Below are 40452 nucleotides of genomic sequence, written 5' to 3'. Positions count from 1 at the left end.
TGCCGGATGTGACGAAGGCGCGTGAGGTGTTGGGTTATGAGGCCACCACGAGCCTCGACACCATGCTCGACGAGGTGATCCCATGGGTGACCCAGGCAGTCAAGGACGGGCGGCTCTGACCATCGCGCCGGCCCGCTTCCTGCGGGCCGGCGCGGCGTCCGGCGGTGGAGCCGACGTCAGGCCCTAGGCGCGGAAGAGGCCACTGTCGCAGTACTCCGTCGTGGTGCCCTTGATCCGGCACCCCACGATGTACACGGGCATCCCTTCTGGGAGATTTCCACTGTTCCACGACGTGCAATACGAGGCCGCGTGCCCCTGGGTGGTTACGGTGCGAAGCAGCACCCCGTACTCGTCGTACACCCAGCCCTTGATGCCCCAGCCGTCACTCATGTAGTCGCAGGCGCGGACCGAGTCGCCGGGCCCCTCTTCGTCCGGATCTTCGTTCCATAGGACGTCGCCGAAGTAGCAGCAATCGGCGCCGCCGTAGAAGCCGATCTGGACCTTGTCGGCCGCGAAGGCCGGACTGCCGCCGAGGCCCAGCACGAGGATGGTCGCGGCGATGGACGCCGCCAGGATCTTCCAGAGTCGTCGCATGCCGACAGCGTCAGCGCGGGACGGTGGCTGGGCAACGCGGTCGCCCGATTCTTGAGGAACACTTGAGTCCGATATGGACCGTGTCGCGGTGTTGGGATCGGGCGCGAGCCCCCAGCGGCCGCCGCGAGGCCCTCAAGCGGCCGAATAAGGGCGTTCGCATCGAGCCGCCGTGCGGCCAGCGGCGGCCGCGATCAAGGGCGTTCGCATCGATCAAGGGCGAATACACGCCGAACAGAGATCCAACCGCGTGCGTTTGCCCTTGATCGGCGGGGAGAGGTGCTGGGGAGGGCGTCGGGATTACGGTGGTAAGGAGCGCGAGTGAGCGGGTGATTCATCATCCACTCCATTGCATGGTCTTGCGGAAACTGATACCGTCTTCTGCATAGACATGCGGAGGTGGACATGGGCATCCGGGTCGCGGTGGCCGGGGCTAGCGGCTATGCGGGCGGTGAGTTGTTGCGCCTGATCGCTGGGCACCCCGAGCTTGACCTCGTGGCCGCCACCGCTCACAGTCAGGCCGGCGTGCCGCTGTCGACAGTACATCCGCAGCTCACGGGCCTTGACCTCATGTTGAGCGCGACCGACCCGGCGGCGCTGGCTGACGCTGATCTTGTCTTTCTGGCCCTGCCGCACGGGCAGTCGGCGGCGCTTGCGGCGCAGTTGCCTGCCGGGGTCAAGGTTGTGGATCTTGGGGCCGACCATCGGTTGAATGATGCGGACGCCTGGGTGCGGTATTACGGCGGGGAGCACGCCGGCGCGTGGACGTACGGGCTGCCGGAGTTGCCGGGGCAGCGCGGCGCGATCGCCATCGCCAACAAGGTCGCGGCCACCGGGTGTTATGCGGTGAGCACCATTCTCGCGCTCGCCCCCCTGATCGCGGCGGGCGCGGTGTCGCCCGATGACGTCGTGGTGGTCGCCGCCTCGGGCACGTCGGGCGCGGGCAAGGCGCCCAAGGTGCACCTGCTGGGCAGCGAGGTGATGGGCGACCTCTCGCCGTACAAGGTGGGCGCGCACCAGCACGTGCCCGAGATCAAGCAGGCGACCGGGGCGCGGAGCATGTCGTTCACGCCGGTGCTGGCGCCGATGCCGCGCGGCATCCTGGCGACGGTGACCGCTCGGCCGGCCGGAAATGTTGACCCGCGGCAGGTGCTCGCGGAGGCGTACGCGGACGCGCCGTTCGTGCACGTCCTGCCCCAGGGGGCGTGGCCGCACACGGCTGCCACGCTCGGTTCGAACGCGTGCCATCTTCAGGCCACAGTGGACATCGACTCAGGTCGGGTGATCGTGACCAGCGCCATCGACAATCTGGGCAAGGGCGCCGCCGGCCAGGCCGTGCAGTGCGCCAACCTCATGCTCGGCCTGCCGGAGACAGCGGGCCTATCGACGTTCGGGATGGCGCCGTGAGCATTACGCACCCTAAGGGTTTCAAGGCGAGCGGTGTCGCCGCCGGCCTCAAGCAGAACGGGCTCGACGTCGCGCTGGTGCTCAACGACGGGCCGGACGCGACGGTCGCCGGTGTCTTCACGGCCAACCGGGTCAAGGCGGCGCCGGTCGTGTGGAGCCAGCAGGTCGTGCGCGGCGGCGTGGTGCGCGCGGTCGTGCTGAACTCGGGCGGCGCCAACGCGTGCACGGGCCACCAGGGCTTCCAGGACACCCACGCCACCGCAGAACACGTGGCATCTGTCCTCGGTGGACTCGGAGCTGGTGATGTGGCGGTCTGCTCGACCGGCCTGATCGGCGAGCTGCTGCCGATGGACAAGCTGATTCCGGGCGTGACCGCCGCGGCCAAAGCGCTCGACAAAGACGGTGGCCTGGCGGCGGCCGAGGCCATCATGACCACCGACACGCGGCCGAAGACCGCCGTGGCGGCGGGCGCGGGCTGGAGCGTCGGCGGCATGGCCAAGGGCGCCGGCATGCTGGCACCCGGCCTCGCCACGATGCTGTCGGTACTGACCACCGACGCGGTCGCCGACTCGGTGGCGCTCGACGCGGCGCTGCGCGAAGCCTGCCGGGTCACCTTCGATCGGGTCGACTCCGACGGCTGCATGTCCACAAACGACACCGTGCTCCTGTTGGCCAATGGGGCGTCCGGCATCGCGCCGAGCCAGGAGGAGCTGACCGCCGCGGTCACCGCCGCCTGCCACGAGCTGGCGCAGCAACTGATCAGCGACGCGGAAGGCGCCACGAAGCAGGTCGCCATCGAGGTGGTCGGTGCGGCCAGCGACGGCGACGCGGTGGAGGTCGGGCGGTCGGTGGCGCGCAACAACCTCGTCAAGACCGCCCTGTTCGGCAACGACCCGAACTGGGGGCGCATCCTCGCCGCCGTCGGCACCACCGCGGCCGCGTTCGAGCCGGACGCGCTCGACGTCGCGGTCAACGGGGTGTGGGTGTGCAAGGGCGGTGCGGCGGCGGCTGATCGTTCCACAGTAGACCTGGCTGGGCGGGACGTGACGATCCGGATCGACCTGCACGCCGGCTCGGCGGAGGCGACGATCTGGACCAACGACCTGTCGCACGCGTACGTGCACGAGAACTCGGCGTACTCGACATGACCCTCTCGATCGCGCACGAGCGGGCGCAACACAAGGCCGAGACGCTCATCGAGGCGCTGCCGTGGCTGGCGCAGTTCCACGGCGCGACCGTGGTCGTCAAGTACGGCGGCAACGCGATGATCGACCCGGAGCTGCAGCGGGCGTTCGCGGCCGACATGGTGTTCATGCGGTACGCGGGCCTCAAGCCGGTCGTGGTGCACGGCGGCGGTCCGCAGATCTCGGCCATGCTCAAGCGACTCGGCATCGCCAGCGAGTTCCGCGGCGGGCTGCGGGTGACGACACCCGAGGCCATGGACGTGGTGCGGATGGTGCTCGTCGGCCAGGTCGGTCGCGAGCTGGTCGGGCTCATCAACGAGCACGGGCCGTTCGCGGTGGGACTGTCCGGAGAGGACGCCAAGCTGTTCACGGCGGTGCGGCGGCACGCGTACGTGGACGGGGAAGCGGTCGACGTCGGGCTCGTCGGCGACGTGGAGCACGTCAACGTCGGTGCGGTCGCTGACCTGATCGCCGCCGGCCGGATACCGGTCATCTCCACGGTCGCGCCGGACGGCGACGGGGTACTGCACAACCTCAACGCCGACACCGCCGCGTCCGCCCTGGCGATCGCGTTGGAGGCACGCAAGCTGGTGGTCCTGACCGACGTGCCGGGGCTCTACACCGACTGGCCCGACACCACCAGCCTGGTTTCCCGGATCGACACGGACGCGCTGGCCGAGCTGCTGCCGCGGCTGGAGTCGGGCATGGTGCCCAAGATGGAGGCGTGCCTGCGCGCGGTACGCGGTGGGGTGCCCGCCGCGCACGTGGTCGACGGCCGGGTCGCGCATTCGACGCTGTTGGAAGTGTTTACCTCTGAAGGTTTCGGGACGATGGTGGTGAACCCGTGAGCGGTCTGATCGACCGGTGGTCGCAGTCCATGATGGACAACTATGGCACCCCGGCGCTGGCGCTGGTGCGCGGCGAGGGTGCGGTGGTGACCGACGAGTCCGGCAAGGAGTACGTCGACCTGCTCGGCGGCATCGCGGTCAACGCGCTCGGGCACGCCCACCCGGCCGTGGTCAGCGCGGTGTCCAAGCAGGTCTCGACGCTCGGCCATGTGTCCAACCTGTTCGTCGCCGAGCCGCCCGTGGCGCTCGCCGAACTGCTGCTGGCGCTCGCCGGCCGGCAGGGGCGCGTGTACTTCGCGAACTCCGGCGCCGAGGCGAACGAGGCCGCGTTCAAGCTGTCGCGGCGCCTGGGCCGGACGCACGTGGTGTCCACTGTGGGCGGTTTCCACGGCCGCACCATGGGCAGCCTCGCGCTCACCGGCCAGCCCGCCAAGGCCGACCCGTTCCGCCCGCTGCCCGGCGACGTGAGCTTCGTTCCGTACGGTGACGTGGCCGCCCTCGAAGCGGCCGTCACCAGCGAGACCGCGATGGTGATCCTGGAGCCCATCCAGGGTGAAAGCGGCGTGATCGTCCCACCGGCTGGCTACCTCGCCGCGGCCCGCGAGGTCACCGCGGCTCGGGGCGCGCTGCTCGTGCTCGACGAGGTGCAGACCGGCATCGGCCGCACCGGGCACTGGTTCGCCCACCAGGCCGAAGGCGTCGAACCCGACGTCATCACGCTCGCCAAGGGCCTCGGCGGTGGGCTGCCGATCGGTGCCTGCGTGGCGTTCGGCGCGGCTGCCGACCTGTTCGGCCCCGGCAGCCACGGCAGCACGTTCGGCGGCAACCCGATCAGCTGCGCGGCCGGACTTGCGGTCATCTCCACCATCGCCAACGAGGGCCTGCTCGACCACGTCAAGCGGACCGGCGAGCGCATCCGCCGCGGCATCGAGGCGCTCGGCCACCCGCGGATCAGCGAGGTGCGCGGCGCCGGGCTGTTGCTGGGCATCGCGCTGACCGAGCCGGTATCGGTGCAAGCGGCGGCCGCGTTGCGCGAGGCCGGGTTCCTGGTCAACCCGATCCAGCCCGACGTGATCCGGCTCGCCCCTCCGCTGATCATCAACGCCGAGCAGGTCGACGCGTTCATCGCCGCGCTGGATGGTGCCCTGTGAGTGTCCGGCACTTCCTCCGCGACGACGATCTCACCCCGGCCGAGCAGTCCGCCGTGCTCGACCTCGCGGCGGCGATGAAGGCCGACCGGTACGGGCACAAGCCGCTGGCCGGTCCGCGTTCGGTCGCGGTGCTGTTCGACAAGCAGAGCCTGCGAACCCGGTTCTCCTTCGACGTTGGCATCGCCGAGTTGGGGGGTAACCCGGTCGTCGTGGACTCCCAGGGCACCCACTTCGGGCGGGGCGAGTCGCTCGGCGACGCGGCAGCGGTGCTGTCCCGGTACGCCAGCGCGATCGTCATGCGCACCCACGGCGACCAGCGGCTCGCCGAGGTGGCCGCCGGGGCGACGGTGCCGGTGGTCAACGCGCTCACCGACGGCTTCCACCCGTGCCAGCTCCTCGCCGACCTGCTGACGGTCCGCGAGCACCTGGGCGGCACGTCCGGGCGCATCCTGGCCTACGTCGGTGACGCCGCCAACAACATGGCCCACTCGTACCTGCTCGCGGGCGCCGCCGCCGGGATGCACGTGCGGGTCTCGGGGCCGTCCGGGTTCGACCCGTCGCCGACCGTGGTGTCGCGGGCCGAGGAGATCGCCGCGTGGACCGGCGGTTCCGCCGACGTCCTGCGCGACCCGTACGAGGCGGTGGACGGCGCGCACGTGGTGGCCACCGACACGTGGACGTCGATGGGGCAGGAAGGGGACGGCCGGGATCGGCTGGGGCCCTTCTGGCCGTACCAGGTCAACAAGGACCTTCTCGCGGCGGCCGCGCCGGGCGCGATCGTGCTGCACTGCCTGCCCGCGCACCGCGGCGAGGAAATCACCGACGACGTCCTGGACGGCGCGCAGAGCGCCGTCTTCGACCAGGCCGAAAACCGCCTGCACGCACAAAAAGCACTACTGACGTGGTTGTTGCGCGCGTCGGGGGAGGGGTCCGCGTGACCGGGCCTTCTACGCGTACGGCGCGGCATGCGCGCATCGTGGAGCTGATCCGCGAGAAGGGCGTGCGTTCGCAGACCGAGCTTGCCGACCTGTTGGGCTCCGATGGCGTACAGGTCACCCAGGCAACGCTGTCGCGCGACCTGGAGGAGCTTGGCGCGTACAAGGTGCGCGGTTCCGACGGCGGCCCGGCGGTGTACGTGATCCCGGAGGACGGCGAGCCCCGCCCTCGCCTTTCCGAGCAGGCACCCGCGCGCCTGCTGCGGCTGCTGCGCGAGCTGCTCACCGACACCGACGCCAGCGGCAACCTGGCCGTGCTGCGTACCCCGCCCGGCGCCGCGCAGTTCCTCGCAAGCGCCATGGACCGCGCCGGCCTGCCCGACGTGGTCGGCACGATCGCCGGCGACGACACGATTCTCGTGGTGGCCCGCGAGCCGCTCAGCGGCCGCGCGCTCGCCGACAAGCTCAGCGCCTGGGCCGGCCGCTCCGAAGACGAGGGGAAGCTGCCATGAGCGAGGGAGTTGGCGCGGCGGCGCCTGGACTGAGCGACGCGCCGACGCAGTCGCGCGCGGCGCGAGGGAAGGCGTCGCCTTCAGCGCCGCACGACCGAGCGAATCAGAAGGCACAGCGCGAGCGGGTTGTTCTCGCGTACTCGGGCGGGCTGGACACCTCGGTCGCCATCCCGTTCCTGGCCGACCACATGGGCGCCGAGGTGATCGCCGTCTCCGTCGACCTCGGGCAGGGCGGCGAGGACATCGACGCCATCCGCCAGCGCGCCCTGGACTGCGGCGCGGTCGAGGCGGAGGTGGTCGACGCGCGCGAGGAGTTCGCCGCCGAGTACTGCCTGCCGGCCGTCAGGGCCAACGCCTTCTACATGGACCGGTACCCGCTGGTGTGCGCGCTGAGCCGGCCGTTGATCGTCAAGCACCTGGTCGCGGCGGCCCGGAAGTACCGCGGCACCGTGGTCTCGCACGGCTGCACGGGCAAGGGGAACGACCAGGTGCGCTTCGAGGTCGGCATCGGCGCGCTCGCGCCCGACCTGAAGATCGTCGCGCCGGCCCGGGACTTCGCGTGGACCCGCGACAAGGCGATCGTCCTCGCCGAGGAGCGCGGCCTGCCGATCGACGTGTCGCACCGCTCGCCGTACTCGATCGACCAGAACCTGTGGGGCCGCGCCGTCGAGACCGGCTTCCTCGAGGACATCTGGAACGCCCCGATCGAAGAGCTCTACAGCTACACCGCCAACCCGGCCGAGCCGCGCGATCCCGACGAGATCGTCATCACGTTCGACGCGGGCGTGCCGGTGGCGATCGACGGCGAGACGGTCACCCCGTACCAGGCGATCCTGGAGCTGAACCGGCGCGCCGGCGCGCAGGGCGTCGGCCGGATCGACATGGTCGAAGACCGCCTGGTCGGCATCAAGAGCCGCGAGATCTACGAGGCGCCCGGCGCGATCGCGCTGATCACCGCCCACCAGGAGCTCGAAGGCGTCACCGTCGAGCGCGACACCGCCCGCTTCAAGCGGAGCGTCGACCAGCGGTGGGCGGAGCTGGTGTACGACGGATTGTGGTACTCGCCACTCAAGCGCGCGCTCGACGTGTTCATCGACGAGACCCAGCGCCACGTCACCGGAGAGGTGCGGATGACGTTGCACGGCGGCCGCGCGGTCGTCACCGGCCGCCGCTCCGAGGCCAGCCTGTACGACTTCAACCTGGCCACCTACGACACCGGTGACACGTTCGATCAGTCGCTGGCGAAGGGCTTCGTCGAGCTCTTCGGGCTGCCGAGCAGGATGGCCGCCGCGCGCGACGCGCGGCTGGGTCAGTAACGTAGGCGCTCGTGTCGCGTACCAGTTTGTGGGGAGGCCGGTTCACCGGCGGTCCCGCCGAGGCTCTGGCCCGGCTTTCGGTCAGCGTTCAGTTCGACTGGCGGCTGGCGCCGTACGACCTTGCCGGGTCGCGGGCGCATGCCCGGGTACTGGCCGGCGCCGGCCTGCTGGACTCCGACGAGCTCGGCCAGATGCTCGCCGCGCTCGACGACCTGGAGGCCGCCTGCGCCTCGGGCGCGTTCCGGCCGACGGTCGAAGACGAAGACGTGCACACCGCGCTGGAACGCGGCCTGCTGGAGCGGCTGGGCACGCTCGGCGGCAAGCTGCGCGCCGGCCGGTCCCGCAACGATCAGGTCGCCACCGACCTGCGCCTGTACCTGCGCGACCACGCCCGGGGCGTCGCCGTCCAGCTGGTCGGGCTCGCCGACGCGCTGGTCGAGCAGGCCGAGCGGCACATCGACACGCCCGCGCCGGGCATGACGCATGTGCAGCACGCGCAGCCGGTGACGTTCGGGCACTGGTTGCTCGCACACGTACAGCCGCTGCTGCGTGACCTCGAACGCCTGCGCGACTGGGACACCCGCGCCGCGATCAGCCCGCTCGGCGCCGGTGCGCTGGCCGGCTCGTCGTTGCCGCTCGACCCGACCCAGGTCGCCAAGGAGCTGGGCTTCACGGCCCCCGCCGCGAACTCGATGGACGCCGTCGCCGACCGCGACTTCGTGGCCGAGTTCCTGTTCGTGACCGCCCTGGTCGGCGTGCACCTGTCGCGCCTGGGCGAAGAGGTCGTGCTGTGGACCTCGCAGGAGTTCGGCTGGGTGGAGCTCGACGACGGCTTCGCCACCGGCTCGTCGATCATGCCGCAGAAGAAGAACGCGGACATCGCCGAGCTGGCGCGCGGCAAGGCCGGCCGGCTCATCGGCGGCCTCGTCACCGTGCTGACCATGCTCAAGGGCCTGCCGCTGACGTACGACCGCGACATGCAGGAAGACAAGGAGCCGGTCTTCGACGCCGTCGACACCCTCGAACTCGTGCTGCCCGCGCTCGCCGGCATGATCTCCACGATGACGGTGCGCGTCGACCGGCTGGCCGCCGCCGCACCGGTCGGGTACACGCTGGCCACCGAGGTCGCCGACTGGCTGGTCCGCAAGGGCGTGCCGTTCCGCGACGCTCACGAGATCACCGGCCAGCTCGTCGCCCTGTGCGTGGCGCGCGAATGCGCCCTCGACGAGGTCAGCGACGACGACCTGTCGCGGATCAGCCCGCACCTGGACGCCGGCGTGCGCGACGTGCTGTCGGTCCGCTCGGCGCTGGCCGCGCGCATCACGCCCGGCTCGACGGGACCGGGCCCGGTCGCCGACCAGCTCGCGACCGCTGCCGACAAGCTCGAAGGGTGGCGTGAATGGGCCGGAGCGCAGGTGGTACCGCGCTGATCGACCTGCTCGCCGGGCCGGTGCTGCCGGCGGCGCGCGGCCTGCTCGGCTGCCTGCTGTCCGCCGGCGACGTCACGGTCCGCTTGACGGAGGTCGAGGCGTACGCCGGCACGGCGGGCGACCCGGCCTCGCACGCCCACCGCGGCCGCACCCCGCGCAACGCCGTCATGTTCGGCCCGCCCGGGTACGCGTACGTCTACTTCACCTACGGCATGCACTGGTGCATGAACGTGGTCACCGGTCCCGAGGGTGAGGCTTCGGCGGTGCTCCTGCGCGCCGGCGCGGTCGTGTCCGGCATCGAGCTGGCCCGGTCACGGCGCCGTTCTACTGTGGACCGTGACCTGGCGCGCGGGCCGGCGCGATTGTGTTCGGCGCTCGGCATCGACCGCACGGTGTACGGCACGTACCTGCTGGGCGACGGCCCGGTCCGGTTGTCGCCGCCCGCGTCACCGGTGCCGCCGTCCACTGTGGAGTCCGGTCCTCGTGTGGGCGTGAATGGCGCGCATGACCGGCCGTGGCGCTTCTGGATAGCCGGCGACCCGACCGTGAGCCCCTACCGCCGCCACACCCCCCGCCGCCCCACCCCGTGATCAGGGCGTCCCTCAAGTCGTTAGAGCGACATGAGGGACGCCCTGATCACGTTAGGTCAGGTCTAGGGCGAGGGTCGCGGGAGATGTCGCCGTGTTGCGGACGCAGGCGTTGAAGTACTCGTTGTCGGCCGGGGTCAGCAGCTGGTCCAGTGACGTGCTCGTGCCCAGGTCCACTGTGCGCAGGAAGTCGCCGTCGCCGTTTTCGACGTCGACCGTCCACCGCACCGGCACGCTCGACGTGCCGAGGATCCGGGCCGAGCTCGACGTGCTTGGGCCGCAGAAGTAGCCGCCGGAGCCGAGCGTGGCGGTGTACGGCCCGATGCCAGCGGCCGCATCGGCGGAAGGCTGGGCGAAGTGGTGCCAGCGGCCGGCGGCGCTCGCCGGTTGGGTTTGCGTGACGCAGAGGCGGTAGTAGAAGGTGCCGGGCCAGCTCGTGTACGTGGTGCTCGGCTCGGCGCTGGTCAGTTGGAGGATGGGCGAGTCGGTGCCATCGGCGGTGCTTCCGGCCCGTACCGTCCACAGTGCACTCGCGCTGCGGACGAAGCCGTAGAACGCGGTCCCCCTGTCGGAGCGGATCTTGTCGGTGCAGATGACGGATCCGGGTGGCAGGTTGCTGGTGGTGACGGCCTGAGCCGCGATGGCGCCGCTGAGTGCGAGCGCCGTGATCGGGGTGAGCTGGATCTGGACGGTGGTGGCGAGCGGACCGGTGACGGTCACGCAGCCGCGGAAGTGGTACGTGCCGGGCACCGGTGGGGTGACGTGGGTCGGTGGCAGGCGGAAGGTGACAGGGCCGGTCGGGGTGCGCAGTACCTCGGTCTCCACCCCGCCGGGGGTACTCGCGACGGTCACCTTCCACAGGGCGCCGCTGGTGTTTCGGGTGACGCTGCCGCTGAGGGTCACCCCCGCGCCGGCGCTTATCTGGCTGGTGCACACGGTCGTGCCGGGTGGCACGGTGGGAGCGGCGGCCGCGGCGGCCCCGCTGAGGCCGAGCACGGCCACGACGCCCAGGCAGAGGCCGCCGGCGGCCAGGCGCAGTACGCTCTTGCGTCTCATCTCGCGTCCTTTCCGAGCGCGGAAACACTCCGCACAGCGTGACGCGCGCCTGTCAAGGACCGGTCAAACTCCGGATGAGGCGCCCCCAACCGCCTCGACGTAGATGGTTTCGTCGTTGCGCAGGACGCGGTCGAGAGCGGCGACGTCCTGCCGGGCTCCCTGGCGGAAGCCACACGCCGTCACGACCGCGAAGCCGGCCTGCCCCAACGCGTGCCGCAGCTCCTCGAAGTCGTAGATCCAGCGGTGGCCGTACAGGTAGAAGAGCTGGTTGAACATGAACGCGGGCCGCTCCGGCATCGGTGGCCCCACGCCCGCCGCGCGCAGCCGCCGCCGGTGCCGCGCGAAGAAACCATCTTCGTTGAGGTAGCTCTCGACGTACCGCCGCAGGTCCGGTGTGGTCAGTCGCAGCACGCCGCCGGGCACGAGCACGCGCCGCACCTCGCGGAGCCAGTCGATGGCCGCGTCCGGCGGTATGTGCTCGATGAGGTGCTCGGCGTACACCCAGTCGACGGCGCCCGCCTCGAACGGCAGCGGTTGGCAGGCGTCGAGCATCGCGAAGTGCCGTTCACCGTCCACACGGTACAGCCGGCCCGGCTCGGTGACGGTGTCGCCGGCGCGCAGCGGCACCAGGTCGCTGCCGAGGCCACCGGGATGGTCGGTCTTCCACGCCGCGAACTCGATCCCGGTCACACCCAGGCTCCGCAGCGACTCGCGATCGTACGGCGGCTTGACGGTCAACGGCTCCAGCTTGTCGCAGCGCGCCATGCTCTCCGTGAACTGATCCATCAGTTCACCGAGCTGGTCAGGACGCTCCCAGTTCCAGTCGGGCATCCGCACCTCCTTCAAAGCCTTCGGACTCCACAGGCGACAGCCGGCACTGGCAGGAGTACCGCAGCACCGGGTCGTAGTCGGCGACGAGCATCGGTCTGGCCGGACCGGCCGCGAGTACCCCCGCCAGCTCCCACCACGGCCCGGTGTAGGGATGGCCGGCCGGCGCGACGCGCGCCGGCCGTCCGACAGGAGGGGCGATGCCGTTTCCCAGGACCAGCGTCGTCGCGTCCGGCAGCGTCGCGGGTGGCGCTCCACTGTGTACGCCCACCGAGTCGACGGCGATCGACCCTGAGCCGTCGAACAGCAGCGCGACCCCGGTGTGCGCCGCGGGCAGGGCCACCGGCGCGATCGGGTCGTAGTGGAGGGTGGCCTGCTCGACGACGATGAGCAGCGCCCGCCGGCACTCGCCGCCGCGGGTGTACTCCCGGATGAGCCGCAGCCCGGTGAACGCGGCGGCCGCGCCCTGGTCGCACACCGCGAACGCCAGCGGCCGGCCGGGGCAGACGTGGCTGAGATAGGCGGCGGTGGCGCGCCCGGGCCGGATGTCCGGCACGGCGAACGCCAGCACCAGCAGGTCGACGTCTTCACCGGCGCGTACTGTCTCGGCGATCAGCGCCTCGGCCATCTCCCCGTAGGAGTGGCCGCCGGGCGCGGGCCGCAGCGCGAGCCCGTATGGCCGGACGAGGTCGGCCAGGTACGCGTCGAGGTGAGCCTGGTGCGCCGGGTCGGCGGCGATGCGGGCCGGCTCGGGAAACCGGCGCCGCGTGACCCGGCTGATCCGCAGCGGCGCGTCGCCGTCCGGTGGGTACACCGCCTCACTCCGCCGGCAGCAGGTGGCCGGCGACGAACTCGGCGAGCGTGCCGACGGTGGCGAAGTCGTCTTGGTCGATGTCTTCCACGTCGATCTGGATGTCGAGCCGCTCCTCCAGCTCGAGCATCAGCTCCAGCGTGGTCGACGAGCTGAGGCCCAGGTCCTCCATGAGCTTGGTGTCTTCGCCGGCGGCCGGTACGTCGCGGCGCAGCACCCGAGGCAGGAGGACGCGGATGCTATCTACAACAGTTCCCTTGTGGATGGTGGGAGTTGGCTCCATCGTGGTGGGTTCCTTAATGCTCGAAGACCATGGCCGAGAATGTCGCGCCCCGCCCGGCGCCGGCCGCGGCGACGACGTACCGGTCGCCGGGGCGCAGCAGCCCGCGCTCGCGGGCGGTCTGGTAGTTGAGGAATGCGTCCGCGCAGAAGACGTGGCCGGCGACCGGCACGTTGTCGAGCAGTACCTGACCGATCGGGTAACCGATGCGGCGGCACAGCCGTTGCCAGGCCACCACGTTGACGTTGTGGGGGAGGATCAGCCGGACGTCGCCGAGGTCGGTGCGGGCCTTGCCGGCGGCCGCGAGGATGACGTCGGCCAGCGACGAGTGGTACTCGCGCTGGTAGGCGGCCGGGTCGTCGGACAGTTCGTCGTCGAACTCGCCGCGCACGTGTGCCGCGTAGGCGAGCAGCCGGTCGCGCGGGCCGGCGTTCCGCACGAGGCAGGCCGAGGCGCCCTCGCCGAACACGGAGGTCTCCGGCACGAGTTGGGCGTCGCGGGTGAACGTCTTCTCGCCGGCCAGTACCAGGGCGAGACCGTCGCCGTCGTGGGCGAGCAGCCGCCCGGCGAGGTCCAGCGCCAGCAGCCCGGTCGCGCAGGCGTGGTGGGTGACCGCGAACGCCACCGCGTGGTCGAGCCCGAGGATGCGGCACAGCGCGTGCACGGGGTTGACCGGGTACGGCACGACGACCGGGAAGGTGCGGGCGTGCAGCACGTACCGGATCTCGTGCTCGCGGCCGCGCAGCCCGTCGAGGTTGGCGACGGCGGCGAGCAGGAGGTCGAGCAGGGTGCCGTCGGGCTCCCGCCGGACCTCGGCCAGCCGGTGGTACCGGCGGAAGAGCTTGACCTGCATGGGTGTCAGCTCCAGCTGGCCGGCGAGGTCTTCGATCGGCACCCGCCCCGATGGCAGGTACGTGGCGACCGACTCCAGCGCCGTCACCGGCCACCGCCCAGCTCGACAGCGGCTTCGACGGCTACCGTCTCCATCTCCCGCACGCAGGCCTCCATATCGGACGGTGAGATGTGGTGGGTGTCGCCCTGTACGGTGATCGCGGCGGTGTCGGCGACGTTTTCGATGTGGACGAACAGCCGTTCCCACGGATCGTCCTGCCGCAGCGTCCAGCCGAACGTGGTGCGCGGCAGTGCGGCGCGGATCTGCTCGGCGGTGGGCACCGGTCCGTCGGGCGGGTCGGTGCCGATGACGCGGCGGTCGTTGAAGTAGCAGGCGATGTCGACCTCCTCGCCGCGTTCCCGGCTGACCCGCTCGACGAGCGCGTCGACCTGGTACGGGTCGTAGTAGGCGTACTTGAAGGCGCCGAGGGCGCGTTGTGCGGTGCGTATGACCGCCTGCTCGAACGTGGTGCCGGCGAGGTCGACCACGCACAGGCCGGTCTGGTTGACGGGGCTGACCGTGTCGCCGAGGCCGGGGCGGAAGCGGTTGCTGACCACCACCTGGACGGCGACCGGGTTGGCGCCGGTCACGCGCGCGAAGGCGATCGCGAAGACGGCGAGGAAGAGCGGGGACGCGGCGACCTTCGTGTGCGCGGCGATGGCGCGCAGCGCCAGGTGGGTGGCGGGGGAGTTGAACTCGCCGTGCCAGTGCCGCGGCGACTGGGGCTGCTCGGAACCCTGCTGGCCGGCCCCGGGACCGGGGAAGCGGCGGGCGGGGATGGCGCGCAGCAGCGCCTCCCAGTGCCGCAGCGCCGCTTCGCACTGCCTGCGCCCGGCCGGCGAGCGCTGCCACCGGATCTGCTCCAGCGGGTGCGGCGCGGTGGCCGGTGAGGGTGGGCGGGTGGTCAGCTCGTCCATCATCACGACCGCGCCGAGCCCGTCGGTGACCAGGTGGCAGAGGACGACGACCTGGTGGGTGAGCGTGCCGCGGTGGCGGATGACGGCCATGCGTACCGGCCATTCGTCGACGAAGTCGTAGTCGGTGTGCCAGTACCGCAGCCTTGTCTCCTCGGCGACCTTGGCCGGGTCGTCGTGGTCGTCGGCGTCGACGATCTCCAGGGTCACCTCGCCGGTGGCGTGCACCACCTGGCGGGTGTGGCCGTCGGGGTCGTGGCGCAGGCGGGTGCGCATGGTCTGGTAGCGGGCCATCCAGTACTGCAAGCCGTCGACCACGGTGTCCACTGTGGTGCCCGCTGGCAGCGGCTGGGCGTACCCGATGGGCAGCCACCAGTTCTGCCGGCGCATGGCCGACCAGATCTCGCGCTGCCCCCAGGACAGCTCGTCGACGCCGGCGCCCTCGCCGGCGAACGGCACGGTGATCCGCTCGATCATTGTTCGGCCTCCAGAGCGGCCTCGACCGCGACCGCTTCCATCTCGCGGGCGATCGCCTCCATGCCGGCCGGCGACACGTAGTGCGTGTCGGCGAAGATCGTGATGTCCACAGTGTCCGGTACATCGTTGATGTTGACGAAGAGGCGCTCGCTCGGCTTGTCGATGGGGTCACCCCAGCGCAGCGTGCTGCGGCCGAGCGCGGCCCGGATCTGGTCGGGCGTCGGTGGTGGCCCGTCCGGCAGGTCGCGGGTCACGAGGCGCCGGTCGTTGAAGAAGCACGACAGGTCGACGTGCTCGCCCCGTTCACGGCAGACCCTCTCGACGACCTCGTCGAGCGCCGCGGAGTCGTAGTACGCGTGCTTGTAGGCGACGAACGCGCGGCGTGCGGTGCGTGCCAGCGCCTGGTCGAAGGTGAGCCCGGCGACGTCGATGACGCACAGGCCGGTCTGGGTGAGCGGGCTGACCGCGTCGCCGAGCCCGCGGCGGAACCGGTTGCTGGCCACCACGCGGGTGACGACCGGGTTGGCGCCGGTCACCCGGGCGGTGGCCATCACGAAGATGGTGAGCAGGATCGGTGAGGCGTCCACATTGGTGCGTGCCGCGATGGCCCGTACCGCGAGGTGGCTGGCCGGGGAGTCGAGCCCGACCTGCCAGTGGCGGGGCGTGCGCGGGTCGTCGGAGTCGGGGAAGCGCCGCGCCGGCACCGATCGGACGACGTCCTCCCAGTGGCGCAGCACGGTCGACAGGTGCCGGCGGCCGGCGGGAGACCGTTGCCAGCGGGCCTGCTCCAGCGGCTCGGTGGCGGTCACCGGATCGGTGTTGCGGGAGGCGAGGTCGCGCAGCATGATGAGGCCGCCGAAGCCGTCGGTGACCAGGTGGCAGAGGACGACGACCTGGTGGGTGAGCGTGCCGCGGTGGCGGATGACGGCCATGCGTACCGGCCATTCGTCGACGAAGTCGTAGTCGGACTCCCAGTACCGCAGCCGCACCTCCTCGGCCAGCTTCGCCGGGTCGGTGTCGTCGTCGGCGTCGACGACCTCCAGGGTCACCTCGCCGGAGGCGTGCACCACTTGGCGGGTGCGGCCGTCGGGGTCGTGGCGCAGGCGGGTGCGCATGGTCTGGTAGCGGCCCATCCAGTACCGCAGGCCGTCGACCACCGTGTCGAGCGTGGTGCCCGGCGGCAGCGGCTCGGCGTACCCGATCGGCATGAACGTCTGCTGGCGCTGCATGGCACGCCACAGCTCGGACTGGCCCCAGGCCAGTTCCTCGACGCCGCTGCCGTAGCCCTCAAAGGGGACGGCGACCCTTTCCCAAGTCATCGGCAGGAGTTTATGTCTGCTGCCCTCGACTCCCGGTCGAGTCGCGTCAGGAACCCGGCTCGATGTCCGGTCAAGGCGCTTGTTGACGCCGTTGTCGGCGGCCTAGCCTGCTGCCGTGAAACTCGCCCGCGACACCTGGTTGGTGTACCAGCAGCAGATGCGGCTGATGCTGCGCAGCCGCACGTGGCTCCTGTTTGGACTGGCGCAGCCGCTGACCTACCTGCTGCTGTTCGCCCCGATGCTCAAGCCGGCGCTGGCGTCGATGGGTGCGAACAGCTACGCCGACGCGTACCGCATCTACGTGCCCGGCCTGCTCGTCGTGATGGCCCTCTACGGTGGCCTGTTCACCGGCTTCGGGCTGCTGGCCGAGATCCGGGCTGGTGTCATCGAGCGGGCCCGCGTCACCCCGGTCAGCCGGGCGGCGCTGCTGCTAGGACGTGCCCTGCGCGACGTGACCTCGCTGCTGGTGCAGGCGATCATCGTGACGGTGCTCGCGATCCCCTTCGGACTGTCGGTGGGCGTGCTGGACGTCGTGCTCGCCTTCGTGCTGCTGGCGCTGATCGCGTTGATGACGACGGCGATCTCGTACGACGCGACGCTCCTGGTGCGCAACGAGGCGTCGCTCGGCCCGGTCATCAACACGGTGGCGCAACCGGTCGCGCTGCTCGCCGGGGTGCTGCTGCCCGTGGCGCTGGCGCCGATGTGGATCCAGCGGGTCTCGGACTGGAATCCCTTCTACTGGGCCACGAACGGGATGCGCGCGCTGTTCGCCGGTGACATCGGCGACCCGTCGGTGTGGCGGAGCATGCTCATCGTCGCCGCGCTCGCCGTCGCCACCGTGCTGTGGTCCGCCCGCCTGTTCGCCCGCACCGTCCGCTAGAGATCCCGCACCGTCCGCTAGAGCCACGACAGGAGTGCACCCGTGACCGCCAAGAATCTTCGTGCCGCGCTGGCCGCCGACCCCGAGCTGGGCGCCGGCAACGTCCTGCTGAAGCTGCGCGAGCACGGCGCGGCGCCGGACGGCCCGGGTATCACGTTCGACACCGCCGTCGACGGCCGTCCACCGTGGACCGCGCTGACGTTGGGAGTACTCGACGAGCGTGTCGCGGCGCGCGCGGCCTGGCTGCACGAGCGCGGTGTCCAGCCGCGCGACCCGGTGGCGGTCTTCGTCACGTCGGCGGCCGACTGCTTCCTGAACTTCCTCGCGCTCGCCCGGCTCGGCGCGATCCCCGCACTGATGAACGGCAACATGCCCGGCGAGTACGCGGTGCCGTTCGTGCGCCGCCTCCGCGCGGTCGGCGTCATCACCGACTCGGCACACCGGGCGCTGCTGGGTGACGAGGATCTGGAGCTGGGCGGCCTCGGGCATGTCGACGCGGCCGAGACCGGCGGCGGCGACCCGGCGAAGGCGCCCGCGCACTACCGGCACCATGCCGACGACCCGGTCGCCATCACGCACTCGTCGGGCACCACCCGGGTACCGGCGGCGGTGGTGCACTCGCACGCGAGCCTTTTCGCGGCTGTGCGCCGCATCCGCCTGACCGAGCCGCGCCCGTCGGGTGTGGTGCGTGAGCTGTCCGTGCTGCCCGCCGCGCACGCGGCCGGCATCATCACCGTCAACCAGGCGCTGTGCAACCGGTACGAGTTGCTCTACATGTCGGCGCAGGGTGGCGAGTTCGTCCACAGTGGTGCCGCGGTGCTGGACGCGATCGAGCGGTGGCGCCCGACGGGGGTGTTCGGGTTCGCTGTCACATGGGCGGAGCTGGCCCGATACGACCTGACCGAGCGTGACCTGAGCTCGGTGCGGGTGTGGTTCAACACCGGTGACTCCGCGCACGAGGCGCACATCCGCCGGCTGGTGGCGGCCGGCAGCCACCCGGAGTACACACCGGAGGGTCCGGTCGACGTTCCGGGCTCGCGGTTCATCGACGGCATCGGCTCGACCGAGATGGGCCATTCGGCGTTTCACATCACCCACCGGCCCGGAAGCGACCGCTACGGGCGGTGCGTGGGCAAACCGTACCCGTTCGCGGAGGTGGCGCTGCTCGACCTCGCCACGGGCGAGGAGGTGCCGGTCGGCGCGGTCGGGCACGTGGCGCTGAAGTCGCCGACGCTGGCGCCCGGGTACTGGAACGACTCGGTCACCACCTACCGGACCCGGTTCCGCGGCTGGTACCTGACCGGCGACCTCATGTACCGCGACGCCGACGGCTGGTACTACCACGTGGACCGGGCCGTCGACGCCGTGGATCTGGGCGGCGGCCGCTGGCTGTACACGGCGATGTCGGAGGAACGCATCCTGGTCGGCTGCCCGGACGTGCGCGACTGCACGGTCGTCGCCGGCCGCGAAGCTGACCAGGTCGTGACAGACGTGCTGCTGATGCTGGCCGCCGGCGCCGACCCCGATGTCGACCGCGCCCCGGCGGTGCGCGAGGCGCTGGGCGAGCCGGCCGCGGCCACGCTGCGCCGCATCGTGGTCGTGCCGGAGGGCGAGATCGTGGTCGGGCCGACCGGCAAGGTGCGCAAGTTCCTGATGCGGCAGCGCCATCTCGCCGTTACCGGCGCATAGCGGCGCCTGTCCCAAAATCCCGACAGAGTCGGAAGACCTCCGTTATTCACCTGATGCGCCGGGTAACGCACTACTTCCTCGATCAGCCAAAGAACATCGCCCATCTGTCGAGATGAATGGGTCGCTTCTCTGGCAGAACCCTGCCGAGTTTCCGGTAGATTCTTGATCGTGACCGTGCGATCCACGGCGCTCCCGCACGTGAATGCACTTGTTCCATGGAGGTCCCCGTCAATGTCTAATCCTTCGGGTGATGGCCTGGAAATTCGGATTCTTGGGCCATTGACCCTCATGCGCGGCGACGCATCCGCGACGCCCACCGCCCCCAAGCCGCGCTCGGTACTCGCCCTGCTGCTCCTGCAGGCCAACCAGACGGTGCCGGTCACGGCACTCATCCAGGAGCTGTGGGGTCACGAGCCGCCGGCCAGCGCGCTCACGACCCTGCAGACGTACGTGCTGCACCTACGCAAGCTCTTCGGCGCGGCGCTTTCGGTCGCCACCTCGGTGGTCGCCAAGAGCGTCCTGGTCACCGTGCCTGGCGGATACGCCTTCCTTGGTGCCACCGACGACTTCGACCTGCACCGCTACCAGCAGTTGGCGGCCGAGGGCCGGCAGGCTCTCGCCGCCGGCCAGAACGCGGCCGCCGCCGAGCTGCTGCTCAAGGCGCAGTACCTGTGGCGCGGGCCGGCGCTCAGCGACGTGCGGGCCGGGCCGCTGCTCCAGCCACAGATCAAACGGTTGGAAGAATCCCGGCTCACCACGATCGAGCAGGGCATCGAGGCGCAATTGCGGCTCGGCCGGCACCAGGAGGTGCTCTCCGATCTTGCCGGCATGATGGCCGAGCACCGGCTGCACGAAAACCTGCACGCGCAGTTCATGGTGGCGCTGCACCGTAGCGGCCGGCGGCAGGAGGCGCTGCGGGTATTCCAGCAACTGCGGCACACGATGACCGAGGAGCTCGGTCTGGAGCCGTCCAAGCGGCTGCACCTGCTGCAACAGGCGATCCTCGCCGACGATCCGGTGCTCGAGGTCGCTCCGCGCACAGACGGGCTGGTGCAACTTCTCGATCAGCTAGGCGTCCGCTAGAAATGGAGTTGATCTGCCCTAGTAATTGATTAACAAACGCCTCGTAAATGGTTGGCCGGCCATTGCTAGCGAGGAATTGCGCTGTTAGCGTTCCATCCAGTTGCCGTATTACCACGACAATTCTCTGGGTGGACCCGTGCGCATTGGCAAGCCGTCTGATATTACTGTCGACCCGTTTGACGGGGAGTGGGTCGACGGTTACCTGCTCACCGGGCTGGATGGCGACGTGTGGCTGCGCCGCCGCGAGCCGGTGACGGTCGGCGCGCTGCGGAGGCTGGCCGCCGAGCGCGCTCGCGAGTTCCGTGAGGTCGGCCTGCGCCCGGGCGGCGCGGTCGGCCTGCGGATGTCGCCCGGCCTCGAGTACGTGGTCAACCTGCTCGCCGCCTGGCGGGTCGGTGCCCAGGTGTCGCTGCTGGACCACCGGCTCACCGAGCACGAGGTGAGCCAGGCGCTGGCTCGGATCGCGCCGCAGTTCATCGCCAGCGACGGCGGGAGCATCGCCGCCTACCCGGGCGAGCCGGCGCGCACCGAGCACGCCCTGTTGCAGCTGAGTTCCGGCTCGACGGGACCGTCCAAGGTGGTCGGCCGCACCGCCGCCGCGCTGGTGACCGAGGTGGAGACCTACCAGCTGATCGACGGTACGCCGCAACCGGGCGAGCGGATCGTGCTGCTCGCGTCGATGGTGCACGTGCTCGGTCTGGTCGGTGGCCTGCTGTACGGGCTGCGGACCGGCGTGCAGATCGTGCTGCCAGGTGCCCTGACCACCGACGCGATCCTGGGCGCGGTGGCGTCGGGCCCAGAGCCGGCCACGGTGCTCGGCGTTCCCACCCACCTGCCGTTCCTGACCGCCGGGTCAGCCCGCCCGCTGCCGCAGCTCAAGCGCATGACGGTCGGCGGCGAGCTGGTTCGGCAAGCGGCGCGGCAGGCGTTCACCGACCGGTACGGGGTGCCCCTGGGCAACATGTACGGGATGACCGAGGTCGGGGTCATCGCCACCGACCTGTTCGCCGAGCACCGGCCGGCGCTGCGGCCGATCCCCGGCATGGCGGTCCGCGAGGAGGCCGGGCAGCTCCTCGTGGCCACCGCCGAGAGCCCGTACGTCGGGCTCACCGAGCCTGGCCGGTGGGTGGACGGCTGGCTCTACACGAAGGACGCCGGCACGGTCGACCCCACGACCGGTCTGGTGACCGTGCGCGGGCGGCTGGACTCCCAGGTGTCGGTGGGCGGGCTGAAGGTCGACCTGACCGAGGTGGAGCAGGCGCTCACCGGACTGCCCGGCGTCGTCGAGGCCGTGGTGGCCTGGGACGGCGCGATCGAGGCGTTCCTCGTGCTGGAGGACCCCGCCGGCGTGCCGGCGCTGAAGGAGGCGCTGGCCGGCAGGCTCGCCGCTTACAAGCGGCCCCGCCGGTTGACCGTCGTGACCCGGCTGCCGCGCACGTCGAGCGGGAAGCTCATCCGCGCGGTTCCCGCCCTGCGGGCCGCTGTTTCTTCATAGGAAAGGTGACACCAATGTCCGATGTGGTGGCTTTCACCATCGAGGCGCTGCGCCAGATGAACTTCGACGTGGACGACGCCGACTCCGGCACCGTCTTCGGCCCCGCGGGCGTCGACCTGGACTCCCTCGCCGTCGCCGAGCTGGCGCTGCGCGTGGAGGACGCGTACGGCGTCAAGTTCGGCGAGGAGGACATGGAGCGCCTCACCGTCATGACGCTCGGCGAGTTCGCCGCGGAGGTCGACGCGCGGCTGGGGCTCGTGGACGGTGCCGCTCGGCCACCCGCCCACCCGGCGCCGGCGTGAGACGTACGGCCCGCGACGGCGCCAGCGTCACCGGTATCGGCCTGGTGACGCCGCTCGGCGACGCCGCCGGGTTCCTCGCCGGCGCATGGGAGGGCCGGTCGGGGGTACGCCGCCCGCCGGACGGCCATCCGGTGGCGGGCCTGCTCGACGCGGCGGGTATCGCGCCGGACATCGATCCGTCCACTGTGCTGCCGAAGACCGAGGCGCGCCGCGTCGACCGGTTCGTGGTGCTGGCCATGGCGGCCGCCGACGCCGCCCTGGGTGACGCGGGGATCGCCATCGGGCGGGACGCCGACCCGGCACGCACCGCCGTGGTGCTGGCCAACAGCTTCGGCGGGCTCACGATGTTCGAGGGCGAGGCGGTCGCCCGGCACCGGCAGGGCCGCACCGCGGTCACCCCGTACCTGCTGGCCGGCATGCTGCCCAACATGGCGACCGCCCGGATCGCCATCCGGCACGGCGTGCGCGGGTTCACCTCCACCATCTCTACCGCGTGCGCGTCCGGCGGGTACGCGGTCGCGGAGGCGCTGCGGCTGATCCGCGACGGCGTGGCCGACGTGGTGGTGTGCGGCGGTGCCGACGCGCCGCTGCTGCCGACGGTCGCGACCACGTTCACCAACGCGCGGGCGCTGGCCTCCGGCTGGGCCGACCCGGCCGAGGCGAGCCGCCCCTTCGACCGGCGGCGCAACGGGTTCGTGCTCGGCGAGGGCGCCGGGGTGCTGGTGGTCGAGCGCCGGGCGCACGCCGCCGCGCGCGGGCGGCCCGGGTACGCCGACGTCATCGGCTGGGGCGTGGCCACCGACGCGTACCACCCGACGGCGCCCCTGCCGGACGGCGCCGGCGCGGCCGAGTCGATGCGGCGCGCGCTGGCCGACGCCGGCGTGGCACCAGCCGATGTGGACTATGTCAACGCGCACGCCACCGGCACCAAGCTCGGCGACGTGGCCGAGGCGCGGGCGCTGCGGGCGGTGTTCGGCGGCCACGAGCCCGCGGTCAGCTCGATCAAGGGTGCCACGGGACACCTGCTGGCGGCCGCCGGCGCGGTGGAGGCGGCGGCGACCGCGCTGGCCCTGCGGCACGGGCTGCTCCCGCCGACACACAACCTCGACGACCCCGACCCCGAGTGCGACCTGGACCACGTGCGGAAGGCGGCCCGGCCGGCGGCCGCCCGCACGGCACTGTCCACATCGTTCGCGTTCGGCGGGCACAACGCAAGCCTCGTACTCGCGACCCACTCCGGAGGTCCATGATGGACATCAGTACCGTCGACCACGTCGAGTTCCAGGTCGGCGACGTCGAAGCGACCGTGGACCTGCTGCGCGCCAGCTACGGCTTCGAGCCCTTGCGAGAGGGCTTTGCCGAGCAGTGGCGATCGGTGCCGCTCGGCCAGGGTGGCATCCGCGTGCTGGTGACAGCGGGGTCGGCCGCGTACGTGCGGCAGCACGGTGACGCCGTGGCGACCATAGCCCTGCGCACCAGCGACGCCACCGCCGCGTACGCCGAAGCGGTGTCCCGAGGGGCCAACCCGATGGCGCCACCGACCGCCTGGCGGCGCGACGACGCGGTGGTGGTCACCGCGACCGTGAGCGGCCCGGGATCGCTGTCGCACCGGTTCGTCGAGCGCCGCGGCGCCAGCACAGAGGACGGCCAGCCGCCGGCCGGCCCGCTGCTCGACATCGACCACGCCGCGCTGTGCGTACCGGACGGCGACCTCGAACCCACCGTCCGGTACTACGAGGAGGTCTTCGGGTTCAAGCAGATCTTCTCCGAGCGCGTCGAGATCGGCGGCTCGGCCATGGACTCGATGGTGGTGCAGAGCCCGTCCGGCGCGGTCACGTTTACCATCGTCGCGCCCGATCCGGTGCGCCGCTCCGGACAGCTCGACGACTTCCTGCGCGCGGGCGGCGGCGCGGGCGTGCAGCACCTGGCGCTCAGCACCGCCGACATCACCGGTGCCGTCAAGGAGCTGGCGGATCGCGGCGTCCGATTCCTGTCCACACCAGACAGTTACTACGAGGGCATCGGCGTGCGCCTCGGCGCGATCGGGCGCCCGGTCGACGCGCTGCGGGCCGCTGGCGTACTGGTCGACCGCGACCACTGGGGCGAGATGTTCCAGATATTCACCGAGTCGCCGTTCGAGCGGCGCACGTTCTTCTTCGAGCTCATCGAGCGGCACGGGGCGCTCACCTTCGGCAGCAACAACATCCGAGCCCTGTACGAGGCGAAAGAGCGCTCGCGCGCTTCCGCCTGAACGGAAGGAACACAATGGTCACCGCCATCGAGCTGGAAGAGGCGCTGCTCCCCTCCGACGAGGATGTGCGCTGGTACGCCGAGCACGGCTGGTACCTGTCCAAGAAGCTGTTCACCGACCACGAGGTCGACACGCTCGTCGAGGCCAGCGAGGCGTTCTACGCCGGGGCGCGCAGCCGCCACCTGCCGCACCGCCCACCGACGCTCGCGTACTGGGAGCCGTCGGCCGGCCAGGTGCAGCGGCACAACGACTACGTGCACTACGAGAGCGACCCGATCGCCGCGATACTGCGCAAGCCCATCCTCGCCGCCGTCGCGGCCCGGCTCGCCGAGGCCGACGAGATCCGGCTGTTCCAGTCCACGCTGATCTACAAGCCGCCGGTCGCCGCTGAACCGACCAACCTGGTGCCCTGGCACTTCGACCGGCACTACTGGCAGACCTGTACCTCCGACCGGATGCTGACCGCCTTCATCCCGTTTCACGACTGCGACGAGTCGATGGGCACCATCACGATGGTCGACGGCAGCCACCTGTGGCGCGAGGTCGGTGCCGACGACAGCACCACGCGGCACTTCGCCCACCGCGACCCCGCGCAGCTCGAGCAGCTCCTGCACGACAACGCCCGCCACAACGGTCAACGGGTCCGCAAGATCCCGATGATCATCCCCAAGGGACACGTGAGCTTCCACCACTGCCGTACCTACCACGGCAGCGGCCCGAACCGCTCCGACCGGCCGCGCCGGGCGATCTCGCTGCACCTGCAGGACGGTGACAACCAGTACCGCCGCCGGGTGCTCAACGACGGGTCGCTGGTCCGCTACAACCACGACCACCTCGTACGCCGGGACGCCGGCGGCGACCCCGACTACTCCGACCCCGAGTTCTGCCCCGTCCTCTGGCGCACATCGATGAAGTGAGGCTCGCAATGTCCCGGTACGACTGGGGTCAGACCCACCCCGGAATCACCCGCCTGGAGAAGGCGGTCGACGAGGCGCGGGTGCGCGTCGTCACGCATCCGCTGTACGCCAGCCTCAACAGCCACGAGGCCATCGTCACGTTCATGGAGCACCACGTCTTCGCCGTGTGGGACTTCATGTCGTTGCTGAAGTCGTTGCAGCGCAACCTCACCTGCGTACGCGTGCCGTGGGTGCCCACCGGTCCGGCCGCCAGCCGCCGGCTCATCAACGACATCGTGCTGGTGGAGGAGAGCGACGAGCTGCGCGGCGGCTTCATCAGCCACTTTGAACTCTATGTGGACGGCATGGCCGAGGCTGGCGCCGACACGTCGGTGGTGAACGGGTTCGTCGACCTGGTCCGTTCCGGTGTGCACCCGCTGCCGGCGCTGGCCCGCGTCGCGGTGCCCGAGGCGGCCGCCGACTTCGTGCGCACCACGTGGCGGTTCATCGAGGGCGCGCCGGTGCACTGCCAGGCGGCGGCGTTCGCGTTCGGCCGCGAAGACCTCATCCCCGACATGTTCACGCAGGTGATCGCGGTCAAGGAGCAGGGCGCCAAGCTCGACACGTTCGTGGACTACCTGGCCCGGCACATCGAGGTCGACGGCGAGGAGCACACCCCGATGGCGATGCAGATGCTCGCCGACCTGTGTGGCGACGACGATGCCAAGTGGCAGCAGTGCGCCGACACCGTCAACGTGGCGCTGGCCGCCCGGTACCGCTTCTGGGACGGCATCCTCGAAGCGGTGAAGGCGACACCGTGAACGCGGCCCGGCTGTACAGGACGATGCGGCTGATCCGCCGCTTCGAGGAGCGCGCCATCGAGCTGGTGCGCTCCGGCGACATCGCCAGCGGCATCCATCCGTGCATCGGCCAGGAGGCGGTCGCCGCCGGCGTGTGCGCCGCGCTGCGCCCGGACGACATCGTGCTCAGCAACCACCGCGGCCACGGCCACCTGCTCGCCAAGGGCAGCGACCCGGGCCGGTTCCTGGCCGAGCTGGCGGCCAAGGACACCGGCATCGACCGGGGCCGGGCGGGCTCGTTCCACCCGTCCGACTTCAGCGTCGGCGTGTACGGCGCCAGCGGCACAGTCGGGCACGGCGCCGCCATCGCCGCCGGTGTCGCCTGGGCCGTCGGTCAGGACAGCGACCGGGTGGTGGTCTCCTTCTTCGGTGACGGCGCGGTGAGCCAGGGTGCGCTGCTGGAGTCGTTCAACCTGGCCGCGCTGTGGCAGGTACCGGTCGTGTTCGTGTGCGAGAACAACTACTACGCCACCACCCTGCCCGCCGACACGGCGATCGCCGGCACGGTCACCGGCCGGGCCGAGGCCTTCGGCATCCCGGCGTACACAGTGGACGGTCAGGATGCAGACGTCGTGCTCGAAGCCGCGGCGGGCGCCGTGGGCAGGGCCCGCGCGGGCGGCGGGCCATCGCTTCTGGAGTTCAGCACGTACCGGTACGAGGGGCACCACACGTTCGAGCGGACGATGCGGCTGCGGTACCGTGACGAGGCGGAAGTGGCCCGATGGCGGGCGCGCGATCCCCTTGCCCTGCAAGCCTCACGCGTGGCTCCTGGCGAACGGGAGCGGATCGACGCGGAGATCGAGACGCTGCTCGACGAGGCCGTCCGGTACGCGGTCGAGAGCCCGCAACCCGATCCGCTGGACGCCTTCGACCACCTGTACGCCGGCGGGATGCGGGTCCGCGCGGGGGTGTCGCATGCCTAAACTGTCGTACGCGAAAGCGCTGAACCGCGCCCTCAGCGACGAGATGGCGCGCGACCCGTCGGTGTTCGTGATGGGTGAGGACATCCATCTCGCGCTGACCCAGACGACCACCGGGCTGCTCGACAGGTTCGGCCCCCAGCGGGTGGTGCAGACGCCGCTGTCCGAGCAGGGCTTCACGAACTTCGCCACCGGTGCCGCCATGGCTGGCCGGCGACCCGTCGTGGAGTACCAGATCCCGTTCCTGCTGTTGCTTGTCATCGAGCAGATCGCCAACCAGGCCAACAAGTTCGCGTTGATGAGCGGCGGGCAGACCCGGGTGCCGGTGACGTATCTGTTGCCCGGCACCGGATGGCGGCCCGGGTGGGGCGCGCAGCACTCCGACCAGCCGTACAGCGTCTTCGCGCACCTGGGCGTCAAGACCGTCATACCGGCCACCCCCACCGACGCGTACGGGCTGCTGACCACCGCGATCCGCGACGACGACCCGGTGATGGTGTTCGCGCCGATGCCCGCGCTCGGCATCCGCGAAGACGTCGACTACGCCGACCTGGCACCGATACCGCTCGGGGTCGGGCTGGTGCGGCGGGCCGGCACCGACGTGACCGTGGTGGCGGTCGGTCACCTGGTGCACGACGCGCTGGCCGTGGCCGAGGAGCTGGCCGGCGAGGTGTCGGTGGAGGTGTTCGACCCGCGTTCGCTGTACCCGTTCGACTGGGCGGGCCTCGCGGCGTCGCTGGAGCGCACGGGGCGCCTGGTGGTCTTCGACGACAGCAACCGCTCGTGCGGGCTGGCCGGGGAGATCCTGGCCACCGCGGCGGAGGAGATGCGCCTCGACGCCGCACCCAAGCGCGTGACCCGACCGGATGGCGCCGTCGTCATCGGCTGCGCGCCCGGGCTCGACCTGGCTGTCCAGCCCAGCCGCGCCCAGCTGACGAACGCGATCCGGGCCGTCCTCAAGTCCTGATCACGATGTGGCTAGACGCTCCAGGTGTATCGCCGCGGCCGCCGCACCGCCGGCCGCGGCGAACGACTCGGCCACGCGGGCGGCCGCCGCGCGGTAGGGCGGGGAATCCAGGACCTCGGTCAGCGCCGCGCGCAGCTCGGCAGGGCGGGAGCGGCCGAAGCGGACCCGCACGCCGGCCCCCGCCGCCACCACCTGGGCGGCGGTCACCGGCTGGTCGTGCTTGATGGGCGCCATCACCAGCGGTATCCCGTACGCCAGCGCCTCGCACACCGTGTTCAGACCGGCGTGGCAGATCACCGCGCCGACCCGCGGCAGCAGTTCCAGTACCGGCGCGCGCGGCACCACCAGCACGTGCGGGGGAGGATCGGGCACGGTGTGCGGCGCGGCGGCGATGACCGCCTGCACCCGGTCGCCCAGCGGGGCGAGCGCCGCCACCAGCCGGGGGTAGAAGTCGCGGGCCACGTCTTCGGCGAGCGTGCCCATCGTCACCAACACCAGCCGTCGGCGGGGATCGAGCGCCGCCCACGGGAAGTCGGGCTCGTCTGGGCGGTCATGGTCGAGCGCGGGGCCGACGAGCGCGTAGTGCGGCGGGAACGGCGCCGGCCCGGTGAGCGCGGGTGTGGTGAACCCGAGCACCAGGTGCGGGGAGAAACGCGGGTCGACGTACTCCTCCGCGGGAAGCCCGGCCTCGCACCACATGGCGGCGAGGTTGGCGCGGATCCACGCGTCGACGCGGGGCAGGGCGCGCAGCGGCTCGGTCAGCTCCATCGACTGTGGAGCGAGGCTCGCCCACGGCAGGCCCGCGGCGGTGGCCACGAGCGCGCCGGCGAGAGCGTGCTGATCGACGGCGACGACGTCCGGCCGGTACGCCGCGACGGCGCGCGCCACCGCCGGCCGCGTGAACCGCGCGAACGGCAGCACAAACCCTTCCCACAGCGATCGCAGTGCTCGGGCGCCCCGATCGCGCTGGCCACCGTAGGGGCGCATGCCGGTCGGGTACACGGTGACGCCGTCACCGAGCAGGCGCCGCAGCGCCGACTCGGGGCCGACCCATGCCACGTCGTGACCGCGCGCGAGCAGCGCCCGTGCCACGGCGCCGGCCGCATTGACGTGCCCGGCGAGCGGAGGCACGACGAAGAGGAATCGGCTCACCGGCTCACCAGCGCCGCGACGTCGCCGACGGTCAGCGTGATGATCTGGTCCAGGTCGAGCCCGGCCACGTGCCCGACCACGTCGACGCCGTACCGGGCGCGCACCGCCTCACCCCACGCGGCCAACTCGCCGCTCTCCAACCCGAGATCGTCTTCGAGCCGGCTGGCCGCGGTGATGGCGGCGGCCCACCCCTCGTCTTCGCCGGTGGCCGCGCGCAGCAGCCCGGCCAGCTCCCGCACCAATACGCTGTCCATAGTGGCTACACGGTAACCCGCGAACGGATTGCGTTGTGGCGCCTCGAATCCGTTCCAAGGGATCCTCGACCGGAGAGCGAGAGCGGCCGCCGCAAACCCTTGTACGGTATGGCAATGATCGCGACCAAGGGACTGCGCAAGTCGTTTCGCACCGGCAGGCGGCGGGCGGCCACGGTCGTGGAGGCTGTGCGCGGGGTCGACCTCGACGTCGCCGAAGGCGAGATCTTCGGCTTCCTCGGGCCCAACGGCGCGGGCAAGACGACCACGCTGCAGATGCTGGCCACGCTCATCACCCCGGACGGCGGTGACGCCACGATCGCCGGTGCGGACCTGCGCAACGACCCGGGCGAGGTGCGCCGGCGGGTGGGATACGTGGCGCAGGGCGGCAGCACGTGGGGAGAATCCACGGCGCGCGAGGAGCTGGTGCTGCACGCGCGCATGTACGGAATCAGCAAGGCCGAGGCACAGCGCCGCGCCGAGCTCGCGCTTTCGGCGTTCCAGCTGACCGAGTACGCCGACCGGCAGTGCAAAACCTACTCTGGCGGCCAGCGGCGCCGGGTCGACATCGCGCTGGGCGTCATCCACCAGCCGAAGGTCGTGTTTCTGGACGAGCCGACGACCGGCCTGGATCCGCAGAGCCGCACCCATCTGTGGGACGAGGTGCGGCGGCTGCGCAACGAGGGAATGACCATCTTCCTGACCACCCACTACCTCGACGAGGCCGACGCGCTCTGCGACCGGATCGCCATCATCGACCACGGCGAGATCGTCACCGAGGGCTCGCCCGAGCAGCTCAAGCGGGAGATCACCGGCGACGTGCTCGTGGTCGGGCTCAACGGTGCCACGCCGCGGGCCGCCGAGCTGCTGGATGGCGAGGCGTACGTGCGCAAGCTGGAGGCCGGCGAGGACGGCCTACGGCTGTACGTCGACGACGGCGCGACCGCGATCCCGCTGGTGCTGCGCACCCTCGACGGCGCCCGGGTGGAGCTGGGCTCGATCCAGTTGCACCGGCCCAGCCTCGACGACGTCTTCCTGGCCAAAACCGGCCGCACGTTACGCGACTCCTGACCGGCTCTCACCACGATCCGTCGCTCCGCTCCGCGCCACACAACGCCGCGCCAGCCGCGGCCGGCCCGGCCGATCAAGGGCAAATGCATGTGGTTCGATCACATTTCCGCGTGCAGTCGCCCTTGATCCACGCACATGGCCTTGATCGACAACGCTTTGGAGTGCAAGTTCAGAACCAAGACCGGGATCTGAGCTACCGCGATGTCCGCGCGCGGCGGGCATCGCGGTAGCTCAAAATCTCCATGGCTCGCCAAGCTTCAGCTGGTCCAGAACCTGTCGTTGCACGAACCGTGGCTGACGTATGAAGACTCCTTTGTCAGGTGGTGAGTTCTCGGGACAATCCGCGGTCGACCAGGTTGCCGCTGTTGTAGCGGGCTCCGCGGACGTACGCGGTCCTGTTCTCGGGAAAGTTCTTGTTGCACAGACCCCAGGTGCCGCCGCCCAACTTGCTGACGCACGAGCCGGACCTGATGCTGGGGTCGGGTTCGGTCTCGACCATCCACTCGGCCACCGCGGCGTGGTCGTCTTTCTTCAGGTCGGCGACGTAGATTTTGTCGCCGTACGGCATGACGCAGACGATGACGTATGTGTGGCTGGCGCAGAAGTAGTCGACGCCATCGGCGCCCGTCGGCGCGCTGGTCGCGACGGCGTAGTTGGTTTCGCTGCCGTAGTAGGCGGCCTGGGCGGCGGCCGGTGTCAGCAGGCTCGCGACGAGGCCAGCCAGCGCGGCCAGCACGAGCAACGTCCGACGAGGTTTGCGCATGCGTGGAATCTTCTCGGCGCGCCGGGAGATGTCGAGGCGACGCCGACCTATCTTGAGTCAATCTTGAACCACCGCCGGCTGACCGAGAACTCACTGGCAACTCGACCGGACAAAGCGGGATGAACGGTATGGGACTTGCCAAACTTCCTAGATGTTGATCTGTCTTGTCCAGCACATCGTGCGGGTCTTTATAGAATTTGTTGTCAGGGATACCTGAAGTAGTTCAGCATTGGCTCATGACGACGATGCAATGGAGTGAAGCTCAGCGGCGCCCGAAGGAGGTAGCCGCCGCTGTCGAGGAAGCAGGCGAGGTCTGGCTGGAGCGCCGCGGTGAGAGCCCGCTGCTGCTCGTCAGCAAGGCGCGAGTGGAACAGACCCGGGACGGTCTTGACGCCTTGGCCCGCCTTCTCAGCGCGATCGGCGGCGACGCCGGCGCCGAGGTCCTCCGCCGCGCCGTCGCCATCGCCATGCCGTGGTCGAACTTCTTGCCGGAGAAGGACCAGGTCGAGTTCGCCCGTGAGTTGACCTGGACAGTCCGCGCGTGTAGCGACCTCGGCGTGTGGGCGCCGCTGGGTCGAATGCTCCACGAGTGGAAGCAGACCGCGGCCATCCATGCCGATCCTGGTCTTGCCAAGGAACTGTCGCGTGCTCTGGATGCCGACCTCGGACCCGTACTGATGCCGACCAGGGGAGACGACGGTGGCGCCGAAGAGGGGTGACCGCGTGGCCCCACCGCCACCACCCGGCGGCTGGGAGTTGAAGTACGCGGACAAAACCGCGGTCGACGGTTGGGAAGAGTTGCGTCAACAGGTACCGAACGCCCTGTTCAAGGCGTGGGAGGTGCTTTCGACGCGGCCGACGGACCCTGAAAATCGTGAACGCCAGCATCCGCTGCGCGGCGAGTTGGGCACTCGATTGGTCAACGGAGGTACCTTCGAGCAGTGGCAGTATGAGATCACCGGCGGTGGTCGGATCTGGTACTGCCCTGACCCGGACAAGCGGGTTGTCTGGTTGACACGGGCCGGCACGGGGCATCCAAGGTCCACCCAGTAGGGCTCGATAAAAACCGGAACCAGCCCTGGCTAACCGAGAAGTCCTCGGAACCTCCGGCGGCGACCGCGGCTCGGAAATTCTCGGGTGCCGGCAGATCCCGCCAGCGGTAGGGGTGGCCGTTCTGGCAGACGACATCCGCTCCATCATGGACATTGAGTGCGAGGCCGGGCACGAGGCGGCCGCCGGCTGCCTTTACGCACGCCTCCTTGCGCGCCCACAGCTCGGCGAAGCGCGATGCCGGCTCCGCGGCGGCCACGTACCGCGCTTCAGCGGCCGGGAAGTAGCGCGCCGCCATCCGGGGCGCGTCGAGGTGCGGCAGCAGCCGCTGCACGTCCACGCCGACGGGGCGCCGCGAGGTGACGGCGAGCACGGCCAGATCGCCGGAGTGCGAGAGGTTGACGCGCAGGCCGGCCACCTCCGGCTTGCCGTGCGGGCCACGCGCGAAGGAAACCGAGCCGGGCGGCACGTCCAGGTACCGTCCGATGAGGACACGCGCGGCGGCATGCGCGGCGACGTACCGGATCCGCCGACGCAAGAGGACCAGCGCGTCGGCGCGGCGGCGCTCGTGCCCGTCGAGCATCGCCGCCAGCTCCGCGACCCGGTCGGGTGGCACCTCGGTCGGGATCAGCCATACGTCCACGCCGTCGATGCCCTGACCGTACCGAGCCGCTCTCGGGGCCGCCTCGAAGCGTGCTCGACACCCGGTGCGGCGACCCGAAACGCGTGGCACGATGGGCGCGTGGACGGTGCCCCGCTGCTGTGCTTGGCCGACTTCGAGGCGGCCGCCGGCCGGCGACTCCCGCCCGACGTGTGGGACTACATCCGGGGCGGCAGCGGTGAAGAGCTGACGCTCGCCGGCAACCGCAGCGCCTTCGCGCGGCTCCCACTGCGCCCGCGTTTCCTGGTCGACGTCGAAACCTGCGACCTCACCACCAACCTGCTCGGCGCTTCGCTGAGCGCGCCTATCGGGGTGGCGCCGACGGCGTTTCACCGCTTGGCGCACCCGGACGGCGAGGTCGCCACCGCGCGCGGCGCCGGCGACGCCGGGCAGCTGATGGTGGTCAGCATCCTGGCGAGCCGCTCACTGAAGGACATCGCCGCCGTAGCGAGCGGTCCACTGTGGCTCCAGCTGTACTGGTTGCGGCGGCGGGACCTGCTGGCCGAGGTGGTCCGCCAAGGTGAGGCGCTGGGCTACCGGGCGCTGGTGCTGACCGTCGACACGCCACGGGTGGGCCGACGGCTGCGCGACCGGCGCAACGGGTTCGCCGTGCCGCCGGACATCACAGCGGTCAACCTCGACGACGCCATGATGGCCACCACCCACGACGCGCACACCGGCACGTCCGCGCTCGAACGGCACGCCCGCGAGCAGTTCGACCCGACGCTGACCTGGGCCGACCTGGCGTGGCTGCGCGGGCTGACCGGGTTGCCGGTCCTGCTCAAGGGCGTGCTGACCGCCGAAGACGCCCGGCTGGCCGTGGAGCATGGGGTGGCCGGGATCGTGGTGTCCAACCACGGCGGCCGGCAGCTCGACGCCGCCCCTGCCGCCATCGACGCGCTGCCCGAGGTGCTCGACGCCGTCGCCGGCCACTGTCCGGTACTGCTCGACGGCGGCGTGCGCACCGGCACCGACGCGCTGAAGGCGCTCGCGTTGGGTGCCAGCGCCGTCCTGGTCGGGCGGCCGGTGCTGTGGGGATTGGCGTGCGGCGGTGCGAGCGGGGTGCGCGACGTGCTGGGCGTGCTGGCGGCCGAGCTCGAAGACGCGATGGCGCTGTCCGGCCGGCCGCGCCTGCGCGACGTGGACGCGACCCTGCTCACCCGACCGAGCGGATGAAGTCAGCCAATCGGGCCACGCCCAGTGAGATCTGCTCGGGCGTCAGGTAGCTGCACGACAGGCGGATCTGCCGCTCGCCGCCACCGTCCACATAGAAGTAGCTCATCGGCGTCCACAGCACGCCGTGCTCGCGGGCACAGCGCGTCAGCGCCGCCTCGCCGGCCGCGAACGGCACGCTCAGCACGAGGAAGTAGCCGCCGGCGGGCACGTTCCAGGTGACGCCGCTGCCCGGCGGGAAGTGCCGTGCCAGCGCGCCGAGGAGCGTGTCGAGGCGTTCCCGGTACCGCTGGACGCGCTCGGCGTTCGCGGACCGCAACCGGCACCCGTACGTCACCAGCATGCCCCCGATGACGGCCTGCGCGAGCGGCGACGTGTTCACCGTGGTCATGCTCTTGATCTTCGACAGCTGGTCGGCGAGCAGGCTGGTCGACCCGTCCGGCCCGACGACCAGCTGATCGGCCAGCACGTATCCGACGCGGGCGCCCGGGAAGCAGGTCTTGGCGAACGAGCCGAGGTAGACGACCCGCCGGTGCCGGTCGAGCGCCTTGAGCGTGGGCGGGCGGTCGCCTGAGCGGGTAAACAGCCCGTACGGGTTGTCCTCCAGCAGGTACAGGTCTTCCTCGGCGGCGACCGCGAGCAGTTCCTCCCGCGCGGCGTGCGGCATCGACGTGCCTGACGGGTTGGCGAAGTCCGGCACCAGGTACAGCGCACGAGGCCGCCGCCCGGCCGTCCGTGTCCGGGCGGCGGCGGCTCGCACGGCGCCGGCGTCGATGCCGGCCGGCCCTTCCGGTACCGGTGTCACGGCCACGTCGAGGAGGCGCGCGACCCCGGTGATACCCACATAACAGGGCGATGCAACCAGGAGCGCGTCATCGGGATCGCGGATGAGCGCGCGGACCGCCAGCAGCATCCCCTCCTGGGCGCCGACGGTCACCACGACCGACTCGGGCGTCGCCGTGATGCCCTCGTCGTTCGCGACCGTCGCGGCCACCAGATCGTGGATGTGACCCTTCGTCCGTCCATACTGGAACAGCAGCGCGCCCGCCTCGTCCCGCGAGAGCCCGCGGTGCTTGACGAACGCGTCCAGGTACCCCGCGATGACCTCGGTGTCGAACGGCTCGTCGTACGGGCGGCCGGGGGCGAACGAGATGGCGTCCGGGAAGCGGGCGGTCACCTCGTTGAGGAAATTCATGGTGTCCAGCAACGGATCGCGCAGCGAGCCGTGCAGATCGGTCAGTTGCAAGGCGCCGTCCTGAGGTGCGACGATGTTGCCTGGGAATCGGTCAGTGTCCATACGGTAGCGTCGGCGGCTGCAGAAGCCGTCGAGTCTCGCTGGAGGATCCGATGCCCCTCGACCCGCAACTGCACGCCATGCGCGAGGCCCGCGCCCGCGGTGGCGCCCGCCCGCTGTACGAGATGACCCTGGCCGAGGCTCGCGCCGCCGACCTCGCGGCGATCACAATGGACAGTGGTGAGGCCGACCCGGTCGGTGAGGTGACCGAGCTGACGATTCCCGGCCCGGCCGGCCCGCTGCCCGCACGCGTCTACCGCCCCACCGGCGACGGACCGTTCCCGGTGCTCATGTACTTCTTCGGCGGCGGCTGGGTGCTCGGCAGCCTGGACACCTCCGATGGCGTCTGCCGCCGGCTCTGCGCGGGCGCGGAGGTCGTGGTGGTCTCGGTGGGCTACCGCCTCGCGCCCGAGCACCGGTTCCCGGCCGCGCCGCACGACTGCTACGCGGCGACCCGATGGGCGGCCGAGCACGCGGGGGAGTACGGGGGTGACCCGAGCCGCCTGGCGGTCGGCGGCGACAGCGCGGGCGGCAACCTGGCCGCCGCGGTCACGCTCATGGCCCGGGCCAGCGGGCTGCCGCTGTCGGCACAGGTGCTCGTGTATCCCAACACCCGCTACGGCTCCGACACCCCGTCGATGCGAGAAAACACCGACCGGTACATGTTCAACCGCACCTCCACCGACTGGTACTGGGGCCACTACCTGGCCGACCCGGCCGACGGCGAGGACCCGCTCGCCTCCCCGCTGAACGCCGCCGACCTGAGCGGGCTGCCACCGGCGCTGGTGCTCACCGCCGAGTACGACCCGCTGCGCGACGAGGGCGAGCAGTACGCCGACCGGTTGCGCTCCTCGGGAGTACCCGTGGAGCTGACGCGTTACGACGGCATGGCGCACGGGTTCTTCACGATGACCGGCACGCTGGAAGCGGCGCGCAAGGCGACCGCGCAGGTCGTGGAGTACCTGCGGGTCGCGCTCGCGCGGTCCTGAATCAGCGCCGTATCGGGACGGGCGCGATGACCTGCGTGTCCGCCTCGTCGGGAGCGACGCCGGTGACCGGCCGGCCGCGACCTGCGAGGAAGCGCGGCGCCCACCAGTTCGCCTCGCCGAGCAGCCGCATGAGCGAGGGCAGCACGAGCGCGCGGATGACGGTGGCGTCGATCAGGATCGCGGCGGCCAGCCCCACGCCGAGCTGCTTGAACTCGACGATCGACAGCGTGGCGAAGATGGCGAACACGGCGACCATGATGATGGCGGCGCTGCTGACCGTCGACGCCGACGACACGATGCCCTCCTCGATCGCCAGCCTCGTCGGCACGCCGCGCCGCGCCGCCTCACGGATCCGGCTGACCACGAAGACGTGATAGTCCATCGACAGTCCAAAGAGGATGACGAAGAGCATCAGCGGCAGCCACGACACGACCGCGCCGTTGGAGGTGAACCCGAGTAGGTCCTCGGCCCAGGTGTGCTGGAAGACGAGCACCAGAAGGCCGTAGGAGGCCGCTACGGAGAGCACGTTGAGCAGGATCGAGGTCGCCGCGACCACCACCGACCGGAACGTCAGGAGCATGACGAGAAACGTCATGCCGAACACGAACGCGACGACCAGTGGCAACCCGGCTCCCACGCGGTCGCGGAAATCCGCGTCGCTGGCGGTCCGTCCGGCCACGGCCCATTCGGTACCCGGGACCGTGCCGACCGTCTGCGGCAGTAACCGGTCGCGCAGCTCGCTGAGCGACTGTCGTGCTTGCGGGCTGTCGCTGGCTCCGGCGACGCGGACGGTGACCAGAAACACCGTGCCGTCGCCGGACGTACGCACGGCCGGCTTGCGGTCGTGGGCGAAGAGGCCGTCGTCGGCGATCCGCGCGGACAGGTTGGCGATCTCGCGCTCGACGGCCCGGCGGCCGGCGTTGCCGGTGCGGATCGCGACGGTGTGACTCGTGCCGAGGTCGTTGCTGGGAAACGCCTGCGCCAGGCGGTCGTAGGTGCGCAGGACCGGGATGGTGCGGGGCAGGTCGGTCAGCGCCGGCCGCTTGAGGTTCATGTCCAGGGCGGGGAGGGCGACGATCACCAGTACCCCGGCGGACAGCACGAACGTGACCAGCGGGGCACGCAACGCGGGCCGCAGCACCGCCGCCCAGAACCGGTTGCGTTCCGCACGCTGGATGCGCCGGCCGAGCAGCGGTACCCGGGGCCGGTCGACCCATCGCCCGAGCGCGACGAGGATGGCGGGCAGCACGGTGAGGGAGCCCAGCATCGCCACCCCGACCACCAGGATCGAGCCGGTCGCCATCGAGCTGAACGTGTTGTCGCCGACGAGGTACAGGCTGGCCATCGCGATCATGACGGCGATGCCCGAGACGAGCACCGCGTGGCCGGACGTGGCCGCGGCGGTCTCCACCGCGCCGCGGTGGTCGCGCCCGCGCGCCCGCTCCTCCCGCTCGCGCCGCAGGTAGAACAGGGAGTAGTCGACGCCAACGGCCATGCCGATGAGCAGGACGATGCTGTTGACCAGTTCCCCGGCGGGGAAGATGTGCGAGGCCAGTTGGGCCAGGCCCAGTGCGCCGGCCACGGCGGTGAGGGCCAGGACAACGGGTACGCCGGCGGCGATCAGCGCGCCGAAGCTGAACAGCAGGATCACCAGCGCCACCGGGACGCTGATCAGCTCGGCCTTGCGGAAGTCCGCCTCCAGCGTCTCGGTCAGCGCCTTGGCCACCGAAGCGGAGCCGGCCTGTTCGACCCGCAGGTCGGGGTACCGCTGCTGGACCCCAGCGGTCACCTCCAGCAGCGGTCCGACCCTGGCGTCGGCGTCCTGCGCCGACCCGGCCATCTCGACCTCGACCAACAGCGCGTCGCGGTGCGGCGCGGTCACCGGGGCGGCGACCGCGGCGACGGCGGGCAGCGCGCGCATCCGGTCGGACAGGTCGGCCACCGCGGCGCGTGCTTGGGTGATGTCGAGGTCGCCGGTCCGGGCAGCGATCAGCACGCTCTCGGTCGCCGGCTCGTCCGGGAACGCGCCGGAGCGCTCGATGCGGTCGGCGCTGGCCAGTTCGCCGTGCAGGCTGTCCTCCGCGGTCGCCTTCACCGTGCCGGCCAGGCCCCCGGCGACCAGGCTGGCCACCACGAAGCAGAGCCATACCGCGATGGCGGCCCAGGGATGGTTCGCGCTCCACCGGCCGATTCGGGTCGTCAACGATTGGATCATGAGAGGGACGGTATGAAGCGGCGGAGGCCAAGTCTCTGCGGTTGACCGCCGACCTCAGCGGGGGTTACCGCAGCGGGGAGGTGTGGAAATCCACATGCGGGTGCGGGCCGCGGCCGCGCCGTAAACCGGCTGCGAGCTGCCCCGGCCTATGAGGGACAATCCTCACCGTGACCGATCTGATCGACGACCTACAGTGGCGGGGCCTGCTTCAGGACACCACCGACCTTGACGAGCTGCGCAAGCACCTGGGCACCCCGGCGACGTTCTACGTCGGGTTCGACCCCACCGCCGCCAGCCTGCACGTCGGCCATCTGATGCAGGTGCTGACCGCGCGGCGGCTGCAGCTCGCCGGGCACCGCCCGCTGCTGCTGGTCGGCGGCGCCACCGGCCAGATCGGCGACCCGAGGGAGACCAGCGAGCGCAGCCTGCACCCGGTCGAGGTGATCGAGGGCTGGGTGGGGCGCATCCGTGACCAGCTCGCCCCGTTCGTCACCTACACCGGCGACAACGCCGCCACCTTGGTCAACAACCTGGACTGGACCGGGCCGATGTCGGTCGTCGAGTTCCTGCGCGACGTCGGCAAGCACTTCCCGGTAAACCGGATGCTGGCCCGCGAGGTGGTCAGGGCGCGCCTGGAGACGGGCATCAGCTTTACCGAGTTCAGCTACCAGCTGTTGCAGGCCAACGACTACTTCGAGCTGCACCGGCGGCACGGCTGCACGCTGCAGTTCGGCGGCTCCGACCAGTGGGGCAACATCACCGCTGGCGTCGACTACATCCGCCGGCGCGGCGGCGGACCGGTCCACGCGTTCACGACGCCGCTGGTCACGAAGTCGGACGGCACGAAGTTCGGCAAGAGCGAGGGCGGTGCCGTCTGGCTCGACCCGACCATGACCAGCCCGTACGCGTTCTACCAGTTCTGGGTCAATACGGACGATCGAGACGTCGCGCGGTACCTGCGGTTCTTCAGCTTCAAGCCGCACGAAGAGATCCAGCTCCTGGAGAAGGACGTCGCCGAGCGCCCGGCCGCGCGAAGCGCGCAGCGTGCGCTGGCGGAGGAGCTGACCACGCTCGTACACGGTGCGGACGAGACGGCTCAGGTGGTCGCGGCGAGCCAGGCGCTGTTCGGGCGGGGATCCCTCGGTGATCTCACCCCGGCCACGCTGGAGGCCGCGCTGTCCGAGGCGGGTTTGACACGTGTACGGGGTGAGTTGCCCCCGATAGCGGCGCTGCTCCGAGACTCGGGCCTCGTCGGCAGCATGAACGAGGCACGCCGGGCGATCGCCGACGGTGGCGCCTACGTCAACAACGAGCGGGTGACCGACGCTGAGGCCGTGGTGTCCGCGGAGTCGCTGCTGCACGGGCGGTTCCTGGTACTGAGGCGGGGCAAGCGCACGTTCGCTGGCGTCGAGGTCGTGTGACCGCTGTTGTCGGTGTGACGTGGGTCAACCTCCGCCGATTTGACGCTGGATCGGTCGGGCACGTAACTTTCTCTCTGCGCACGGGGTACGGACACTTCGCCCAACACGGGCAAGCGGCCAGAACTAGCGCAAACGGGCGGTGCGGAAGCCGATTTGGCGACGCGGAGCCGACCGGGTAAGGTAGATGACCGGCGGGGAACCGGGCGAGTTGCGTGAAAGTCGCAACGGCCGGCCTGCCAAATCCCTAGATCAAAACGCAGCGGTACGCTGCTGCGTGCGAGCAAGGGACAATCTGGTCCTTCTATCCACAAAGCGGGTCACACCGGTTTGACGGGGACGAAGCGGTCAGGTAAAGTAAAACAAGTGCCCCAAGGGCGGGCCTCGGAGTTCCGGGGTTTGTGGTTTGGTGTGTGTTTGTTCTTTGAGAACTCAACAGGGTGCTTTGAAAGCCAGTGCCAATGTTTGTGTGTAACCTTTGGCAAATTTTTTGTCAGGGATACTCTTTTTAACAAGTTTTTGTTGGAGAGTTTG

General features: G+C 70.8%; 39 protein-coding genes. 25 read left to right on the top strand and 14 right to left on the bottom strand.

What is annotated here, in order from left to right; genetic code table 11:
• Positions 1–183: 183 nt before the first annotated feature.
• Positions 184–594 carry a hypothetical protein gene (locus QMG73_RS43395; protein ID WP_281905647.1) on the bottom strand — a complete coding sequence of 137 codons (411 nt, stop codon included), beginning with the start codon at positions 592–594 and terminating at the stop codon, positions 184–186.
• Between the two features lie 402 nt (positions 595–996).
• Here QMG73_RS43395 and argC point away from each other — a divergent pair, with 402 nt between their 5' ends.
• Genes argC through QMG73_RS43350 form a run of 9 tightly spaced genes read left to right on the top strand, consistent with a single transcriptional unit; the run spans position 997 to position 9964 of the window.
• Positions 997–1998, top strand: a complete 1002-nt coding sequence (gene argC, locus QMG73_RS43390; RefSeq protein WP_281905643.1) for an N-acetyl-gamma-glutamyl-phosphate reductase — start codon at positions 997–999, stop codon at positions 1996–1998.
• A complete protein-coding gene (argJ, locus tag QMG73_RS43385) occupies positions 1995–3146 on the top strand; it encodes a bifunctional glutamate N-acetyltransferase/amino-acid acetyltransferase ArgJ (protein WP_281905640.1) in 1152 nt (383 codons plus the stop codon). The genes argC and argJ overlap by 4 nt, the downstream gene beginning before the upstream one ends.
• Positions 3143–4030: an acetylglutamate kinase gene (gene argB, locus QMG73_RS43380; protein WP_281905637.1), complete on the top strand. Its 888-nt coding sequence runs from the start codon at positions 3143–3145 to the stop codon at positions 4028–4030. The genes argJ and argB overlap by 4 nt, the downstream gene beginning before the upstream one ends.
• Entirely contained in the window at positions 4027–5181 is a 1155-nt protein-coding gene (locus QMG73_RS43375) for an acetylornithine transaminase (protein ID WP_281905634.1), read from the top strand. Before argB ends, QMG73_RS43375 begins: the two co-directional genes overlap by 4 nt.
• Positions 5178–6119: an ornithine carbamoyltransferase gene (gene argF, locus QMG73_RS43370; RefSeq protein ID WP_281905631.1), complete on the top strand. Its 942-nt coding sequence runs from the start codon at positions 5178–5180 to the stop codon at positions 6117–6119. The genes QMG73_RS43375 and argF overlap by 4 nt, the downstream gene beginning before the upstream one ends.
• Positions 6116–6628, top strand: coding sequence for an arginine repressor (locus tag QMG73_RS43365; RefSeq protein ID WP_281905629.1), 513 nt, complete (start codon positions 6116–6118; stop codon positions 6626–6628). Before argF ends, QMG73_RS43365 begins: the two co-directional genes overlap by 4 nt.
• Positions 6625–7944 (top strand): argininosuccinate synthase, encoded by a 1320-nt coding sequence (locus QMG73_RS43360; RefSeq protein WP_281905626.1) that lies wholly within the window; start codon positions 6625–6627, stop codon positions 7942–7944. Before QMG73_RS43365 ends, QMG73_RS43360 begins: the two co-directional genes overlap by 4 nt.
• An 11-nt stretch (positions 7945–7955) precedes the next feature.
• A complete protein-coding gene (gene argH / locus QMG73_RS43355) occupies positions 7956–9374 on the top strand; it encodes an argininosuccinate lyase (protein WP_281905623.1) in 1419 nt (472 codons plus the stop codon).
• Positions 9344–9964, top strand: a complete 621-nt coding sequence (locus QMG73_RS43350) for a DNA-3-methyladenine glycosylase (protein WP_281905621.1) — start codon at positions 9344–9346, stop codon at positions 9962–9964. Before argH ends, QMG73_RS43350 begins: the two co-directional genes overlap by 31 nt.
• 51 nt (positions 9965–10015) lie before the next feature.
• Here the strand turns inward: QMG73_RS43350 and QMG73_RS43345 are convergent, their stop codons facing one another.
• The 7 genes from QMG73_RS43345 to QMG73_RS43315 form a co-directional block, all read right to left on the bottom strand.
• The gene (locus tag QMG73_RS43345; protein WP_281905619.1) at positions 10016–11017 is read right to left on the bottom strand and encodes a hypothetical protein; all 1002 of its coding nucleotides are present in this window, start codon (positions 11015–11017) and stop codon (positions 10016–10018) included.
• Between the two features lie 63 nt (positions 11018–11080).
• A complete protein-coding gene (locus QMG73_RS43340) occupies positions 11081–11848 on the bottom strand; it encodes a class I SAM-dependent methyltransferase (RefSeq protein WP_281905616.1) in 768 nt (255 codons plus the stop codon).
• Positions 11820–12659: a 2-hydroxy-acid oxidase gene (locus QMG73_RS43335; RefSeq protein WP_281905613.1), complete on the bottom strand. Its 840-nt coding sequence runs from the start codon at positions 12657–12659 to the stop codon at positions 11820–11822. The genes QMG73_RS43340 and QMG73_RS43335 overlap by 29 nt, the downstream gene beginning before the upstream one ends.
• A 4-nt stretch (positions 12660–12663) precedes the next feature.
• Positions 12664–12939, bottom strand: a complete 276-nt coding sequence (locus tag QMG73_RS43330) for a phosphopantetheine-binding protein (RefSeq protein WP_281905610.1) — start codon at positions 12937–12939, stop codon at positions 12664–12666.
• A gap of 13 nt (positions 12940–12952) precedes the next feature.
• A complete protein-coding gene (locus QMG73_RS43325) occupies positions 12953–13876 on the bottom strand; it encodes a 3-oxoacyl-[acyl-carrier-protein] synthase III C-terminal domain-containing protein (protein WP_281905607.1) in 924 nt (307 codons plus the stop codon).
• Complete coding sequence (locus QMG73_RS43320) at positions 13873–15219, bottom strand: condensation domain-containing protein (RefSeq protein WP_281905604.1); 1347 nt, start codon at positions 15217–15219, stop codon at positions 13873–13875. Before QMG73_RS43320 ends, QMG73_RS43325 begins: the two co-directional genes overlap by 4 nt.
• Complete coding sequence (locus QMG73_RS43315; RefSeq protein ID WP_281905601.1) at positions 15216–16538, bottom strand: condensation domain-containing protein; 1323 nt, start codon at positions 16536–16538, stop codon at positions 15216–15218. Before QMG73_RS43315 ends, QMG73_RS43320 begins: the two co-directional genes overlap by 4 nt.
• A 115-nt stretch (positions 16539–16653) precedes the next feature.
• On the opposite strand from QMG73_RS43315, the gene QMG73_RS43310 reads away from it, so the two are divergent.
• The 11 genes from QMG73_RS43310 to QMG73_RS43260 all read left to right on the top strand — a co-directional run bounded on the left by QMG73_RS43310 (position 16654) and on the right by QMG73_RS43260 (position 27881).
• A complete protein-coding gene (locus tag QMG73_RS43310; RefSeq protein ID WP_281905598.1) occupies positions 16654–17418 on the top strand; it encodes an ABC transporter permease in 765 nt (254 codons plus the stop codon).
• A gap of 42 nt (positions 17419–17460) precedes the next feature.
• Positions 17461–19107 carry a class I adenylate-forming enzyme family protein gene (locus QMG73_RS43305; protein WP_281905594.1) on the top strand — a complete coding sequence of 549 codons (1647 nt, stop codon included), beginning with the start codon at positions 17461–17463 and terminating at the stop codon, positions 19105–19107.
• A gap of 288 nt (positions 19108–19395) precedes the next feature.
• Positions 19396–20190 (top strand): AfsR/SARP family transcriptional regulator, encoded by a 795-nt coding sequence (locus tag QMG73_RS43300; RefSeq protein ID WP_281905656.1) that lies wholly within the window; start codon positions 19396–19398, stop codon positions 20188–20190.
• A gap of 136 nt (positions 20191–20326) precedes the next feature.
• On the top strand, positions 20327–21685 hold the full coding sequence (locus tag QMG73_RS43295) for a class I adenylate-forming enzyme family protein (protein ID WP_407676943.1): 1359 nt from the start codon (positions 20327–20329) through the stop codon (positions 21683–21685).
• Positions 21686–21699: 14 nt separating this feature from the next.
• Positions 21700–21987, top strand: coding sequence for a phosphopantetheine-binding protein (locus QMG73_RS43290; protein ID WP_281905591.1), 288 nt, complete (start codon positions 21700–21702; stop codon positions 21985–21987).
• On the top strand, positions 21984–23237 hold the full coding sequence (locus QMG73_RS43285; protein WP_407676942.1) for a beta-ketoacyl-[acyl-carrier-protein] synthase family protein: 1254 nt from the start codon (positions 21984–21986) through the stop codon (positions 23235–23237). The genes QMG73_RS43290 and QMG73_RS43285 overlap by 4 nt, the downstream gene beginning before the upstream one ends.
• A complete protein-coding gene (gene hppD, locus QMG73_RS43280; RefSeq protein WP_281905652.1) occupies positions 23237–24238 on the top strand; it encodes a 4-hydroxyphenylpyruvate dioxygenase in 1002 nt (333 codons plus the stop codon). Before QMG73_RS43285 ends, hppD begins: the two co-directional genes overlap by 1 nt.
• A gap of 14 nt (positions 24239–24252) precedes the next feature.
• Positions 24253–25155 (top strand): phytanoyl-CoA dioxygenase family protein, encoded by a 903-nt coding sequence (locus QMG73_RS43275; RefSeq protein WP_281905589.1) that lies wholly within the window; start codon positions 24253–24255, stop codon positions 25153–25155.
• Positions 25156–25163: 8 nt separating this feature from the next.
• Positions 25164–25955 carry a DUF3050 domain-containing protein gene (locus QMG73_RS43270; protein ID WP_281905587.1) on the top strand — a complete coding sequence of 264 codons (792 nt, stop codon included), beginning with the start codon at positions 25164–25166 and terminating at the stop codon, positions 25953–25955.
• Between the two features lie 23 nt (positions 25956–25978).
• Entirely contained in the window at positions 25979–26917 is a 939-nt protein-coding gene (locus QMG73_RS43265) for a thiamine pyrophosphate-dependent dehydrogenase E1 component subunit alpha (RefSeq protein ID WP_281905650.1), read from the top strand.
• Entirely contained in the window at positions 26910–27881 is a 972-nt protein-coding gene (locus QMG73_RS43260) for an alpha-ketoacid dehydrogenase subunit beta (protein WP_281905584.1), read from the top strand. The genes QMG73_RS43265 and QMG73_RS43260 overlap by 8 nt, the downstream gene beginning before the upstream one ends.
• Here the strand turns inward: QMG73_RS43260 and QMG73_RS43255 are convergent, their stop codons facing one another.
• Positions 27882–29033 (bottom strand): glycosyltransferase, encoded by a 1152-nt coding sequence (locus tag QMG73_RS43255; protein ID WP_281905582.1) that lies wholly within the window; start codon positions 29031–29033, stop codon positions 27882–27884.
• The gene (locus QMG73_RS43250) at positions 29030–29287 is read right to left on the bottom strand and encodes a hypothetical protein (protein ID WP_281905581.1); all 258 of its coding nucleotides are present in this window, start codon (positions 29285–29287) and stop codon (positions 29030–29032) included. Before QMG73_RS43250 ends, QMG73_RS43255 begins: the two co-directional genes overlap by 4 nt.
• 114 nt (positions 29288–29401) lie before the next feature.
• Between QMG73_RS43250 and QMG73_RS43245 the strand changes: the two genes are divergently transcribed.
• Positions 29402–30355, top strand: a complete 954-nt coding sequence (locus QMG73_RS43245; protein WP_281905577.1) for an ATP-binding cassette domain-containing protein — start codon at positions 29402–29404, stop codon at positions 30353–30355.
• Positions 30356–30671: 316 nt separating this feature from the next.
• Here QMG73_RS43245 and QMG73_RS43240 read toward each other — a convergent pair whose 3' ends face one another.
• The gene (locus QMG73_RS43240) at positions 30672–31118 is read right to left on the bottom strand and encodes a hypothetical protein (protein WP_281905574.1); all 447 of its coding nucleotides are present in this window, start codon (positions 31116–31118) and stop codon (positions 30672–30674) included.
• Between the two features lie 236 nt (positions 31119–31354).
• Between QMG73_RS43240 and QMG73_RS43235 the strand changes: the two genes are divergently transcribed.
• The gene (locus QMG73_RS43235) at positions 31355–31837 is read left to right on the top strand and encodes a hypothetical protein (RefSeq protein WP_281905571.1); all 483 of its coding nucleotides are present in this window, start codon (positions 31355–31357) and stop codon (positions 31835–31837) included.
• Between the two features lie 236 nt (positions 31838–32073).
• Here the strand turns inward: QMG73_RS43235 and QMG73_RS43230 are convergent, their stop codons facing one another.
• A complete protein-coding gene (locus tag QMG73_RS43230; protein WP_281905567.1) occupies positions 32074–32811 on the bottom strand; it encodes a 4'-phosphopantetheinyl transferase family protein in 738 nt (245 codons plus the stop codon).
• Positions 32812–32910: 99 nt separating this feature from the next.
• Here QMG73_RS43230 and QMG73_RS43225 point away from each other — a divergent pair, with 99 nt between their 5' ends.
• Positions 32911–34005, top strand: a complete 1095-nt coding sequence (locus QMG73_RS43225) for an alpha-hydroxy acid oxidase (RefSeq protein WP_281905565.1) — start codon at positions 32911–32913, stop codon at positions 34003–34005.
• Here the strand turns inward: QMG73_RS43225 and QMG73_RS43220 are convergent.
• Complete coding sequence (locus QMG73_RS43220) at positions 33986–35299, bottom strand: aminotransferase-like domain-containing protein (protein ID WP_281905562.1); 1314 nt, start codon at positions 35297–35299, stop codon at positions 33986–33988. The two genes, QMG73_RS43225 and QMG73_RS43220, sit on opposite strands and share 20 nt — an antisense overlap.
• Positions 35300–35349: 50 nt before the next feature.
• Between QMG73_RS43220 and QMG73_RS43215 the strand changes: the two genes are divergently transcribed.
• Entirely contained in the window at positions 35350–36285 is a 936-nt protein-coding gene (locus tag QMG73_RS43215; RefSeq protein WP_281905560.1) for an alpha/beta hydrolase, read from the top strand.
• Between the two features lies 1 nt (position 36286).
• Here the strand turns inward: QMG73_RS43215 and QMG73_RS43210 are convergent, their stop codons facing one another.
• Positions 36287–38500 carry an MMPL family transporter gene (locus QMG73_RS43210; RefSeq protein ID WP_281905558.1) on the bottom strand — a complete coding sequence of 738 codons (2214 nt, stop codon included), beginning with the start codon at positions 38498–38500 and terminating at the stop codon, positions 36287–36289.
• Between the two features lie 167 nt (positions 38501–38667).
• On the opposite strand from QMG73_RS43210, the gene tyrS reads away from it, so the two are divergent.
• Positions 38668–39921 carry a tyrosine--tRNA ligase gene (gene tyrS / locus QMG73_RS43205; RefSeq protein WP_281905556.1) on the top strand — a complete coding sequence of 418 codons (1254 nt, stop codon included), beginning with the start codon at positions 38668–38670 and terminating at the stop codon, positions 39919–39921.
• Positions 39922–40452: the final 531 nt, after the last annotated feature.

This window comes from Phytohabitans aurantiacus, from assembly GCF_027923225.1.
In the GTDB taxonomy this organism is placed as follows: domain Bacteria; phylum Actinomycetota; class Actinomycetes; order Mycobacteriales; family Micromonosporaceae; genus Phytohabitans; species Phytohabitans aurantiacus.
The sequence above is the reverse complement of the archived record's forward strand: the minus strand, read 5'-3'. Positions and strand labels throughout refer to the sequence as shown.

Coding starts and splice junctions, on each gene's coding strand:
- QMG73_RS43395 (WP_281905647.1), bottom strand. CDS start 594: ATGCGACGACTCTGGAAGATCCTGGCGGCGTCCATCGCCGCGACCATC.
- argC (WP_281905643.1), top strand. CDS start 997: ATGGGCATCCGGGTCGCGGTGGCCGGGGCTAGCGGCTATGCGGGCGGT.
- argB (WP_281905637.1), top strand. CDS start 3,143: ATGACCCTCTCGATCGCGCACGAGCGGGCGCAACACAAGGCCGAGACG.
- QMG73_RS43360 (WP_281905626.1), top strand. CDS start 6,625: ATGAGCGAGGGAGTTGGCGCGGCGGCGCCTGGACTGAGCGACGCGCCG.
- QMG73_RS43350 (WP_281905621.1), top strand. CDS start 9,344: ATGGGCCGGAGCGCAGGTGGTACCGCGCTGATCGACCTGCTCGCCGGG.
- QMG73_RS43345 (WP_281905619.1), bottom strand. CDS start 11,017: ATGAGACGCAAGAGCGTACTGCGCCTGGCCGCCGGCGGCCTCTGCCTG.
- QMG73_RS43340 (WP_281905616.1), bottom strand. CDS start 11,848: ATGCCCGACTGGAACTGGGAGCGTCCTGACCAGCTCGGTGAACTGATG.
- QMG73_RS43330 (WP_281905610.1), bottom strand. CDS start 12,939: ATGGAGCCAACTCCCACCATCCACAAGGGAACTGTTGTAGATAGCATC.
- QMG73_RS43320 (WP_281905604.1), bottom strand. CDS start 15,219: ATGATCGAGCGGATCACCGTGCCGTTCGCCGGCGAGGGCGCCGGCGTC.
- QMG73_RS43315 (WP_281905601.1), bottom strand. CDS start 16,538: ATGACTTGGGAAAGGGTCGCCGTCCCCTTTGAGGGCTACGGCAGCGGC.
- QMG73_RS43300 (WP_281905656.1), top strand. CDS start 19,396: ATGCGCGGCGACGCATCCGCGACGCCCACCGCCCCCAAGCCGCGCTCG.
- QMG73_RS43290 (WP_281905591.1), top strand. CDS start 21,700: ATGTCCGATGTGGTGGCTTTCACCATCGAGGCGCTGCGCCAGATGAAC.
- hppD (WP_281905652.1), top strand. CDS start 23,237: ATGGACATCAGTACCGTCGACCACGTCGAGTTCCAGGTCGGCGACGTC.
- QMG73_RS43275 (WP_281905589.1), top strand. CDS start 24,253: ATGGTCACCGCCATCGAGCTGGAAGAGGCGCTGCTCCCCTCCGACGAG.
- QMG73_RS43270 (WP_281905587.1), top strand. CDS start 25,164: ATGTCCCGGTACGACTGGGGTCAGACCCACCCCGGAATCACCCGCCTG.
- QMG73_RS43265 (WP_281905650.1), top strand. CDS start 25,979: ATGCGGCTGATCCGCCGCTTCGAGGAGCGCGCCATCGAGCTGGTGCGC.
- QMG73_RS43260 (WP_281905584.1), top strand. CDS start 26,910: ATGCCTAAACTGTCGTACGCGAAAGCGCTGAACCGCGCCCTCAGCGAC.
- QMG73_RS43250 (WP_281905581.1), bottom strand. CDS start 29,287: ATGGACAGCGTATTGGTGCGGGAGCTGGCCGGGCTGCTGCGCGCGGCC.
- QMG73_RS43245 (WP_281905577.1), top strand. CDS start 29,402: ATGATCGCGACCAAGGGACTGCGCAAGTCGTTTCGCACCGGCAGGCGG.
- QMG73_RS43240 (WP_281905574.1), bottom strand. CDS start 31,118: ATGCGCAAACCTCGTCGGACGTTGCTCGTGCTGGCCGCGCTGGCTGGC.
- QMG73_RS43235 (WP_281905571.1), top strand. CDS start 31,355: ATGACGACGATGCAATGGAGTGAAGCTCAGCGGCGCCCGAAGGAGGTA.
- QMG73_RS43220 (WP_281905562.1), bottom strand. CDS start 35,299: ATGGACACTGACCGATTCCCAGGCAACATCGTCGCACCTCAGGACGGC.
- QMG73_RS43215 (WP_281905560.1), top strand. CDS start 35,350: ATGCCCCTCGACCCGCAACTGCACGCCATGCGCGAGGCCCGCGCCCGC.
- QMG73_RS43210 (WP_281905558.1), bottom strand. CDS start 38,500: ATGATCCAATCGTTGACGACCCGAATCGGCCGGTGGAGCGCGAACCAT.